29 protein-coding genes and 2 pseudogenes are annotated in these 41,620 nt (G+C 38.9%); 6 read left to right on the top strand and 25 right to left on the bottom strand.

What is annotated here, in order from left to right:
* A partial coding sequence (locus tag O9332_RS01795; RefSeq protein WP_288023419.1) for a transposase occupies window positions 1-129 on the top strand: 129 nt, incomplete at its 5' end.
* Window positions 130-793: 664 nt separating this feature from the next.
* Here the strand turns inward: O9332_RS01795 and O9332_RS01790 are convergent.
* Window positions 794-1,165 (bottom strand): hypothetical protein, encoded by a 372-nt coding sequence (locus tag O9332_RS01790; protein WP_002762118.1) that lies wholly within the window; start codon window positions 1,163-1,165, stop codon window positions 794-796.
* Window positions 1,166-1,689: 524 nt separating this feature from the next.
* On the opposite strand from O9332_RS01790, the gene O9332_RS01785 reads away from it, so the two are divergent.
* Complete coding sequence (locus O9332_RS01785) at window positions 1,690-2,433, top strand: cupin domain-containing protein (protein WP_288023417.1); 744 nt, start codon at window positions 1,690-1,692, stop codon at window positions 2,431-2,433.
* 87 nt (window positions 2,434-2,520) lie between these two features.
* Here O9332_RS01785 and O9332_RS01780 read toward each other — a convergent pair whose 3' ends face one another.
* From O9332_RS01780 to O9332_RS01770, 3 genes are all read right to left on the bottom strand, one after another.
* Window positions 2,521-3,441 (bottom strand): hypothetical protein, encoded by a 921-nt coding sequence (locus tag O9332_RS01780; protein WP_353853395.1) that lies wholly within the window; start codon window positions 3,439-3,441, stop codon window positions 2,521-2,523.
* 76 nt (window positions 3,442-3,517) lie between these two features.
* On the bottom strand, window positions 3,518-4,321 hold the full coding sequence (locus tag O9332_RS01775; RefSeq protein WP_002762112.1) for a type 1 glutamine amidotransferase: 804 nt from the start codon (window positions 4,319-4,321) through the stop codon (window positions 3,518-3,520).
* A 213-nt stretch (window positions 4,322-4,534) separates the two neighbouring features.
* Window positions 4,535-5,872: a Mur ligase family protein gene (locus O9332_RS01770; RefSeq protein WP_288023413.1), complete on the bottom strand. Its 1,338-nt coding sequence runs from the start codon at window positions 5,870-5,872 to the stop codon at window positions 4,535-4,537.
* A gap of 163 nt (window positions 5,873-6,035) precedes the next feature.
* On the opposite strand from O9332_RS01770, the gene O9332_RS01765 reads away from it, so the two are divergent.
* Both O9332_RS01765 and lptC read left to right on the top strand, forming a co-directional pair.
* The gene (locus tag O9332_RS01765) at window positions 6,036-7,226 is read left to right on the top strand and encodes an HhoA/HhoB/HtrA family serine endopeptidase (protein ID WP_288023411.1); all 1,191 of its coding nucleotides are present in this window, start codon (window positions 6,036-6,038) and stop codon (window positions 7,224-7,226) included.
* A 76-nt stretch (window positions 7,227-7,302) separates the two neighbouring features.
* On the top strand, window positions 7,303-8,451 hold the full coding sequence (gene lptC, locus O9332_RS01760; RefSeq protein ID WP_061432410.1) for an LPS export ABC transporter periplasmic protein LptC: 1,149 nt from the start codon (window positions 7,303-7,305) through the stop codon (window positions 8,449-8,451).
* A gap of 10 nt (window positions 8,452-8,461) precedes the next feature.
* On the opposite strand, the gene O9332_RS01755 is transcribed toward lptC, so the two are convergent.
* The 6 genes from O9332_RS01755 to pyrE all read right to left on the bottom strand — a co-directional run bounded on the left by O9332_RS01755 (window position 8,462) and on the right by pyrE (window position 12,755).
* On the bottom strand, window positions 8,462-8,632 hold the full coding sequence (locus tag O9332_RS01755; protein WP_288023409.1) for a hypothetical protein: 171 nt from the start codon (window positions 8,630-8,632) through the stop codon (window positions 8,462-8,464).
* A 40-nt stretch (window positions 8,633-8,672) separates the two neighbouring features.
* Window positions 8,673-8,978: an NADH-quinone oxidoreductase subunit NuoK gene (gene nuoK / locus O9332_RS01750; RefSeq protein WP_197533180.1), complete on the bottom strand. Its 306-nt coding sequence runs from the start codon at window positions 8,976-8,978 to the stop codon at window positions 8,673-8,675.
* 25 nt (window positions 8,979-9,003) lie between these two features.
* The gene (locus tag O9332_RS01745; RefSeq protein WP_002762100.1) at window positions 9,004-9,600 is read right to left on the bottom strand and encodes an NADH-quinone oxidoreductase subunit J; all 597 of its coding nucleotides are present in this window, start codon (window positions 9,598-9,600) and stop codon (window positions 9,004-9,006) included.
* A gap of 140 nt (window positions 9,601-9,740) precedes the next feature.
* Window positions 9,741-10,313, bottom strand: a complete 573-nt coding sequence (gene ndhI, locus O9332_RS01740; RefSeq protein ID WP_002733194.1) for an NAD(P)H-quinone oxidoreductase subunit I — start codon at window positions 10,311-10,313, stop codon at window positions 9,741-9,743.
* Window positions 10,314-10,355: 42 nt separating this feature from the next.
* On the bottom strand, window positions 10,356-11,474 hold the full coding sequence (gene nuoH / locus O9332_RS01735; protein WP_002762098.1) for an NADH-quinone oxidoreductase subunit NuoH: 1,119 nt from the start codon (window positions 11,472-11,474) through the stop codon (window positions 10,356-10,358).
* A gap of 591 nt (window positions 11,475-12,065) precedes the next feature.
* Window positions 12,066-12,755, bottom strand: a complete 690-nt coding sequence (gene pyrE / locus O9332_RS01730) for an orotate phosphoribosyltransferase (RefSeq protein WP_002762097.1) — start codon at window positions 12,753-12,755, stop codon at window positions 12,066-12,068.
* 53 nt (window positions 12,756-12,808) lie between these two features.
* On the opposite strand from pyrE, the gene O9332_RS01725 reads away from it, so the two are divergent.
* Entirely contained in the window at window positions 12,809-13,261 is a 453-nt protein-coding gene (locus tag O9332_RS01725; protein WP_002762096.1) for a hypothetical protein, read from the top strand.
* A gap of 114 nt (window positions 13,262-13,375) precedes the next feature.
* Here O9332_RS01725 and O9332_RS01720 read toward each other — a convergent pair whose 3' ends face one another.
* The 15 genes and pseudogenes from O9332_RS01720 to O9332_RS01650 form a co-directional block, all read right to left on the bottom strand.
* Window positions 13,376-15,370 (bottom strand): ABC transporter ATP-binding protein/permease, encoded by a 1,995-nt coding sequence (locus tag O9332_RS01720; protein ID WP_002762095.1) that lies wholly within the window; start codon window positions 15,368-15,370, stop codon window positions 13,376-13,378.
* 182 nt (window positions 15,371-15,552) lie between these two features.
* Window positions 15,553-16,161: pseudogene (locus O9332_RS28280) on the bottom strand (acyltransferase).
* 97 nt (window positions 16,162-16,258) lie between these two features.
* Window positions 16,259-20,731, bottom strand: a complete 4,473-nt coding sequence (locus O9332_RS01705; protein WP_288121999.1) for a non-ribosomal peptide synthetase family protein — start codon at window positions 20,729-20,731, stop codon at window positions 16,259-16,261.
* Between the two features lie 80 nt (window positions 20,732-20,811).
* Window positions 20,812-21,588 carry an SDR family NAD(P)-dependent oxidoreductase gene (locus O9332_RS01700; protein ID WP_288023403.1) on the bottom strand — a complete coding sequence of 259 codons (777 nt, stop codon included), beginning with the start codon at window positions 21,586-21,588 and terminating at the stop codon, window positions 20,812-20,814.
* 60 nt (window positions 21,589-21,648) lie between these two features.
* The gene (locus O9332_RS01695; protein ID WP_288023401.1) at window positions 21,649-23,385 is read right to left on the bottom strand and encodes a condensation domain-containing protein; all 1,737 of its coding nucleotides are present in this window, start codon (window positions 23,383-23,385) and stop codon (window positions 21,649-21,651) included.
* Between the two features lie 38 nt (window positions 23,386-23,423).
* A complete protein-coding gene (locus tag O9332_RS01690) occupies window positions 23,424-26,702 on the bottom strand; it encodes a non-ribosomal peptide synthetase (RefSeq protein WP_288023399.1) in 3,279 nt (1,092 codons plus the stop codon).
* A gap of 99 nt (window positions 26,703-26,801) precedes the next feature.
* Window positions 26,802-27,173, bottom strand: a complete 372-nt coding sequence (locus O9332_RS01685) for a capsular polysaccharide biosynthesis protein (protein WP_288023397.1) — start codon at window positions 27,171-27,173, stop codon at window positions 26,802-26,804.
* 40 nt (window positions 27,174-27,213) lie between these two features.
* Entirely contained in the window at window positions 27,214-28,014 is an 801-nt protein-coding gene (locus tag O9332_RS01680; protein WP_288023395.1) for an SDR family oxidoreductase, read from the bottom strand.
* 48 nt (window positions 28,015-28,062) lie between these two features.
* The gene (locus tag O9332_RS01675; RefSeq protein WP_002762084.1) at window positions 28,063-28,689 is read right to left on the bottom strand and encodes a cupin domain-containing protein; all 627 of its coding nucleotides are present in this window, start codon (window positions 28,687-28,689) and stop codon (window positions 28,063-28,065) included.
* A 96-nt stretch (window positions 28,690-28,785) separates the two neighbouring features.
* A complete protein-coding gene (locus tag O9332_RS01670) occupies window positions 28,786-29,418 on the bottom strand; it encodes a LysR family transcriptional regulator (RefSeq protein WP_002762083.1) in 633 nt (210 codons plus the stop codon).
* The gene (gene fni, locus O9332_RS01665) at window positions 29,412-30,455 is read right to left on the bottom strand and encodes a type 2 isopentenyl-diphosphate Delta-isomerase (RefSeq protein ID WP_288023393.1); all 1,044 of its coding nucleotides are present in this window, start codon (window positions 30,453-30,455) and stop codon (window positions 29,412-29,414) included. The genes O9332_RS01670 and fni overlap by 7 nt, the downstream gene beginning before the upstream one ends.
* Window positions 30,456-30,494: 39 nt before the next feature.
* Window positions 30,495-35,267 (bottom strand): non-ribosomal peptide synthetase, encoded by a 4,773-nt coding sequence (locus O9332_RS01660; protein ID WP_288023392.1) that lies wholly within the window; start codon window positions 35,265-35,267, stop codon window positions 30,495-30,497.
* A 365-nt stretch (window positions 35,268-35,632) separates the two neighbouring features.
* A complete protein-coding gene (locus O9332_RS01655; RefSeq protein WP_288023391.1) occupies window positions 35,633-39,892 on the bottom strand; it encodes a non-ribosomal peptide synthetase in 4,260 nt (1,419 codons plus the stop codon).
* A gap of 36 nt (window positions 39,893-39,928) precedes the next feature.
* A pseudogene (locus O9332_RS28275) lies at window positions 39,929-40,144 on the bottom strand (transposase); the annotation flags it as partial.
* A complete protein-coding gene (locus O9332_RS01650) occupies window positions 40,114-40,290 on the bottom strand; it encodes a hypothetical protein (protein ID WP_288023389.1) in 177 nt (58 codons plus the stop codon). The gene O9332_RS01650 and the pseudogene O9332_RS28275, both read right to left, overlap by 31 nt.
* A 144-nt stretch (window positions 40,291-40,434) precedes the next feature.
* Here O9332_RS01650 and O9332_RS01645 point away from each other — a divergent pair, with 144 nt between their 5' ends.
* Window positions 40,435-41,220, top strand: coding sequence for an SWIM zinc finger family protein (locus tag O9332_RS01645; RefSeq protein WP_288023388.1), 786 nt, complete (start codon window positions 40,435-40,437; stop codon window positions 41,218-41,220).
* The last annotated feature ends 400 nt before the right edge of the window (window positions 41,221-41,620 follow it).

Here is a 41,620-nt window from a genome sequence, read left to right as displayed (position 1 = left end):
AGGACAACGAATGGGGTGGTCGAGAGAATCAACAATAAACTTAAACTAATAAAACGGAGAGGCTATGGCTTTAGAAACTTTCGGAATTTTTGGGTTAGAAGTATGTTATCTTGGCATCTTGTATGTTGATTTAGCATAAAGGGTAACGAAGAGCCGAAACATTCTTATCAAATACATCTTTAAACTCAGGCAAAGTAGCAAGAAACTCTTCGCCAACCGAAAATCTGGGTACTTATCTAGTAGTATCCTAACATCGGCAACAGATAAACCTCCGTCAATCATCTGTAACCATTGCTGGCGAACAGAATTTCGTTGGACAGGATCAGTAATGTGGTCAAAACAGTTATCGTAGTATGACATATTTTTTCCTCCGAATCACTTATAATCTCATTTTAACCGTTCCGGATCCGTTATCAAGTAGCCAGTGGTATTGATTCTGTGGGAGGACTCTCCTGGGGTAGTATAAATGTAGAGGGAGAAACATTACCTCTCCAGACGCGAATCGCCGAGGGTCATCAATTCCCAGCTTGTAGTGGATTGTTTCAGCTAAAATAGGGCAATAGATTTCGGCTTAAAGTCTTAGATTATAGAATTTATAGCATTTTTCTAATACACCAAATTAGCTGAAACAATCCAGTAGGGTGCGTTAGCGTTAGCGTAACGCACCAATCCCAGTTAGAAACCCAACATTCTTGACGACATTGGTGTGGTTGGGTTTCGCTCAAGCGTCGCTAATATTTGACAGACAAGAGTTATTATTGCTCAACCCAACCTACTGCTGTTGATAACTTGTTTATAGCGGTTCTCGCATCTGTGCGGCACACTTAAACCTTTGCTGATTAAGCTGTTCAGGATCGGGAATGTACCTCTTGTGAATCAGAAACGCTATAATTTGTTGTGCTAGGGTTTGGATTTCTTGGGCAAAATTGGTGTCTTTGAGCATTTCTACCTGTAAAAAAGGAACCACTTGCTGTTCAATCATCGCCTCGGATTTGGTTTGTTTTGCTGCCGCTAAAACCTGAGCGGCGGCGGGTTCCTTTTGTAACTTTTGCTTAATTTTTTTCCACAATTCTACACCTTTATCCATTGCTCCTTCCGTTAATTTACCGATAACAGCTTCAAAGGCGATTTTAGCGATTTCGGCGGCGGCTAATTCGGCTAACATAATTATCAATCGGGGTAATTTTTCGCCATTCTAGCACAACTATTTGGGGATGAAAGCAGGAAACTCAATCACTGATGTTGTCGGGAATCACCGTTCCCTTGATCCCCCCTTAATCCTAGGGTTAATTCATAGTAGGGTTGATTCATGAATCAACCCTACCCTTGATAAGGGGGGAAATCTGATAATTTTTAACGCCTACCTACTTATTCCGATAAATCGACTAAAAACGTTACAGATAAGGATTTGAGAGAATGAAACGATCCTAGTGTTCATTCCATGAGATTGTCGGCTATGCTTAAGAATTAAGACGATCACCTTCTTGTCGATGAGAAGCACGGCATAACTCAGCCGTTAGCTGGACTAAAAAGCCATCGCGATCGAGTTCCGCCTATTTCCCGTCCCGAAGTTATTAATGAGAGTAGATGAATTCGGAAACTTGAAGGCATAACTGCTTACATAGTATTCTTAGGTAGAAGAATAATACCAAATAATTTTTCGACGCAAAAAAATAAAATTCAGGAAAGATGACTGCTCAATCTCTGTGGAAACCCCAAAAAGTTCACGAAAACTTACTAAGCCGCGTATCTGTGCTTCCCACATCATTAACTTGGTTTCAGACAAACTTTACTGGAATTTGGTTTGGCTGTTTCGAGTCTGACCATGAAATCCAGGATCATCCAGTAACAATGCTGACTCGATTCTATCCGGGTGGTTTTTTTCCGCTGCATGGACATCCCGGTGGTGAAGAGATTTTGGTGCTTGAAGGCAATTTTGCAGATGAAACAGGGGTGCATCCACCGGGTACTTATATGCTTAACCCCGAAGGCTTTATCCATCGCCCCTATAGTGAGGAAGGATGCCTGACTTTTGTTAAATTGCGGCAACATGGTGGTAAAACTCGCCAACAAGTGAGAACCAACATTTTCAATGGCTCCTGGCAAGCAGGTATAGTGCCTGACATTAAGGTTCAACACCTCTATGAGCAAGCAGATTTCTCAGAAAAAGTCTGGATCGAGCGTTGGCTGCCCAACACTCAGTTGGTGAATGTTGTCGAAACTGAGATTAAAGAAATCTTTGTCATTGAAGTTACCTGGAGTGATGAGTTAGGTAGTTATCCAGTAGGCAGTTGGCTAAGATACCCCCCCAATTGCCCCTACAGCCCTTCCTCAACAACAGGTTGTCTCATTTACGTTAAAACCTATCCTGTTACTGATACAACCGCAAGATTTGTGGTCGGTGATGATTTCCAAGAGCCTGAAGCAACCTGAAGTAACCATCTATAGGGATCGAGGGTAGGACGTAGAGCCAAAAAAGACAGGCATTGAGCCTGTCTAAAAAACCAAACAAATTACCGATCAGTTGGCCACAAATAGGGAGTTTTTTGCGTCAAATTTCCAAGCAATACCATCGGGATCTCTGATGCGACTCCAATCGGCAAATTCTGTTTCGGATTTATTTTTCTTGTTTCTACCCAAAACGGCCGGGGTAACTCCTAAACGTTTAGCCAAATCCGCCAAACTCATTGATGAGATAGTTTCAGAATCAGAGGTTAGAGATTCTTCCTTAACTTCTGATTCTGATTGGGATAAAGAACTATCAGGACTGTTCAAACTAGGATTAATTATCTCCTCCGGTTCTTGAATTACCGTTTCTTGAACAGCGATCGCTGCGGTATTTTCTTCCTCTTTTTCCTCAAATAATTTACCTAAATTAGTCAGAGGTTGGGAGGAGGAAATAACAGGAACCTCCGGGACGGAATTTTCGCTCTTCTCGGCGACAATCAGGGGGGATTTAGTCTCCTGCGATTGCTCTAAATTGGTCCGAGGGAATCTCGATGCAGTAATCGCAGGAATTTGTTTTTCCCCTATTTCTTCTAAAGAGGGGTCACTCTCATCAAAAATACTACCCAAGGTACTGGCGGTGATAAAGTAATAGGCCATACCCTTATCGCCTACAGCTTTTTTTTGCGCCCCAAATTCCTCAGCTTTTTTGTCTAAAAATTGTCTAGCTAATTTGGCCGTGAGATTGGCTTTTGCCGATAGGTCAATCGGGGTGAGACAACCTTGATTGTCCTGTAAAAGTTGATTGAAATAGGGGTTAATCACCGTCGATAATTTTGACCAGCGATAGTCTTGCCACACCTTGACTGCAAGAGTTAAGAAGAAGACAAGTAGGATCAATGGCCAAGCGGTAAAAACAAGGATGATTAGCACCGCTAGGGGGATGATGAGGACGAGAAACCCCGCCGTTTGACGATCAATAATTTTTCCAGTCATAATTTCATGAGCTGCCACAATTAAAATTCTTAATGGCTAGTTTGACTATCTCCTGCCATAAGTCTATATGACCAGTTTAGGCTTTATTGGTCACGCCGGTTAGTTCTAGTCGTTCAAACATGGCAAATCTTGCTTTCAGGGCCAGAGAATCATCAAGTTTTGTTAAAAAAATGGCTTGTTGATACTTTTGTTCTAAAGCTTTTTCGATTAACCAATCGGCTAAAAAGGGATTTTTGGGTAGTAAGGGACCGTGGGCATAGGTGGCGATCGCATTGTGGTAAAATGCCCCTTCATAACCGTCCTCTCCGTTATTTCCGTAACCGGTAATCACCTTTCCTAAAGGAGAAACGGTCTGTAAATAGGTACGACCCCCGTGATTTTCAAAGCCGATTACTAGCGGTTTTTCCCCGGTCATAGCTTTAATTTCCTCCGCTAAGGGGGAGGCCGTAATTTCAAAAACCACGTTACCGATACAGCGTTTTGCATTGGGACCGGGATGTTTACTTACTAGGTCTAATAATCCTAATCCCTCGATTCTTTGACCGAAAGCTGGTTCGTAATAATGTCCTAATAATTGTGGGGAACCACAGGTAAAAACCCCCGGTATTCCTGCCGATAATTGTTCTTTCATCGCCGCCGCTTTTTTACCCTGTAAATCCCGCATAACGATCTCCTGTTGCCGATCCTGCGCCCCACCCCCAACAATTATATCTACTTGATAAAATGTCTCGGCTTCTGTTTGAGCATCTAGGGGAATAATTGTCACAGGAATATCACGCCATTGACATCTTCTTTGAATAGTAATAACATTACCTCGATCGCCGTAGGTACTCATTAAGGTCGGATATAACCAGCCGATTTTTAGTTCTAGTTCTTGCATAATTTCTTAGGGGAAATGGGGAAATGGGGAAATGGGGAAATGGGGAAATGGGGAAATGGGGAAATGGGGGAATGGGGAAGTGGGGAAGTGGGGAAGTGGGGAAGTGGGGAATTTCAACTAAAACCCTAAAACCCTAACACCCTAAAACCCCCCGCAACGCGCACGCAGTGACCACACCAACACCTAACACCAATCTTCACTCTTTTCTAATTTCTACAAAATCTTTCGTCCCGTGAGAATCTCTCGTACTTCTAACATAGCAGAATAGGTGGGTAAAATATGTAAAGTTTCCTCATTTTTGGTGTTATTAAGGGCAATTTGGATCGCTTTTTTTAGCTCGGATTCAACAATTAAATTAACGGGATAAGCGAGACTATCCTGACTATATTGTAAGCGTAAAGCCATATCATAAAGTCGATCGCCCGTTACTACTAAAGTTGTTCCCAAACGGGTTAATTTTTCCGTATCCACATCCCAAATCCAAGAAACATCCGTACCGTCGGGGATGCGATCATTGAGAACTAAGAGAGTAGTAGAAGACTTTTCTTTCTGTAAAATATCAGCCACTGCGCGAATTGTTTCATTCATACCCACGGGATTTTTAGACAGTAAAATCCTAACTTTTTTACCCTCAATTTCTAATTCTTCCGCTCGACCAAAAGCCGCTTTAAAACCCTGAACTGTCTCAAAAATTTCTCGATCTTTAATCCCTAATTTCTGGGCTACTAAACCCGCCGCTAAAGTATTATATTTATTATAAACACCGATTAAAATCTGCGGCCAATCGTGACTATGAAAAGCAGGACTACTCTTTTTAAAGCCGCAACTAGGACAACTAAAATCCCCTAAATGGGAGAGATAAACCCCGCGATAATCCAAAGAAGCGCCACATTTAGGACAGTAAATAGAATCGACAGCGTGGGGAATTTCTTCTAGATATAATTCCGGCTCACTTAAGCCAAAATATACAACTCTTTGGGGCAGTTGTTGACCCAAATGGGAAAGGGTCGGATCATCAGCATTGAGAATCACTAAAGTATCGGTGGGTAGGGGAGATATGGCCCCTTGCCAACGGCGACTAATCGTATCCACTTCCCCATAGCGATCGAGTTGATCGCGAAACAAATTGAGAGCTAAAATAGCGCGAGGACGACAATCTTTTAAAACCAAAGGGAGAATATTTTCATCCACTTCTAAAATGGCATAATCAGCCTTTAAAGTGCCGAATAAATTGGCATCGGCCAATAAAGCAGTGATTAAACCATTAATTAAATTTGCCCCAGTGGTATTATGGGTGACTTTTGCCCCCTGACGCTCTAGAATAGTTCTTAGGAGTAGGGAAGTGGTAGTTTTTCCATTTGTGCCAACCACCAAGATTACCCCCCGTCGGACTTGCCCACAGAGTAGCGGTAACAAACGGGGATGGAGACGACGGGCAATTTCCCCCGGCAGGACGCTGGCAGCCCCTAAACGGAGTCCTTTAACCACAGCAGTAACGGTTTTAGCCACCGCTACGGCTATCCCTAAACGGATGCGATCAAACAATTGCATGAAGTGAGATTCTTATAGCTGTTTCGTGATTTTACCCCTAAAAGAAGACCCGTAAACGGGGTAAGTTCCCATTGATTCTTTTCTACTGACAAAAAAGACAGCCTATAATATAGGTAAGTTTGGGGCCGATTCTACCGCACACGACATTTTAGGGCTAGAGCTTATGGGTTTATTGACAAGATTGGGGATTTCACTGGGATTAATCGCCCTAGGTGGTACTGTGGGTGTGCTAGGAAATCAGTATTTAAGCAGAAAAGCGCCCCTAGAGGTAAATAAACCGCCGGCAATCCTCCCCGCTTCCCTCTCTCTCCCTGTTATTCCCCAAAACGACGGCAATGTTAATTTTATCGCCCAGGCCGTGCAGAAAGTCGGGCCGGCGGTGGTGCGGATTGACTCGGCCCGGGAAGTGGCCGACCAAATTCCCGAAGAATTTAAACAGCCCTTTTTTCGGCGCTTTTTTGGTAATGAAGTGCCGATTCCCAGGGAGCATTTGGAACGGGGAACCGGTTCTGGGTTTATTGTTAGTACAGATGGACTACTTTTGACTAATGCCCATGTGGTGGAAGGGACAACCCAAGTAAAAGTGACTCTGAAAAACGGTCAAACCTATCAGGGTAAAGTCCTGGGGGTTGACAATATGACCGATGTGGCCCTGGTGAAAATCGAGGCGAAAAATTTACCGACGGTGACTTTTGGCAAGGCCGAAACTTTAACCCCCGGAGAGTGGGCGATCGCAATTGGCAATCCCCTAGGCTTAGATAATACTGTTACGGTGGGCATTATTAGCGCCTTGGGCCGGACTAGCAGCGAAGTGGGGGTTCCCGATAAACGGGTTCGTTTTATCCAAACCGATGCCGCTATTAACCCCGGCAATTCCGGCGGCCCGTTGCTGAACGCCAAGGGGGAAGTTATCGGCATTAATACGGCAATTCGGGCCGATGCCCAGGGTTTAGGGTTTGCTATTCCCATCGAAACCGCCCAAAAAGTGGCGGGACAGCTATCTAGCAAGGGTAAAGCGGAACATCCCTACATCGGTATCCAGATGGTGACGCTAAACCCAGAATTACGGCAGCAATTGAACGAAACTAAAGAATTAAACTTTAATATTGACCAAAATGAAGGGGTAATCGTCCTGCGAGTGGTGGAAAATTCCCCCGCTCAAAAAGCCGGAATGCAAGCGGGTGATATCATCGAAACTGTGGCAGGAAACCCCGTTAAAACCGCTTCGGATGTGCAGCAAGGTGTAGAAACCAGTGCGATCGGTGGTAATCTGGAAATCGAGATTAACCGCAGGGGTAAACAACAAACTCTCACCGTTCAACCGGGGGTTTTTCCCAGCAAAACTAGCGATTAAACTACTTTCAACCGGTCAAGGGGCGACCCCTTACCCTAAACTGGGAGGAGAGAAAATAGCAGCGGAGCGATCGAAATTGAGGCAGCGGTTACAATTAAAACTATCAATTGGGCGCGGGGCTGCCCTTCTCATCGGTTTGCTGGGATTAACGGCCTGTCAACCTCCCGATCCGCCGAAAATTTCGCCGACAGAATCGCCTAAAATTGAAGAAACTGGCCGCTTAATTCTCAATAATGCCACCTTAGAACAGGCTAACCCTTCGGGACAACCCCTTTGGAAAATTCAAGTCAAAAAAGCTACCTACACCCAAGACCAAAAAATTGCCCGTCTGGAAAATATCAAGGGTAATATCTATCAAGATGGGAAAGTAGTTTTACAGGTTAGTGCTGACCGAGGGGAAGTTTACAAGGAAGGACAGGAAATTCTCCTCAAAGATAATATTGTGGCTGTAGATCCCCGCAATAAAGCCATTATTAACGCGCCTGAATTGCGTTGGCTACCTAAGGAGGGTATTTTAATCTCCTCCAAAGGGATCAAAGGTAGTCATCTACAACTAGAAGCCAAGGCCCGCCAAGGACGCTACGACACGCGCCAAGAAAAACTAGAATTACAAGGTCAAGTGGTGGCTACCGCCAAGGAATCTCGTGTCGTCCTGCAAACCGAGCGCCTGTACTGGGAAATTCCTCAACAGGTCATTAGTACCGATCAAAAAGTCGCTTTTGATCGCTATATTGATAAAACTATTATCGATCGCCTTACTGCTATCGGCGGTCGTTGGGAAAGAAAAAATAATCAGGTTATCCTGCAAGAAAACCTCGAATATCGCTCTTTAGAACCACCTTTACAGATTTCTGGTTCTCAGGCAATTTGGAACTATCAAAATCGTACCCTAACTTCCGATCGCCCCACGGAAATTTTTCAATATCAAGATCAAATCACTATTACTGGTAATCGTGTGGTGGTGGAATTAGGCAATCGTATCGCTTATCTCAAGGATGGGGTTAAGGGAATTAATCAGAAAACTGGGGCGCAATTGTATAGTCAGATTTTAACTTGGAAAATGTCGGAAAAAATTGTCGAGGCCGAGGGGAATATTATCTATGAACAACAGGAACCAAAATTTAATCTTACTGGCGATAAAGCGATCGGCACTTTAGAAGATAATAACATTGTTGTTACCAGTAGCTCCCCCGATCGAGTTGTTACTGAGATTTATCCTCGTTAACAGGGAAAAATTAACCAAAAAAAACTCTCCCCAAAAAAGGGAGAGAGGGGGGGGAAATATTTAGGGTTTGCTGAAAAAGTTTTTCGTGGGGACAGGGTGTGGGGTGTGGGGTGTGGGGTGTGGGGTTCACCCCAATGGTCGGCACTTTTTGAGGGAAAAAAAGTTTAAAAACCTTATCCAACAAGGTTTTTAGATTTATTCAGCAAACCCTATTTAAAACCTTACCATTTGAGCAGGTTAAACTGTTCCATATCGATCGTGTCGCGGTTACGATAGATAGTCAGGATAATCGCTAAACCCACGGCTGCCTCGGCTGCCGCTACGGTAATCACGAAAATAGTAAAAATTTGGCCTCGGATATTAGCGGGGTCAAGATAGTTGGAAAAACCCATTAAGTTAATGTTAACGGAATTGAGCATCAATTCGATCGACATTAAAACCCGGACGGCATTGCGACTGGTGACTAAACCATAAATTCCGATACAAAATAAAGCCGCCGCTAATAACAAATAATACTCTAACTGAATCTGCATGATACCTCTTTCTTTGGTCTTATTTAGGGGCGGTTAATTCTCTAGGTCGTTCGGGTAATGTTAAGGCTGTGGCCGTAGGTTCTTCAGCTTTCAGGGTGGGGATAAGGTCACGACGAGCTAAAATAATTGCTCCGACCATGGCCATTAATAATAGCACGGAAGCTAATTCAAAGGGTAGCAAGAAATCACTAAAGAAATGCTTACCGATTTCTACTAAAGTATTAGTCACTACTGCGGGAGAAGTGCTAGAAATTGACCAAGGCGTGATTAAAACCATGGTCGATAACAGGACAAATAAACCCACACAAACTAAAGCAGTAGATGCCCGACGAATCCAACGTTTAGGAATATCAGAAAAGTCCTCTTGCTTGTTAACAAGCATAATGGCAAAGAGAATTAAAACGTTAATTGCGCCCACATAAATTAGAATTTGTGCCGCCGCTACAAAATCAGCATTTAGTAAGAGATATAAACCGGAAATGCTGATAAAAACACCACCCAATAAAAAGGCGGAATAAACGATATTAGATAATAGTACCACGCCTAAAGCTGTCCCGATTACCAGGGCTGCTAAAATGCCAAAAGATACTATTTGAACGCCCTCGGCTAAATTCACAGTAGTTTCATCTCCTTTTATGCTTGAGAGTTATTAATTATTAGTTATCAGTGAGGGATTGGGTGATGGGGTGGTCACTGCGTGCGCGTTGCGGGGGGGATTGGGGAGAAAAAGCTGTCTCGGAGCCCCCTAACTGCTAATTAATCGGTAATTTCTTCTGGACGTTTACCGGCGCGTTGACTACCGGCGGGTAAATCGTGGGGTTCGATGACACCTTTAGGCAGATAACCTAATTCCCTCAGAGGTGTCACCATCGGGTCTTGGGTGACTTTGTAGGGTAAACGGCCTAGGGCGACGTTATCATAGTTTAATTCATGACGATCATAGGTCGCTAGTTCGTATTCTTCGGTCATCGATAGGCAATTAGTCGGACAGTATTCCACACAATTGCCGCAGAAAATACAGACCCCAAAATCGATACTGTAGTGTTTGAGTTCTTTCTTTTTAATTTCCTTGTTAAAAGTCCAATCCACTACCGGTAAATTAATCGGACAAACTCGCACACAAACTTCACAAGCGATACATTTATCGAACTCAAAGTGAATTCTACCCCGATAACGTTCCGAGGGAATTAACTTTTCGTAGGGATATTGGACGGTAATCGGACGACGACGCATATGATCAAAGGTAACGGATAAACCTTCGCCGATGTATTTCGCCGCTTGAATGCTACCTTTGGCGTAATCGCTGACTTGTTTGAGGATGTTAAACATGATGGTCAGAGGGGTAGTAGGTTAACAGGGCAAAAACGGGAATTAACCGCCAAAAGCAAAGGGAAAAGCTAGTTTTAGGGCGGCGGTAAGTAGTAGGTTAACTAAAGATACTGGTAGGAGGAATTTCCAGCCTAAATCGAGTAATTGGTCAATGCGAACCCGGGGTACGGTCCAACGCAAGAGAATAGCGATGAAGATGAGGAAATAGGCCTTTAATACTGTCATCGTAATCCCTAGGGAAGCGGTGATAATTTGTAGCCAAGGATTGGTTTCACTCACTCCCAACCAGCCGGCCAAAGCATTGACGGGGATAGGAAATTCCCAACCGCCAAGATAGAGGACGGCGAAAACTAGGGCCGACAGCACGAGGTTAACGTAGGAACCCACATAAAAGAGAGCGAATTTCATCCCCGCGTATTCGGTTTGATAACCGGCGACTAATTCCTCCTCCGCTTCCGGTAAATCGAAAGGCAGACGTTCACACTCAGCTAAAGCGGCAATCCAGAAAATCAGAAAACCCACCGGTTGGCGCCAGATATTCCAGCCTAAAATGCCATAACCGGATTGTTGTTCGACAATATCAATGGTACTGAGACTATTAGACATCATCGCGATCGCTAATACCGATAAAGCCAAAGGAATTTCATAACTAATCGATTGCGCCGCCGCCCGCAGGCCTCCCAGCAAGGAATACTTATTATTCGAGGCATAACCCGCCATTAATAAGCCAATGGGGGCAATACTGGACAAGGAAATCCATAAAAAGATACCTACGTTTAGGTCAGTAATCACCAGATTTTGACCGAAGGGGACGATGAGATAGGAGACAAACACCGGCATCACCACCAAAATCGGCCCGAAGAGGAATAACCAAGGGTCAGCCTTAGCGGGGACGACATCTTCTTTAAAGACTAATTTCAGACCGTCGGCGACCGGTTGTAAAACGCCCAAGGGGCCTGCGTATTCCGGCCCGATACGCTGTTGGACGGCGGCGGAAATTTTTCTTTCTAACCAGACGCAGACTAAAACCCCCACCGTGGCGGCTATAATCATCAGGAACATGGGTAAAGGCATCCAAATCGCTTTAGCCAGTCCTCCACTTAATCCCAGGTCTGTTAGGGATTTAATGAAACTTTCTTGTAAATCTATGCCTTGATTCATATTTGGCGATCGCTGTACTGTCGATAGTTCGGCATGGTCTGAAGATTTTTAAGCAAATCTTATAGCCTAGTATACAGTTAGTCGGTCTGAGGGTTATCAGTAAAGTGACAAAGGCTTCAACTCATTAGCAGCCAAGAGAGTCAAGCAATCTTGATTCCCCCGCCGAGAATAGGTATTAGTCAATAGTTAGACTCTGAATCTATCAATGTTCCCAGCTGTTTCTTAGCGCCGACAACCTCAGCTAGTGACCAATTATTCACAGGAAAAAAATCTAGATAACTTACCGTTTAGGCAGTTAAAGCAGCTCTCCAGTCCCTTGTGCGATAAGTTTTACCGACTGTTAAAACCCAGTTATCGAGCGTTTCTGGCCACTCCCCGCTATTTAGGGTAGGCTGAAAAAATCTAAAAACCTTGTTGGGTAAGACTTTTAGACTTTTTGTCAATCAAAAAGTACCAGGCATGGGAGTGATCAGGGGGAAAATTCCGGGACTTTTTCCCTGAAAATTAGGTAATTGGCCACCTCAAAACTGGTAAAACCCCACACCCCACACCCCACACCCTGCCACCAGGAAAAACTTTTTGCCGCAAACCCTATTTATTATGATAAGCCGCCTGTAGATCCCGAATCGAAAACAAAGCTTGAAACTTTATTCCCTGAGATTGGTAAAATTCCGCCCCTCCTTGCTCTCTATCCACCAAAGCAATGATTAAATCTACTTGATAACCGGCATCGCGTAATCTTTCTACCGCTACCATGGCACTTTTGCCCGTTGTCACCACGTCTTCGAGGACAACCACCGCGGCACCCGGGTTTAAAATCGGCCCCTCGATATAAGCCATGGTTCCGTGACCTTTTGCCTCTTTGCGGACAATTAAAGCTGGAATCGGACGATTTTCGTAGGCAGATACCACAATAACGGCGCTGACAATCGGATCCGCCCCTAGGGTTAATCCTGCCACCGCTTGGGTATCTGGAGGCAGTAGCGACAGCAATAAACGCCCCACGGCTAAAGCTCCCTCAGCAGTGAGGGTAACTTGTTTGCCGTTGATATAGTAGCTGCTTTTTTGTCCTGAAGACAGGGTGAAATCCCCCTCTCCATAGGCAAGACGGACAAGAGCATCGAGGAGAAATTGACGCAGGGAAGCAGTATCGAGATTCGCTACCGAGGAATTAGCCATATTTTCAGGATTGGGAGCCTGACTGACTCCAAAATTTCGGTTACAATTAAGCCAAAAGTCATTATATATTGACTCGATCGCTAGTATTGATTTCTTTCTCATCCCATTGACGCGATTTTTTAATTAACCCTATCCCTGTGAGGAGATTTTTAGCCATGCGCGCTCAATTTTTACTTCCTTCCCTGTTTTGTTTCACCGGTTTAGTCTGGTTGAGTCCGCCTAGCGCGATCGCCGAAAGTTCACCCGCCACCAATCCTGCACCGGTAAAAACCCAACAATTGCAACTTGTCCCCTCTCCCGATACGGCGGTGGGATTTAATAATATTCCCGGTTTGTTTAACCGCGCTGTTAATAACAATACGGGTCGTTTCTACGACTACACCAACATTTTAGGACAGTTCAACTCTCTTTTTGGTTGGCGTACTTTTCCCCAAGGTTCCTATTTCGATAATATGATTACCCGGGATGCCAAATTAACCGAAACTTTATACTATGATGTCATGCAACAGCAACAGTCTGGGCCTTTAATTCGCACCCAAGATTTACCCAATCCCTTCGATACTTCCCTACAGGAAAATCCCAGTTATTTAAGTCCTGGCGGCTTTTAATTCGCCAATTCAACTCGGAATTGGCGAACAATGTAATCGGTCGAGAATCTTCTTTGAAGGTTCCCGAACTGCGGCAAGATACCTTTTTAAGTTCAATCGAAGCTCCTTGAGAAGCTAAACTCTCACCCATTTGGCAATATCAAGGGTTTTGTCATAACGATAGCTCATGCCATCATTGGCAATAATCGTTTGACCTCGACTGGCTTTATTTTTGATCGTACTTAAGCTATAGTTGGTCAGTTTTTGCATTTCTTGATGGGTAAAATTGTCTTGATTGTTCATTTCAGAGACAATTTCTATCGTTTCATCAACGGTTTTGGCATTGTTAGAATGAGTTGCAATCGCTGCTGATGGATGATAGTCTTCCATTCTCATTAAACGCCAAGTAGAATCCTCGGAAAGTTCCAAAACCTTTTGATGGTAGTTAAACAAACTTTCTCGATGTCCGACACTAATAAAGGTCTTTCCAGTTTGTTGTAACTGTTTATATAAATGATCTTCATTTTTTAAATCTAAAGCACTGGTGGCTTCATCTAAAATCACAAAATCTGGCTGATTAACGAATAGTCGCGCAAAGGCTAGACGTTGTTGTTCTCCTAAGGATAAAATATTTTCCCAATCCACTTCCTCATCAAAATTTTTGATGCGATTAAGAACATCTTGCAGGTTAACTTCTTGTAAGATTTCTTTTAATTGGGATTCACTCATCTCCGTTGTCGTTTGAGGATAAATTAGCTGTTCACGCAAGTTTCCTAAAATGATATAAGGACGTTGGGGTAAAAATAATAAATCGTCGAGGGGAGGTCGCACCAAATGACCTGTCCCTGTATTCCATAACCCAGAAATAGCGCGTAAAAGAGAACTTTTTCCTCGACCACTTGGCCCAACAATTAATAAACCTTTCCCTGGTTCAACGGATAGGGATAAATGTTCGACAATCACTTTAGCGGCATCGGGAGTTTGTAAGGTGACATCATCAAAAGCTAGATTGTTATCTTCAATGACTTTAATGGTATTAACTGGGTTGGTTTGTTCGCTTACACCCTCTAAAGCTTGGTAAAACTCTTCTAAACGTTCAATATAATTAATAAACTCACCGGAGCGTCCAAATTCATCCACTAACACGGATAAGGCTGTGGAAAAGAAATAGCAACAATAGCTGGCTTGATTAACTTGTCCAAACTCAATTTCACCACTAATATATAATGGGGAAACAATTAAGAAGGGGAAGATTTGAACCATGGATTCATAGCCGCGGTTAAAAAATTCTTGGTTTCTTTCCCAATTAATTTTTTCAATTATAATTTTAATCACCTGATTGAACTTCCTTTGAATAATATTTAACTCTTTTTCTTCCCCTCTAAAAAATGCAATTGATTCGGCGTGAGTCCGAACATGAGTAATGGCGTATTTATAGGTTCCTTCGGTTTCTAATTGTTGTTTACTGACTTTATTTAATTGTTGAGTAATATAGGTAGCAAGAATATTTCCAATAATCGTATAAACCAGCAGCACTATAGAAATGGTTTTAGAAATTGACCAAAGGATGACAATAAAAACCAGCATCTCCATAACTTTTTCAACACAGGTTGTTAAAAAGTCCATCGTTGTTCTGGTGATGGGTTGAATTTCTTGGGATAAACGTTGATCTGGATTTTCAATATCTCCTTTAAAATTGATTTGATAATAAGCACGATTTTTAAAATATTTTTGCAAGATACTACTATTGATCCATTGATACCAATCCAGCGCAATTAGTTGTTTAAGAAACTTGGACAATCCTCCGAAAAACGTCATGCTGCCTAGGGTAATCCCATAAATAATGACAAGATGAGTTAATTTTTCTACATCCCTAGCTTCTGTGAAGGTAATTAAGTCTCTAAAAACAAAACTATTAAACGCATTAAGACCTACTAATCCCACTAATAATAAAAACAATAAAACGAGCATTCCCCAGGAACGAATAATCTGCGAAAAAGCTCTATCCTGGTGTTCTTTCGGATACCAATAAACTTGAATAAATCTTAAAAATTCTTGAAGAGATTGATTGAAAGTTCGGGTATCTTCTTTGAGATTTATACTATCTGAGGTTTTTTCTGCAACATTCATAGGATTCTCCTTGGGCTAAAATGGTGACATTATAACTTTGAATGTCTATCTCTTGAGTTAGACATTAATTCAGCATACCATAAAAATCTGCATTGTTATCAGAAATTCTATTACTACTATTTTCTAGATTTTTTACATATCAGTAATCAATATTAACCTATTGTTTAGGCATTGGAGCAGATTCATAATCGTTTGATAATTTTGGCAGGATTACCAGCAACAACAGTAAAAGGTTCTACATCTTGTGTCACCACCGAACCTGCTCCAATAATTGCTCCTTTCCCAATCGTAACCCTTTTAAGAATCGCAACATTAAATCCAATCCAAACATGATCTTCTATCACCACTGGTGCAGATTTTATATCAAGATATTTAGCATCCTTAATCAGATTATTTAAAATGACGACTTCCACAAATTATTTCTGTCTTAAAACATAATTTAATGAATGAGCATCGGTATCATAAATATTGACATCATCGGCAATTATAACTTCATTGCCAATTTTGATAGAATTTGCTGATCTAATTCCAGTTTTCTCACCAATATAACAATTTTTACCGATTTCTATTTTTCCATCATGGGTAAATAAAAACAATTCACCTAATATTATGGTATTTTCTCCGATAGTAATTAAACTTTTATCTACCCTATAATTTTCACACTTTCCGATAAATTTTACGGAACTGTGAACCGTGGCATTTTCGGAAAGTTGTTTACGTTTTTCGATTCGTTCTTGTTCTTCTAAGAATTTTGAAATTAATAAATATAATTTATGTTTTAAGTTAAACATAACATTTCCCTCTTAGAATTGATGCTCTGGATATTTTGAATCTGGGTATGAGATAAGCTGTGCAATTCAGCTTATGGAGTGTGATGAAATCGATCATTTATTGTGTTAAAAACCCAATTTTAGTAAAATATTCAAAATAAGTTTTTAACAATCTGTCATCAATTTTTGGAAAATTAAAGGCTGTACCCTTTAACCCCATTACCGTATTTTGAGCATCAAACTGGGGGGGATAACCTGCGGATAAATTTTCATCTGAAAAATTATCTAACACCGGAGATAAAGCATTATCTGTATTAATTTTACATTGTTCTGTTAAATGTGATCGCCATTTTTCAAAAGAAACCAACTGCAACGGATAACCCATTTCCCGAACACAATCAAATAAGTCACGATTTAAGGTTGGGTGAGAATTCAACAAATGAAATGCTTTCCCTAAAGAGCTTTCTTGACTGGCTAAATGTATAATTGCACCACTCACATAATCCACAGGAGTGAGGTCTTCTGTACTATCGCCAAAATCAGGAATCATTCCTAATTGAATACAGCCTTTAATCATACGACAAAACAAATCTTCTCTATTACAAATTCCAGTTTTACTATGTCCAATAATTCGAGATGCTCTGAAAATTGTCATCGGAAGTCCCCGTTTTCCAGCTTCCATGATTAATTTTTCAGCGACCCATTTACTTTGAGTATAACCGGCATTGAGTCCATGATTTATACCCAGGGGATCAGATTCTTGAATTAAGTTTCCTTGAGCATAACTGGGGGAAAAAACAGAAATCGTCGAGACAAAATGGACAGGTTTGGTTTTAATTAAGCAGGCTAATCTCAAGATTTCTGCTGTTCCTAAAACATTAGTGGGTTTCAGTATTGAATAGGGATAAATTGCATTAACCCAAGCTCCATTATGATAAATCACATCAATTTGATTGGCTAATTCCAGAAAATCAGGTTCACACATTCCTAAACGTTTTTGGGATAAATCACCAATAACAGGAATAATACGAGAGCTTTTCTGTTCATCCCATAATTGAAAGGTTTTTAATTTCTGGTAAATTTTCGCTTGAGCTTGTTCTAAACTTTTGTCTCGAATTAAACAATGAATATTAGCTTCTGTTTTGTCCAACAATTCAGCTAATAAATGAATTCCGAGAAAACCCGTAGCTCCTGTTAGCAAAATATCAGCAGGTTTCTGAGGAAAGAAAGTCAGAATATTCGGCGGTTGAATGGTGGGATCTAGGGCAATTTCGACTTGCCAATCTGGGATTTGATCACTCTCAATTGTATCAGATAAATTCAAGTCTAAATTAGAGGATAATCCTGCTACCGTCGGTTCTGAAAAAAGATTGTTTAAAGGAATATTAATAGCTAATTGTTCTCGCAGTCGAGAAATCACTTGGGCAGCTTTTAAAGAATGACCACCTAAGTCAAAGAAATTATCGAAAATACTAATTTGCTTTAACCCTAAAACATCTTGCCAAATCTCAGCAACAATTTTTTCCGTAGCTGTTCGGGGTGTAATCATCGTTTTTTGATACTGACTTTCGGTGGGTGCGGGTAAAGCGTTACGATCAATTTTCCCACTGCTCATTAAGGGCAATTCTTGAAGCTGTACAAAGAAAGCTGGAATCATATAATCTGGTAATTTCTGTTTAAGAAAACTCCGCAATTTTGCAGGATCAATGGATGGATATTTTGTCACAATATAAGCCACTAATTGTTTATTATTTGTTTGATCTTCTCGAACAATTACCGCCGTCGCTCGGACATCTGGGTATTCAGTTAATACGGCTTCAATTTCGCCAATTTCAATACGAAACCCTCGAATTTTAACTTGATTATCAATGCGTCCTAAAAACTCTATATTTCCATCGGGTAAATAACGAGCTAAATCTCCAGTTTTATAGAAACGTTGATATTCTGATGAATTAAAAGCATGAGTAATAAATTTTTCACGGGTTAAATCATCGCGATTGAGATAACCTTTGGCCAAACCTAAACCTCCAATTAACAGTTCTCCTGGTATTCCAATGGGGACTTGTTGCAAATAGCGATCACAAATATAAACCTGTGTATTTGTAATCGGTTTACCAATGGCAACAGAATGAATTTGAGCAATTTTATGAATGAAATTGGGATTAAAAACTGTGCTGGTTATCGTCGCTTCTGTCGGACCATAAGCATTCAACCAAGTGATATCTTCTCGTTGACTATTTGATAGTATTTTTTGCCATAATATTAATCGCTCTGGTAATACTTCTTCACTTCCTGTAATCACTAAGCGTAGGGTTTCAGGTAAGGTTATTAAAGTTTGAGATAAATCTAATACCCATTCATGCCAATAAGTAGCCGGAAGATTAATGACTGTTAAACACTTTTGCTGAATAAATTGAGTAAAATCAGCTAAAGAAGGGAACATTAATGCAGGACGCATAACTAAAGTTGCACCCGTTAAAAAAGTTGGATAAATTTCTTCAGCAGCTACATCAAAGGTAAAAGAAGCAAATTGTAAAATTCGATCACGACTTGTTAAATCATAGACTTTAATGATTCCTAAACTATGATTAACTAAACTTTGATGTTCAATCATAACCCCTTTAGGAGTGCCTGTTGAACCAGAGGTATAAATAATATAAGCTAAATTATTTGGCTGAATAGGGTTAACTAAATTGTTTTTGCTTTGACTAGCAATTGAGCTTTCTTCAGTATCCAGACAAACCACTTCTGCTTGATGATCACGGAATAAATTAACGAAGGTATTTTGAGTGATTAATACCGAGACTTGAGCATCATTTAAGATATAGTTTAAACGCTCTTGGGGATAATTGGGAGCTAGAACAAGATAAGTACCACCCACTTTAAGAATTGCCAAAAAACTGATAATAATAGATACAGATTGTTCTAAACAAATTCCCACTAACGATTCAACTTTAACCCCCTTAGATTGGAGATAATGAGCTAATTGATTGGCACGATGATTTAAGTCTTGATAGGTGATTTTTTCCCTGCACCATTCTATTGCGATCCCATTTGGATTTTTTAAAACTTGATGTTCAAATAATTCATGAATACAAACCTTTGGATTTTCAGCAATATTAGTCTGATTCCATTGAGCTAATAACTTTTGTTCTGATAAAGGTAAAATAGGTAATAATTCAATCGATTGTTCAGGATTAATGGCAATTCCTTCTAACAAGGTTTGAAAGTGGGTAATCATGCGTTCAATCGTGTCTTGATTAAACAACGCGCAATTATAATCAAAAGAGCCGACTAAACCCTCCGCCGTTTCTTGCATGGCTAAGGTTAAATCAAATTGAGCAATTAAAGCATTCATCGTAACGGGAGTTAATTTTAAATCCGCCATCGAAAAATGATTAATGTGCAGCATATCTTCCCAAGAAAACATCACTTGAAATAAAGGACTATAACTTATATTTCGTTCAGGATTTACCACTTCCACCACCTTTTCTAAGGGTAAATCTTGATGTTCATAAGCTTCTAAAAATGCTTGTTTAACTTGATTTAATAAAGCTTGAAATGAGAGATTTTCTTTAAACTGAGTCCGAATGGGTAAGGTATTAACAAAGCAACCAATTAAGGGTTCAATTTCAGGAAAATGTCGATTGCCACTGGGAATCCCAATCACAATATCTTCTTGACGGCTATAGCGATATAATAAAACATTAAACGCCGTTAACAGCGTCATATTCAAAGTAGCGGTTGACGTTTGGCTAATATTTTTCAGGTTTTGGCTTAATTCTGGACTTATTTTAAATGTACAATTATTGCCTTTAAACGTTTGTATGGGAGGACGAGGATGATCAGTGGGAATTTCTAATAAGGGTGGAATTCCGGTTAATTGTTGTTGCCAATAATTAACTTCCTGGGTGAGTTTATCTCCTTGTAACTGTTGTCTTTGCCAAACGGCAAAATCACCATATTGAATAGGTAAATCGGGTAAAGGATTAGATTGTTTTTGTAAAAAAGCTTCATATAAATGAGAAAGTTCTTGTAGTAAAACTTTCATTGACCAGCCATCAAAAATAGAATGGTGTAAACTCAAAAATAAAAGATAAGAGTCAGCTTTTAATTTAACCAAAAAAGTCCGCATTAAAGGAGCTTGGGTTAAGTCAAAGGGAGTATAAATTTCTTGTTCAGTTAATCGCTCTAATTCTTGAGTTTGTTCCCTAGAAGATAAGGACTGTAAATCCACTAAAGGCAAATTTAACTGAATTTTCGGTTTAATAATTTGTCGGGGAATTTCGTCAACTTCTTGAAAACAAGTTCGCAACAATTCATGACGTTGCATAATAGTTTCTAAAGCTTTTCTAAAGATATCAATATCCAAATTCCCTTCAATTTGAAAGCGAAACGCCATATTATAGGTATAGCCGTTAGCTTCTAATTGGTACAAAAACCAAAGTCGTTCTTGAGAAAAAGAAAGCGGTACAAGTTGAGATGGATTCCTAGAAGGTATCGTATTTGTTTTTACACCGATTCCTTTTTTTTGTAGTAACAGCTTGAGTAATTTCTGTTTGTCTTGAGAGTTATGGTTCATTTTTGACATGGGTTAAATAGGATTAATTCAGTGATTTTAGGTTGGTTTGATCGATATAAATCAACCTAAAAATTGTTTAATTATTGATGCTAAATAGCAGTATAACCTCCATCTACCATTAAAATTGCTCCAGTTACATAAGAGGAAGCTGCGGACGCTAAAAACACGACAGGGCCAATTAACTCTTCTAAATCTCCGGTTCGTTTCATGGGAATTCTAGTATATAATTCGTCCATTTCATCGGAAGTTGAACGTAAACCTTCTGTTCCTTCCATCATATTATTCATATACCCCGGTGCAAAAGCATTGACTCGAATTTTGTGACTAGCTAATTCGACCGCTAGGGATTTTACTAATTGATTGACACCACCTTTTGCGGCGCTATATGCTCCTGAAGATTTGGGAACAGCAACGAAAGCACAGATAGAAGAATTCATAATAATTGATCCCTTTGTTCCTTGTTTGATCATTTGTTTGGTTGCTAGTTGAGCGCAATTAAAATAACCTTTTAAGTCAACATTAATAACCTGATCCCATTCAAATTCCTCTAATTCATCAGTGTTTTTGAGAATTTCAACTCCTGCATTACAGACCATAATATCGAGTTGACCATAATTAGCAACCGCCTGGTTAATTAAATTCTGACAAGCTTGACGTTGACGAACATCGGTCTCAATTGCGATGGCCTCGCCTCCTGCTTCTTGAATCAGTTGAACCGTTTGTTCAGCACCAACTTGATTAATATCACCAATTACTACCTTAGCTCCAGCTTGTGCTAATCCTTGCGCTAATACCCGACCAATTCCTCGGGCAGCACCCGTGATAATTGCAACTTTACCTGTTAAATCAAAGAGATGATTTGTCATTTTTTTCTGTATTTTTTTTGTAATTATACCATTTTTAAAGCTAGGGAAATACGCTTAAACTCATTTATTTTTAAAGGTTGTGATTAGACGTGCTACAGTGAGATTTTCAAAAAAATCACGCAAAGTACAATTAATTTTAAGAATTTTACCGATTTTATCAATTACCTGAATAACTTTTTGAGAATCCCCCCCAAGGTCAAAAAAGTTATCATTAACACTAATTTCTTCTAATTCTAAAACTTCTTGCCAGATATTGACCATGGTTTCTCTAGTTAGATTATGGGGTAAGTCATTAGATTTAATTTCATTGATTGATAAAGACAAGGGGGAAGTATTGTCTGAGAAAGAGACGGATTCAGAGAAAGGACATAGATCAGAAATGGTTTTATTAGGATCAGTGACAATATTCTTCAATAACTGCTGAAAATATTGTCCCATTTGAGTAATAGTTTCAGCCGTAAATAAATCAGCTTTGTACACGAAAGCACCTCTCATACCTTGCTCAGTTTCTTCAAGGGATATAGTTAAATCATTTTCGGCACTATGGGGTTCTATATCCATTTTTAATAACTCGTCTGTGACTGTCAGATTGATGAATTTTAAATCTTGTTTAGGAGCATTCTGGAAAAGGAAAATGACTTGATGAAACAAAGCATATTGAGTATCCCTAATGGGTTTTAATTTTTCCACTAACGTGATAAAAGGAATTTCTTGATAAGCATCAAACTCTAAACTCATCTCTTTTACTTGATGCAGCAAGTCTCGAAAATTGGCTTGACCTTCTACATGAGTATATAAGGGGAGAAACTGAACCATAAGTCCGATTAAATCTTGTGTTTCGGGTTGGTTACGATTAGCCGCAACTCCACCAATAATAATTTCTGTCTGTTGTGTATAGTAAAAGAGTAATATTTTTAAGGCGGCTAATAAAGTCATATATAAAGTCGCTTTTTCTTGATGACTTAATGACTTTAATTCGTCTGTTAAGTTTTGGAAAATAAGGAAATGATGAATAGCTGCTTCAACAGGTTGAGCCGTTGTGCGTGGGTAATCAGTAGGAAGTTTTAAAATGGGTGGGTTAATCCCTATATGTTTCTTCCAAAAATTCAGATGAGATTGCCATGAATTATCTTTTATTGATTGCCATTGCCACAGAGAAAAGTTACCATATTGAATCGGTAATTCAGGCAAAGGTGAAGGTTTATTCAGACAAAAAGCTTCATAAAGAATGCCTAGCTCTTTAGTCAAAATATTCAAAGACCAACCATCAGCAATAATATGATGGATTGTCATAATTAACAGATAGTTATTTTCAGCAAATTTTATAATTTTACTGCGAAATAATGAATCTTTTTCTAAATCAAAAGATCGGTTAATTTCTGCTGATAACAATCTTTTGGTTTCTTTTTTTTGCTCCAGTTCACTAAGTCTTTGTAGGTCAAGAATTGAAAAATCAAAAACTGGATCATCTGTAATTTTTTGGAACACTTTTCCATCTATACAAGTAAAAGTTGTCCGCAAACTTTCATGACGTTTGACAATTTCTCTTAAGCTTTCCTCTAGTGCAGGAACATTAAGCAAGCCTTCAATGCGATAAATACAAGGCAAGTTATAAATACAATTTTCTGGATAAAATTGAGCAAAAAACCAAAGTTCTAACTGAGTTAAAGAGATAGGAATTAATTCAGAGTTGGATGATTGGCGTTTAGGTATAGTATTTACTTTTTTAAAACTAATACCTTTTTTTTGAAGCAGGAGCTTGAGTAATTTTTGTTGATCTTGAGAGTTGTTTTTCATTTGTAATTAATAATTCAGAAGTGGTTGACTTATTTTTTTTAGTTTTGAGATAATAAAGCTTGAACTTCTTCTGGTGAAAGTCTAGAAATTTCTTGAACCGTTACGGCAATTTCATTTAGTAACCCTTCATTCCCCACTAATTCAATCATGACTGGAGTTAATTGGCTGATGGTTGAGTGATTAAAAAGTTGACGCACAGAAACTTCAATTTTTAAGGTTTGACGGATTTTACTAATCAGTTGAATTGCTTTTAAAGAATGCCCACCTAACAGAAAGAAATCGTCTTCAATCCCAACTCGTTCGACTTCTAAAATTTCTGCCCAAATTACCGCTAAAACTTCTTCAATTGCAGTTCGAGGAGCGACATAATTTTGAGTTAACGATAAGGGGTTTTTATCGGGTATTGGTAAGACTTTTCGATCAACTTTACCGTTAGGACTGAGTTGAAAAGATTCCATCACCACAAAAGCAGAGGGAATCATATAATCGGGTAGCCAGTTTTCAAGGAAATGACGTAATTCAACTTGGTTTACGGTTTCACCTGGACGGGGAATAAAATAAGCGGCTAAATATTTTTCTCTGGCGGTTTCTCCCTGAACTGTAGCAATGGCTTGGGCAATTTGAGGATGTTGATTTAAAATAGTTTCTACTTCCCCTAATTCAATTCTATAACCTCTAACTTTGACCACATCATCAATTCTTCCTAAATATTCAATGTCTCCATTGGGTAAATAACGAGCTAAATCTCCAGTTTTATACAGCAATGAATTATCGCTAAAGGGATTAGCAATAAATTTTTCTTTGGTTAATTGGGGATTGTTGAAATAACCCCGCGCTAAACCGCCACCCGCAACATATAACTCGCCAGTGACTCCGATGGGTACAGGTTGAAGATGAGAATTTAAAATATAAACTTGCACATTAATCGCGGGTTTACCAATGGGAATATACTTCGGCCAAAGCTCAGGATTAGGGTCAAAGGTATAACTGGTAACGATATCCGCTTCTGTGGGTCCATAAAAATTGTAAAGCGTACAATGTTCGAGTTTCTTGAATGCAGAAATCATCGCTGGGGTAATTTGTAATTGCTCTCCAGCTGAAATAATTTCACGCAAGTTAGCAAATAAGTAGGTTTCCTCACTATAGGTTTCAATTAATTGTTGTAACAAAGTAACGGGCAAAATCGCTTTATGAATGGGGTTATTTGCCAATAATTGACTTATTTTAGCAAGGTCTAAGCGGGCATCTTCTGGAACAATAAATAAGCTTCCCCCTAAACACCAGGCTGCAAACATTTCGTGATAGCTAACATCGAAATTGAAGGGAGCAAATTGTAAGAAATTTCTCTCCGGTGACATTTTCGCCTGATGATGCTCAATAATATTCGTTAAGGATTGATGCAGGATCATAATCCCTTTTGGCACACCCGTAGATCCTGAACTATAAATAATATAGGCCAAATCCTTTAAACTCACGGGGTTGTCAAGATTAGTCTTGGGTTCTAAGGCAATTTCTGACCCTTGTTCATCCAATAAAATCCGTTGAGAAATGGTTTCACTGTTTAAAAGAGATTGACAATCTTTTTGGGTTAATAAGGTTTTGATTTGGGTGTCTTGCAGGATGTAAGAAAGTCTTTCTTGAGGATAGGTTGGGTCTAGAGGAACACAAACACCGCCTACTTTTAACACTGCTAAAACGGCAATTACCATATTAACAGACCGTTCTAAACAAATCCCGACCAAAGATTGAGAACTCACCCCAATTTTTCGTAAATAATGAGCCAGTTGATTGGCAGACTCATTGAGTTCTTGATAGGTTAATTCTTGCTCTTGAAAAACAACGGCAATGGCTGAAGGGGTTTTGAGGGTTTGTTGTTCAAATAATTCATGAACGCACTGTTTTAGGAGTTTTTCGGGTGCAGTTTGATTCCATTCAATTAATAATAATTGACGTTCAGCTTCCGTTAATACAGGTAAGTCTTGAATCCGACGATGGGGATTAATAGCGATTCCTTCTAATAAGGTTTTAAAATGACCTAATATCCTTTCAATGGTGTCATTTTCAAATCGTTCTTGAGGATAAATAATTTTAATACTTAAGGCTTCTCCAGGGGTGACAATAACCGTTAAGGGATAATCAGCATTGCCATAATCTTGCATTTCACCGACTTGTAAACCGCCTAAATTATCACTATCATTTTCGCTAAAGGGTAAATTTTCAAAGACAACAAAACTTTCAAAAACTGAATGAGGGGACGGAATTTCACTCCATTTTTGAATATCAATTAAAGAACTATAACTATATTGCTCTCGTTCTAAATGCTCTTGTTGTAATTGTTGAAACCAAGTTAATAATTCAAGTTGAGGCTCAATTTTGATGCGAACGGGTAAGGTATTTAAAAACATCCCTACCATCGATTCAATTCCTGTAAAATTGGGCGGTCGTCCCGAAACGGTTGCCCCAAATACAATATCAGATTCACTACTATAATGATGTAATAATAAAGCCCAAGCTCCTTGAATTAGGGTAGAAAGAGTAAGGCGATATTCTTGGGCGAGTAATTTCAGACGACTGGTAATTTCTGGAGAAAGTTTTAATTTTTGATCAAGATAATTTTTACTTTGAGTAACAAGAGGATTTAACGGTTTATCAACGACTAATGGAGTTGGAGAGGTAAAACCTTGAAGATTTTTTCGCCAAAATCGTTCGGCTTCAGTTTGATCTTGCTGTTGTAGCCAATTAATATAGTCTTGATAAGGGCGGGGTGTGGGTAAATTGACGGGTCGATAGTTGATGAGTCCAGCGTAAAACTCGAAAACTTCTTTCAACAGAATTGCTGTTGCCCAACCATCTAATAAAATATGATGTCCAGTATGGATAAATTCATATTTTTGATCTTCGACTTGAATTAAATGACATCGAAGTAAGGGGACTTTATCTAATTCAAAATATTGCTCTTTATCAGAGGTTAATAATTCCTGAAATTTAGTTTCTTGTTCGGCGGGAGAATGTGATCGCCAATCCTGATTAAACCAAGGCAAAGTGACATTTTTTCTAACCACTTGTAAAGGCTGTTTGGTTTTTTTCCAAGCAAAACAAGTCCGTAAAATACTATGTCTATCTACTACTTTTTGCCAAGCTTGTTGGAACGCACTAATATCTAAATTGCCTTGCAAGGTGATTTGAATTTGTGATAAATACGTCTTTGATTCTGGATTATATAAAGAATGAAATAGCATCCCCTGCTGCATGGGAGAAAGGGGATAAATGGATTCAATATCTTTTTTACTAACCCTAGATTGTTGAGTTGTGACCATTGTTTTTCCCAATAGATTAAATAAAAATGTGCGTGAGTTTCTTCAATCAAACTTAGAACGAATTACCTTTAAGGCTCTTCTAGGTTCTGTGTGATAAGTTTAACTTACAATATGATTGATCGATCTTTGTGTCCTCTGTGTCTCTGTGGTTCTTTCCACCCCCTCGCTAGTAGGATTAATTTTATCCCAAATTTTGGCAACAATTTCTGGATTTAAATTATGAACATGATACACCGCTTTTTCTGGAAAAGTTTTTTTAATAGCAAGATAAGGATTAGCAGAACCAACTTTACCCATTTGATCAACTAGGATCACCGAAGGTTGTTGAAGCTCCTGTTTAAATTTGCGTTGCAGCCTGCAAATATTAAATTTATTAATAATACTGGAAAAAATGGGAAAGTTACGAGTATCTTTAGTCGGATAATAGGGAACAAATTTGTCTAACATTTGAGATTTACATTGGCTATTCATGACCCTTGTGGTTGTTGATTTTTACTTGATGGATATAAATTTAAAATGCTGACGAGGATAAACCACCATCGATGGGAATAGTAATTCCCGTTATATAACTCGCACATTCTGAAGCTAAAAATACAACGAGATTAGCAAATTCTTCAGTCGTACCAATTCGATTCATGGGAATTGTTTTTAGAATTCCTTCTCGGATTAAATCTGGGGTTGTTCCTTGCTTTTTGGCATAAATTTCTAAATATTCTCGATGTCTAGGGGTATCAATAACGCCGGGGTTAACACTATTAATTAAAACATTATAGGGGGCGGTTTGTCTAGCTACTGATTTGGTAAAATTCATTAAAGCTGCATTGACAACACCCGATTTAACTAAACGAGGAGATGGCTCTTTTCCCGATGTCCCAATGATATTAACAATTCTTCCCCAATGTTGTTTTTTCATAATCGGTAACACTAAATTGGTTAAGCGAATATAACCCATTAATTTTCCTTGAAAAACGTTTAACCAATCTTCATCGGAAAGGTTTTCAATTAAATTTTCAGCAAAGTTAGCTCCTTCAGAATTATTGACTAAAATGTCAATTTTGCCGTATTGATTTAAAGAGTCTTGTATTAATTGTTCAGAATCTTGAGCTTGATGGACATCAGCCACTAAACGCAGAATTTGTTGGGAAGGATAAGCTTGAACCAGAGATTGATAAGCTTGTTCTAAGCGTTGGGAATTGCGACCACAAATAATTAAGTGACAGCCTTCTTCTGCTAATTTTTCAGCAATGGTAAACCCAATTCCCGCACTACTTCCCGTAATCAAAGCCACTTTATCTTTTAATCCTAAATCCATAAACTTTGTCCTAGCATTTTGTGGTTAAACTTAAAATTTTAAAACAAACTAAATTAAAATTTTAATCAAATTAATATCTTGATTCGATGAATTATATCCCTTTTTTAAAACTTTTGAAGGAGCATAATAAATTTGACCATATTCTAAACACTGTTCTTCATTTTCTATAAAAATTTCTAATTGTCCATTTAAAATAAATCCGATTTCTTCTTGCTGACCTTGATGTGGGGGAATGGAATAACTAGACGGGATTTTCATCATCACGATTTCAAACCAAGAACCCTTAACCGATTGACAAGGTAAATGAGTGATTTTATCTTGGTTGTTTGATAGGGTTAATACAACGTCTTCTGAAGGTAAAGAAGAGGTAATCCGTTTAAGATCAAATCCAATCATCGCTTCGGACAAAGGATTAACAAAACCATGAGAAACATTAGCATCGGCGACATGAATATCTTGTAAAGCTCTCAAGGGTTTAATCACATCTTTAATATACAGTTCCAGTTCTCCTGAGAGTACCATGCCAATTTGACTTTCAGGATGTTGGTGGGATTCAAGTTTAGCATTAGGAGCTACAGCGGATAATTGAAAAATGGTATTTTGGCATTGAAAAACCTCTAATTCTACATGAGGATTGAGTTTAATAGGCTTGGGAATTGGGAAAAATTTAGACATGATTTTAGGGGACAAGTTCAAAATGAAATTGAAATTTAAACTCTCAATTATTTTTCTGTGATGAAGGCAACTATTTTCATCGGATAGGGAGCTTTTTTAGGTATGCACAGGTAAATAAATACTTTGAATCATGGTGTTTTCCTGTTTGTGAAATAAAGACCAACTCATCTCAATTTTACCATATTGTGAAATAAATTCTAAATCATGTTCTCGGATGGCATTTTCATTGGTAATGGCTAAATCTGCCAACCCCTGTTTAACTTGAATAGCGGCAACACTGGTAGAATTGACAAATTTGATTTTAATCTTGTTTTGATTCAGGTCGCTAGGTAATAAATAGGGAAGTAAAGGAAGAGGAGCGGGATGAGTAACTAGGGTACAGTTTTCTAAAACGATTCCTTCATTTTTTCGCTTGGCTAATCCGTAAACGGGTGTGGGATAGGTGAAGATAAAACCTAGTTTAAAACTCGGTTCCATGTAGAAATCATTAATTCTTTCATAGGCATGGGGTACTAACGCCAAATCTATCTGATTGTCGAGTAAAGATTCTTTTAAATCTGTAAAGCTATCAAATAAATGACTATTAACCGAAATCTGTTGTAATTTCCATTGAGAAATTAGATAATTTAAGGTTTGTTCACTACTGGTTTCTTTTGGACCCAAAGTGCCAACGCTTAAGGTTTTGACATCAAGCTGGGGATAACACAATTCCATTGAAAACTTTAACATGGTTTTAAGGCTCCTGAATTTTTAAGGGCGGATAAATTAGGATTTCCGGTGCAAAATAAAACAATTTCAAGTTCAGCAATTAAAAATTTTACCAACTCATCAACGGCGGCTTCTGATTCAATCGCTGCTACGAGAAACGGTCGAGCCAACCCTCCTAAATCGGCTCCTAAAGCGATGGATTTGGCAAGGTCTAAGCCATTTTTTAAGCCTCCAGAAGCAATTAAAGGAATGGTTGAATTCATAGACCGAATGGCAGTAATACATTCAGCCGTAGGCAAACCCCAATCGGCAAAAACTTGTCCGAGATGCCTTTGTCTGTTGTCTTTGGCTCTTTGACTTTCGACTTTAGCCCAGGACGTGCCTCCGGCCCCAGCCACATCAATCGCAGCGACTCCGGCTTCAATTAATTGTTTGGCCGTCACCGCAGAGATGCCATTTCCGACTTCCTTGGCGATGACGGGAACGGGCAATTGAGCGCAAATTTGCTCGATTTTAGCGAGTAACCCTTTAAAATTGGAATCGCCTTCCGATTGAACCCATTCTTGTAAAGGATTGAGATGCAGAATTAAAGCATCAGCTTCTAATAATTCCACCAGTTTTAAACAGTCTTCTAAACCGCAGCCGTAATTTAACTGTACAGCCCCTAAATTCGCTAACAGGAGAATATCTGGCGCCAGAGAACGGACTGCAAAGGTCGGCGCTAATTCCGGTTGTTCGAGTGCAATGCGTTGAGAACCCACCCCCATCGCTAAACCATAACGTTGAGCGACCGTTGCCAATCGAGTATTGACTAAATGGGCTAATTCTGTTCCTCCGGTCATGGAAGAGATGAGAATTGGAGCTTTTAGAGATTTCCCCAAAAAGGTTGTCCCCAGTTCAATATCGCTACGGTCAAGTTCAGGAAGACAACAATGGGTAAAACGATATTTTTCTAAACCGTTTGTAAGTTGTTGAAACTCTACATCTTCTTCGATACAAACTCGCAGATGTTCGCTTTTACGATTTTCAATTTCACTGGGAAGATTAGGTGATGGCATAGTTGTTATCAAGCAGGAGGGTTAAACATTAAGTTGAGGTTAAAAATCAAGTTCTGAAAGCAGTTCATCTAGTTCTACCTGATTAAGATCCGCATCGGGAAAATCCGATGGAGTATAGCCTCCTTCTACCGATAAACAATGGTTAATCAGGCTTTCTAAAGAATCTCGATAGGCAGCAGCTAAATTTTTGATCGTTGTTTGATGATGAAAATTTTCACTATATTGCCATTCTATATCAAGTTGCCCATCAACCACAATTCCATGAATCGCAATTAAATGGGAACGTTTTCCCAAAGGACTATGAATGGAACCACTGGATTCTTGAGATAATTTCCAGCCTATCTCGCCGATTTGATGGCTGGTAAATTGACCTAAATAATTAAAGCTAATTTGAGCTTTTGGATAGTTTTTTAACGGGGATTGAATCGTTAAATCTGAACTCAGATAATATCCAATTCCATAATCAAATCCCCGATTCGGAATTTGTCGTAATTGCTCTTTAATGGACTTGAGACATTCACCGGGATGGTGAAGATTTTCTAAGGTCAAAAAGACGGGAAAAATACTGGTAAACCAACCCACAGTTCTAGATAAATTTACGGATTCAATTACATTCTCTCTTCCATGACCCTCCATGTCAAGCAAAAGTCCATAATTTCCTGTCCAATGACCGAAAGCTTGGACTAAAGCGGTCAATAGAATATCATTAATTTGGGTGTTATAAGCTTGCGGAACCTCCTGTAAGAGTAAGCGGGTTTGTTCTTCGGTTAAGGTGAAAGAGACCGTTTTTGCATGGGCAACAATGTTGGACTGAGCTTCACCTTGACGGTCTAAAGGAAGAGGACAAATTGAGGGAAACTCACGGTTTAGCCAATACTTGAATTGAGCGTAAAATTCTGGGGTTTTAGCATAGTTTTGCAGTTCCTCAGCCCAAGTTTTAAAAGAACTGGTTTTAGGAGGAAGTTGCAGGGGCTTTTGGTTTTCTAATTGCTGGTAAATAGTGACGAAATCTTCGAGGATAATCCGCCAAGAAATTCCATCTACTGCTAAATGATGAATTACAATTAACATTTTTCCACTCTCACCCAAGGCGAAGAAAACCACCGCCATTAAGGGACCTTCCTCTAAGTTGAGTACCCGTTGTTGAACCTCGGAAATTTCTGCCATCTTGGTTAATTGTTCATCGCAAGATAGATGGGATAAATCCACCTTTTCAAAAGCAAAATTATTGCAATCATCGCTGTGATTTTGTTGCCATTGTTCCCCTTTATGAACAAACCGTAACCGCAAAGCATCATGGTGATAGAGTAATTTAGAAATAGTTTTTTTTAATAAATCTGGTTGTAGATTATTGGGAACCTCTAACAAGATAGATTGATTAAAGTGATGACGTTCGGGCAAGTTTTGTTCAAAAAACCATTTTTGAATCGGAGTTAAGGGGACGTGACCGATGACTAAATCCTGTGTGGTTTGATTAACCGAAACTCGCTCCGCTACGGTGGCTAATTGAGCGATAGTTTGATGACTAAATAATTGTTTAGGAGTAATTTGTAATCCCGCTTGATTAGCTTGAGCAATAATTTGAATGGCTAAGATAGAATCTCCTCCCAACTCAAAAAAGTTATCGTTAATACTAATATTTTTAAGTCCTAAAACCCTTTGCCAAATTGCAGCGAGAATGCGTTCTTTTTCTGTACCTGGACTGAGATTGAGGGCAGCTTCATCCTCTAATTCTAGTGTAGGTTGTGGGAGAGCGCAACGATCAATTTTACCATTAGCGGTTAGGGGAAAAGCGTCTAACAAAACGAAGAAAGCAGGAACCATATATTGAGGTAACTTTTCTTGCAAAAATAGACGCAATTGAGAAACAGTTAAGTTTTGAGAGGCAATCACATAAGCACATAAACGTTTAACGCCGGGTTGATCTTCTCTGGCAATAATAATCGCTTCTTTAACTTGGGGATGTTGATTGAGAACGGTTTCAATTTCCCCTAATTCAATTCTAAAACCTCTAATCTTAACTTGATGATCAATGCGACCCACAAATTCAATTTGTCCGTCGTTTCCATAACGAACTAAATCACCGGTTTTGTAAAGGCGATCACTGAGTTTTTGACTAAAAGGATTGGCAATAAATTTAGAATCGGTTAACTCTGGACGGTTGAGATATCCTTTAGCTAATCCTGAACCACCAATGTATAATTCTCCTGGAATTCCAATCGGTACAGGTTGTTGATATTGATCTAAAATATAGACCTGAGTATTGCTAATGGGACGACCAATAGGCGGTGCTTTTTCGGTTAATAAATCTGGGGTTATTTTAACAGATGTTGTAACAACAGTATTTTCAGTCGGACCATAGTTGTTGACTAATGTAAAGGGAATGGAGGTAGGGGGAAAATCATTGAGTTTATCTCCTCCAGTTAACATTAATCTTAATAGACAATTGGGAGACCAATCTAGGGGAATTAGGGTTTCTGCAAGAGGAGTGGGTAAGAAAGAAACGGTGATTTTTTTGGCAATTAACCACTCTTGCAGTTGTTTCGGTGATGTTAGCAAATCTGGGGGAACAATCGCCAGACACGCCCCCGCTGTTAAATAAGGCCAAATTTCCCAAACTGAAGCATCAAAGGCAATTCCAGCTAATTGAGTGACTCGATCAATTGTTGTAATATCAAAGGCGTTTTGATGCCAAGAAACTAGGTTTAATAAACTTTGATGTTGAATTAAAACTCCCTTGGGTTTTCCAGTGGAACCAGAAGTATAAATGACATAAGCTAAATTCTCAGATGTCATCGGATGGAGGAGATTATCTTGCGGATGATGATCAAGAATTTTCCCATCCTGATCTAAACAAAATATTGTTCCTAAATAGTTGGGTAAAGTGTCAACTAAGTTTTCCTGAGTTAATAACACCGATACGGCAGAATCTTCTAACATATAAGCTAGACGTTCTGATGGATAGTTCGGATCTAAAGGAATATAAGCTGCACCCGCTTTAAGAATGCCTAAAAGTCCGATGATCATCAAAACAGAACGCTCGATACAGATTCCTACTAAGTCCTCGGTTTTAACGCCTAAGTTTTGCAAATAATAAGCGAGTTGATTGGCTTTTTGATTTAACTGTTCATAGGTCAAAGATTTTTCTCCATCGATGACCGCTATAGCATCAGGTGTTTTAACAACCTGTTCTTCAAATAACTGATGAATACAGTAATGATCAGGATAAGACGTTTGAGTTTGATTCCATTCTACTAATAATTGCTGTTTTTCCGATTCAGTCAGTAACGGTAATTCCCCGATGGTTTGCTGAGGATTGGCTACAATCCCCTTTAATAAAGTTTGGAAATGACCTACCATGCGGGTAATTCTTTCTGGGGTAAATAGGTCGCCATCATATTCCCAAAAACCTTCTAAATAAGAGCCTTTTTCCGTCTCTATTTCCTCTAAAAATAAGCTGAGATCAAATTTAATTCTCTGGTTTTCGACGGCTAGATATTGAGCTTTTAAATTGGGTAATTTTAAAGCATTGAGAGGGGCATTTTGCAGCGCAAACATTACCTGAAATAAGGGATTATAACTTAAACTTCGTTCGATTTCTAACCCATCAACCACTTGCTCAAAGGGGACATCTTGATTAGCATACGCTTCTAAAACAACATTGCGAGCTTGCTGTAATAATCCCGAAAAAGTCGGATTTCCTTCTAGGGAATTCCGCAGCACTAAAGTATTGACAAAAAAACCAATCAAAGGTTCAATTTCTTGTCGGTTTCGGTTGGCGGTGGGTGTCCCGATTAAAATATCATCTTGACCACTATAACGAAAGAGTAAAGTGTTTAAAGCAGCCAGTAATGTCATAAATAAAGTCACCCCCGACTTTTGGCTCAAAAGTTTCAGTTTTTCTGTGAGTTCTGAGTCAATTTGAAACGAGATACTATGACCTCGAAAATTGGCAGTAGCTGGACGGGGTTTATCGGTTGGAAGTTCTAATAAAGGAGGGGCACCCGTTAATTGTTTTTTCCAATAATTTAACTGATTTTCTAAGATTTCACCTTGTAACCATTGTCTTTGCCATACCGCAAAATCCGCATATTGTATGGCTAATTCGGGTAAATCTACGGTTGAATTGGATAAAAGTGCTTGATAAAATTTAGATAATTCTTTAAATAAAATGCCCTTTGACCAACCATCGATAATAATATGATGGAAAACGTTGACTAAAATATAATTTTCATATCCCAGATCAAACAGAGTACATCGTAATAGGGGAGATTGGGTTAAATCAAAGGGTTTTTGTAGTTCTTCAATAATCTGTTTGTCAATTTGCTCTTGGGGGATATCTTTTAAATTAACAACTAATAATTTAATCTTCAGAGATGGAGCAATTTTTTGAATAGGTTTTCCTTCAACCATTGGAAAGCTTGTGCGTAAGCTCTCATGCCGTTGAATAATAGCATTAATCGTTTGCTCTAAAATATCAATGTTTAAGCGTCCCGTTAAACGGATGGTTAGAGCTTCATTATAAGCTGGATTTTGCCGATCCATCTGATAGAGAAACCACATTCTCTGTTGAGCAAAAGATAGAGGTAACTCTTCAGTTCTGGCAACGGGATCAATAACCGATTCAAGGGGTTTAGACGGTGTTGTTGCGCTTCTTAAAAAAGTGAGAATTTCTGGTTTTCTTGTGCCGATTTCTTGCTTAATTTCCGGTGTCATCGCTCCCTGGGGAGCTTGATATTTTAACTTTTCTTCCTCAAGCCAAAGCTTGATGTCTAAACTATTTAAGTAAGATAAAAATTCTGCGACTTTCATTAATAGTATCCTTTTCCCTAATTGATGTTCTGGTATTTTTGGAATGGGGGGGGTGATGTTTGGCTGGGTTCAGTAGCTCAAGCTAGAGCTACTGTTAGAGATATAATCAACGGTTCTCATAAATTTAAATACCCTCAAAGACTAAACACTATCGCACAAATAAAGGTTATCAATGGCGAGGAGTCAGTGGTTATTGTTAAAGTCAGTTGCTATGGGAGCAACCGCTTACATACTCCACAAAAAGACTGTTTTAAACCGAGACTATTTATAGCATATTCTGGATGATAAATTTTAGTGATGGATACAATTTTTTACATTTTTTCCCAAAAGGGTTCTGAAAAGCTTAAATTTTAGTTAACCTATTTTCATAATTCTCCTTCTTCATAATTTTCTGCGGCTGTTGTCATAACTTTACCACTTTTGGATAGACTGTGACTATTTTTGGCTACATTAAGCACCTCAATCGTTTGAGTTAAACTGGCAACGGTGGGGTATTCTAATAAACTGTGCAAAGACAATTCTACCGAGAAAACATCCCGTAAACGAGAAATAACTTGACTCGCCAGTAAAGAATGTCCTCCTAGTTCAAAGAAATTGTCATGAATTCCAATTTGAGATAAATTTAACACCTTTTGCCAAATGTTAGCAACTTGACGTTCAGCTTCCGTTCTGGGTGCTATCAATTCGTTATTTTCTTTGCCTTGGAGTTCCTTGAGTAATTGCCGCTTATCAATATCTCCATTATCCTTGATAGGGAGGGATTGCCGCAGCACCAGGGGACATTTATAGGACGTTCCAAATCGATCTTTTAGACTAACATGATTAGGTAGATTGACCGATTGAACTGTAGATTTACGGGTGTAATAAGCCGTTAACTTTTGGCATCCTTCAGACCTAGATGTGAAACGATTAATCTTGCTATTACTCCCATCTAAACCGATTATTAATTGTCTTTGGTTGTGATATAAACTGGTTAGAAATGAGTCTAAACCTTGCCGTACTGTCATATCATAATACCCTTGAGATCGGGTTATGTATTGCATCTGATAACCTTGGCTAATCCCGGTTTCTTGCCAAGTTGTCCAACTATAACAATAACTGGGGAACAAATTCTTATATTTTTGATAGCTGTTCAAAGACTCAAGGAAACTATTAGCCGCCGCATAGGAACCCAAAGCCGCTCCTCCAAAAAAACTAGCCAAGGAAGAAAAACTAATAAAAACTCCCTGAGATTCTTTGAGGAGTTGATGTAAAACCCAAGTTCCTATTACTTTAGGACGAAGAATTGTCGATAAACCCTCTTGATTTTCGTCCAGAAGTAAACAATCTTTGTAAATTCCAGCCAGATGAATCACCCCATTAAGTTCTCCTTGCCATTGTCTTTTTACCTGTTCTACAGTCTGTTTAACTTGAGGGAAATTAGCCACATCTACCGCTTGATAAATTACTTCTCCCCCAAGGTTTTCTAAAGCTTGGAGATTTTTGATTTTTAAGGATAATTGATCTTCGGTTTTGAGGTACTCACTCCAAAGGTGTTTTTCTGGTAAAGGTGTTTTTCCAATTAACAGTAAACGAGCTTGATAATTTTTGAGCAAATACTGAGCAATTTGTCTGCCAATCCCTCCTAGTCCTCCGGTAATCAGATAAATTCCCCCTGATTTAAAGGGTAATTCCTGTTGGCTGTGTTGAAGTAAATTGACTTTTTCCAAACCTGCGATTAAACGTTTCCCGTTGCGATAGGCAATTTCTCTTTCCTTGGATAAAACGGATAGTTCTTGCAGCAGATAACTGACATTAATTTCGGTTTGATCCAGGGGTAAATCAACATGACGAGTATTTAACCAAGGAAGTTCTTGAGCTAGGGTTTTGATCAGTCCTAAAACTGGAGATTTTTCATAGGCAATTTCATCGGTTTCTATGACAAATTGACTATAACTAGAAACAAATAGCAATTGAATTTTTGAGTTAAAATCATGAGTTTTAGCTAAGGCTTGAACTAGGAATAATAAATCATAAGTCCCTTTTTCTTGTGCTTTTTCTAACTGTTCAATTGTTGAAATTTCTCCCTGATAGTCTTGATAAGTACCCAGATGAATAATATTGACAAGGATAATTTTTTGCTCGGATAAAGATGCCATTAACTGTTGATAATGATTGGCTGTCCCGGGTCTGAGGGTATAGCAATTTTGACTGATTTGAGAAAATTCTTCCGCTGCTAAAACCGTGATACAGGGTAAGTTTTGACCTTGGATTTTTTCTGCTAAAGATGCTCCTAAACCCAAGCAATCCAGAAAAATTAAAGTACAATACTTGGAAAGTTCTGGTTTTAAGTTAACTGGAGATCGAGGTTTCCAAACTTTCTGGTAAAACCAATCAGGAAGGGTTTGAGCATTTTCTAACAAAATATCTATTTCTTTTAAAATAGAATTAAATTCTCCATTTCCAAACCGTTTTGTTAATTGCGATCGCTGAATTTTACCAATGGAAGTTTTAGGAATTTCAGTTTTATTTAAGGGGATTAAATATTCAGGATTAACGCCAAAACTGTTAATTACTTTTCGTCTAATCTTTTTCAGAAGTTCCGCTAGATGCTGGTGGTCAAAGGTTTCTACACTAAAAAATAAAGCTAATTGATCGGTACTATTCCTAGGATCATAAACAGCACAAGCGGCGGTGTAGGACACTTCTACTTCTTCAATAGTTTCCACTACAGTTTCAATTTCATGGCTATAATAATTCACTCCATTAATAATAATGGTTTCTTTACTTCTTCCAGTAATGACTAAATGACCGTTACTAATAAATGCTAAATCTCCTGTCTTAAACCAGCCATCTTTTAAGAAAGCGTCTTGATTCGCTTCTGGGTTTTTATAATACCCCGGTGAAACTGCATCTCCTTTAACTTGTAAATGACCAATGGTTTCTTCTGGTAATAGGGAATTATCAGTATTAACAATTCTAATCGATATACCCGGAATGGGTAATCCTAAATCCGTAAAGGTTGCACCGTTGGGATGTTCAGGATGGACTCGTTTTAAGGAAGAATTCAAGGAGGATTTATCAACCGTATGAAAGAGTAATGGCTGTTGTTCTGTAGGCTGATAATAGGTAATCCCTGAACCCATTTCTGCCATCCCAAAAGCAGGACGCATCGCCGTTTTTTTCAGATTATATTGAAGATGAAGGGTGTTAATAAATTCTCCAACTGCTTGACCAGAAACGGCTTCACCCGCTGCTAAAAAGAATTTGACACAATCTAAATTCCAATTTTGATCCGGTTCTTTTTTTAAAGCTTCATTGATCAAATTATAGGCAAAATTAGGAGCCCAACTATGGCTAATTCGATATTGATCAATTAAATCTAACCAATTCAAAGGACGACCTAATATATATTCAGTTTGAACATAAACCATTTGGCATCCTAACTCGACACAGCGAATATTCCAGTCTGAAATACTTCCAATATGATCAAAAGGAAGCCAATTAAGAATAATATCGTCGTTTTGATGTTCACAAATTATGTTTGTTCCTCGCGCACGAGAGATGACATTTTTATGGGTTAATGAGATACATTTCGGTATTCCTGTACTGCCTGATGTGAGATTAAAGAACGCGATATCATCCGGTTGACCAATAGGAGGCTGATGGGGAGAATGAGTTTTTAATTCTTCAATAAAACTCAAGCTTAAGGGTTGATTAGGCAACCATTGTTCTAAATATTTTATCTCTTGCTGACGGGATTGATTTGTGATAATAATAGGTTCATCTAACAACTGCCAAACTTGAGATATTTTATGAATTTCATTATTAAAATCTTTATAGCTGGGTGGCACTGAAATAATAACAGGAATAAATCCCCCTAAAAGACACCCCCAAAATGCGGAAATAATATCATAGTTTTCCGATAGCTGAAGAATCACTTTATCTTGAGCTTGTAAACCCTGCTTTTGTAATCCGGCTTGTATTTGTTGAGCGTCTTCCCATAATTGTTGATAAGACTGAAAAACTTCCAATCCATTAGATTGAATATAAATAATCCCTTTATTTGAATGATTTTCAGCAGCTTTTTGGAGGATTTCTGCCAAGGTTTTCGGTTGAAGTTCAGATTCTTCTAAAAGCTGTCCGTGACTGATTCCAGCTTGAGTGTTAGAAGTGTGAATCCCCAGATGAATCGGGGTTTCAGATTTTTGATGATCATTTTTTTTCTCTATTTTTAAGGGCAATAAGTCCGATAGATGTAGGGGTAAAATTTTGATTTTTTTGGAAGTCATGACAGCGGCAACTTGATCAATATCTGACAAAGAGCGTAGTTTTTCTTCTGTTTTCTGAACTTGATGATCATCGATAATTTCAATATTCTTTAATGCAGTTTCATCGACATCACCGCTATCGGTTAAGGGTAAACTGGAAATCTGCACATAGATATTAGGTAGAAGATTGTCCGGTAACTGAGACTGTAAATCGGAGGACAATTGTTCAGAATTCCAAGCTCCAGAGGAAACGATATAGGCGACTAATTCATCCTCTCGTACCATAAAATAGCAATCTTCAATTAAGGGATTTGATAAAAAGACTTCTGCTAATTTATGACAATTTAATTGTGGATTTTTGTGTTCTGTCCTCATACCTAAAATCCTCGTTTTTGTGTACATCTTGCCAATTCAATTCTGAATTTCATCACTGTCTGAGCTATCACATAATAGCTCATTCGGGGTACGATAGTCAAGACATTATCGAGGACGATTGTTAATCAAGTTTACGGCTCTTTCTATTTCCTCTGGCTTAAGGATTTTAAAATTCCTTTTCTTGGGAAAGAATTGTCTTAACAGTCCATTAGTATGCTCGTTTAATCCCCTCTCCCAAATTTTGTAGATGGTTTCTTGACATCCTGACCGCCGTAAAACGGACGGCGATTCCCAAAACTCACAATTTGGGTTTCTGCTTCATAGATGACATGACATCCCAGCAAGACGGCTATTTGCCGTTGAGATAAATTTACCTCTTGACCAAGTTGGTAGAGCAAGTTTCTTTGTTCTATGTTAAGATGTTGAGGGCTTCGTTTTTGGGTCTGATTTGTTGTTGTTAAAGATCAGAATATACCTGATGAGCCTTTCTCTGTCAACTCTTAAGGTTGATGTGTTTCATTTTTGAATTGGCGAAATAAAAAATGACAGAACAAGCTTGGTGGGTACAAAAATGGCTAGAACTACTCGATTCCTATCGCTTTAAAAAACGCTTGGAACGAGCTAGACTGTACGCTAGAGAGGGCAATGTTTTAAGTATTGACTTTGAAGACTCGCAAGTTATTGCCAGAGTACAAGGCAGTGAACCAGAGCCTTATATAGTGGATTTATCCCTAGCGGCTTTTAGTGATGAAGAATGGGATTATATTATTAAGCTTCTCTCCAAAAAAGCCATTTATTCCGCTCAATTGCTCACCGGACAAATGCCCGATAATATCGAGCGTGTTTTTATTGATAGTGGGGTGAATTTATTTCCCTTTTCCCTGGCCGATATTCGCTCCCGTTGCACCTGTCCCGATCAAGCCAACCCCTGCAAACATATAGGAGCAGTATATTATCAATTGGGTGATCGTTTTATTGTCGATCCCTTCCTGCTTTTGCAACTGCGCGGCCGAAGCAAAAGCCAAATTCTGGAAGCTTTACGGGAAAAACGCTCCTATTCCTCTGATAATCAACCTTTAGCAGTCAGTGAACCCCCCACAGTAGTCGAAAAAACTGCCCCCGACAGCACTATCGATCGCTTTTGGCAGTACGATGAGGAGCTAGATCCCTCCCTCGTTGTGATTACGCCGGGGAATGAAAATCAAACCATTCTCGACATTTTAGGCAATTTTCCCCTCGCTGCCCCCGAATCAGATGCCATAGAACAATTTTTAAAACCAATTTACCGGCAAATTCCCCAAGAAGCGATGGCGATTGCTTTACAGTAGGGGAATTTGAGGTATAAGTAGCTGGTTATAATTAAATTAAAAATGGATTTTAGGTTCGATCCTCCCTGCCCCCCTTGATAAGGTAGGGTTGATTCAAGGTAGGGTTGATTCAAGGTAGGGTTGATTCAAGGTAGGGTTGATTCATGAATCAACCCTACCCTTGATAAGGGTGGTGTCTGATAATTTTTAACGCCTACCTAGGGTCTGCTGAAAAAGTTTTTCCTGGGGGTAGGAGTCAGTAGCCGGTCGTCAGGAGCCGGTCGTTTCAGGCTTTGTTGCCCTTGTTTTTTGTACCAAGCGATGTACTACAAGAAGGATAATGCAAGGTTTTTGAAAGTCCCAATCCTATTTTCTTGCACTAACATCGGACTTTAACAGGTCAAAAGCTTTATTTTAAAAG

The sequence above is a fragment of the Microcystis sp. LE19-10.1B genome, from assembly GCF_027530565.1.
Lineage (GTDB): Bacteria > Cyanobacteriota > Cyanobacteriia > Cyanobacteriales > Microcystaceae > Microcystis > Microcystis aeruginosa.
The sequence above is the reverse complement of the archived record's forward strand: the minus strand, read 5'-3'. Positions and strand labels throughout refer to the sequence as shown.

Coding starts and splice junctions, on each gene's coding strand:
- O9332_RS01790 (WP_002762118.1), bottom strand. CDS start 1,165: ATGTTAGCCGAATTAGCCGCCGCCGAAATCGCTAAAATCGCCTTTGAA.
- O9332_RS01785 (WP_288023417.1), top strand. CDS start 1,690: ATGACTGCTCAATCTCTGTGGAAACCCCAAAAAGTTCACGAAAACTTA.
- O9332_RS01780 (WP_353853395.1), bottom strand. CDS start 3,441: ATGACTGGAAAAATTATTGATCGTCAAACGGCGGGGTTTCTCGTCCTC.
- O9332_RS01775 (WP_002762112.1), bottom strand. CDS start 4,321: ATGCAAGAACTAGAACTAAAAATCGGCTGGTTATATCCGACCTTAATG.
- O9332_RS01770 (WP_288023413.1), bottom strand. CDS start 5,872: ATGCAATTGTTTGATCGCATCCGTTTAGGGATAGCCGTAGCGGTGGCT.
- O9332_RS01765 (WP_288023411.1), top strand. CDS start 6,036: ATGGGTTTATTGACAAGATTGGGGATTTCACTGGGATTAATCGCCCTA.
- ndhI (WP_002733194.1), bottom strand. CDS start 10,313: ATGTTTAACATCCTCAAACAAGTCAGCGATTACGCCAAAGGTAGCATT.
- nuoH (WP_002762098.1), bottom strand. CDS start 11,474: ATGAATCAAGGCATAGATTTACAAGAAAGTTTCATTAAATCCCTAACA.
- pyrE (WP_002762097.1), bottom strand. CDS start 12,755: ATGAGAAAGAAATCAATACTAGCGATCGAGTCAATATATAATGACTTT.
- O9332_RS01725 (WP_002762096.1), top strand. CDS start 12,809: ATGCGCGCTCAATTTTTACTTCCTTCCCTGTTTTGTTTCACCGGTTTA.
- O9332_RS01720 (WP_002762095.1), bottom strand. CDS start 15,370: ATGAATGTTGCAGAAAAAACCTCAGATAGTATAAATCTCAAAGAAGAT.
- O9332_RS01705 (WP_288121999.1), bottom strand. CDS start 20,731: ATGTCAAAAATGAACCATAACTCTCAAGACAAACAGAAATTACTCAAG.
- O9332_RS01700 (WP_288023403.1), bottom strand. CDS start 21,588: ATGACAAATCATCTCTTTGATTTAACAGGTAAAGTTGCAATTATCACG.
- O9332_RS01695 (WP_288023401.1), bottom strand. CDS start 23,385: ATGAAAAACAACTCTCAAGATCAACAAAAATTACTCAAGCTCCTGCTT.
- O9332_RS01690 (WP_288023399.1), bottom strand. CDS start 26,702: ATGGTCACAACTCAACAATCTAGGGTTAGTAAAAAAGATATTGAATCC.
- O9332_RS01685 (WP_288023397.1), bottom strand. CDS start 27,173: ATGAATAGCCAATGTAAATCTCAAATGTTAGACAAATTTGTTCCCTAT.
- O9332_RS01680 (WP_288023395.1), bottom strand. CDS start 28,014: ATGGATTTAGGATTAAAAGATAAAGTGGCTTTGATTACGGGAAGTAGT.
- O9332_RS01675 (WP_002762084.1), bottom strand. CDS start 28,689: ATGTCTAAATTTTTCCCAATTCCCAAGCCTATTAAACTCAATCCTCAT.
- O9332_RS01670 (WP_002762083.1), bottom strand. CDS start 29,418: ATGTTAAAGTTTTCAATGGAATTGTGTTATCCCCAGCTTGATGTCAAA.
- fni (WP_288023393.1), bottom strand. CDS start 30,455: ATGCCATCACCTAATCTTCCCAGTGAAATTGAAAATCGTAAAAGCGAA.
- O9332_RS01660 (WP_288023392.1), bottom strand. CDS start 35,267: ATGAAAGTCGCAGAATTTTTATCTTACTTAAATAGTTTAGACATCAAG.
- O9332_RS01655 (WP_288023391.1), bottom strand. CDS start 39,892: ATGAGGACAGAACACAAAAATCCACAATTAAATTGTCATAAATTAGCA.
- O9332_RS01645 (WP_288023388.1), top strand. CDS start 40,435: ATGACAGAACAAGCTTGGTGGGTACAAAAATGGCTAGAACTACTCGAT.